Here is a 57,671-nt window from a genome sequence, read left to right on the forward strand (position 1 = left end):
GACTCAAAGCTTCCAACCTGTCCGCTGAAGGCTACACGCTTTACGCCTATGCTGCCGTGCAAGCATGGGCAGAGGCGGTGAACCGGACCGGCTCGCTCAATGCTGCGCGCGTCGCCAGCGCACTTCGTTCACGGGCGATCGATACCGTGATTGGGCCAGTGCGGTTCGATACAAAGGGAGATAATGCGGTTCCTGGTTTTCTGGTTTACCGCTGGCGCGACGGCCGTGTTGAAACTGTCGAGCAGAACTGATTGGCGTCAACGCCGCCTCCCCAAACCCAAAGTGACACGGATGATGAGACGCCCTCAGGACGTTGGAGCAGCGATACTCGCAAGCTCTCTTATTATTGCAGCTTTCGTAGCGTTCGTCGCGTTCGCTGCAGCCCTCGCAGAGCTACCTGATGTCGACCTGAACGAGACGCTGCGTCCGACCATAGACAAATAGTAGCCTGTCGCGCTGATCCGGCTCGCGGGCACATGACCTCTGAAGCGGCCATCTACAATGGTGCTAGGTTAGGTGGCATGGACATTTCTGCGGCCAAGCGTTGGGGCAGGCGAAGAAGAGGAGAACGCGAAGCTAACGGTGCTTCTGGTCGAGCACATGCTCGGTGAGGAGGCGCTTCGCCACCTCTTTTCAAAGTAACTGCCGGACCGCCATCTACGCATTCTCGTGACCCAATCACACGTGCAACCTCAGATCCACGCACCCAAAGAGAAACGCCCTAAGCCGTCAAATGAGGAACAACACCTCTTTGAGCGCGACGGCATGAAGCAACCAGGGCTCGCCGTCCCGGCCCATAATCGGAGATTGATCGAGTGAAGAGTGGCCTTCCTTCAAGACTAAGGTGCGGCATTTTCGACCATTTGGATGACGACGGTCGAGATGCCGCACGACAATATGAAGATCGTCTCAAGCTGGCGGAGACCTGTGATTCTCTGGGCTTCTACGCTTATCACCTGGCCGAACACCATTGCACACCTCATGGCAGAGGGCCCTCGCCGAACCTGTTTCTATCAAGCCTGGCGCAGCGCACCCGGCAATTGCGCTTTGGTCCGCTCGTCCTGTTGCTCAACCTTTATCACCCATTGCGCGCATTCGAAGAGATCTGCATGCTTGACCAGTTGAGCGGCGGCAGGCTCGAGCTCGGGATCGGCCGCGGCTCCCAGCCGATTGAATGGGGCTATTTCGGCATCAGTGCAGAAACCGCACCAGGCCGTTATACTGAAGCCAGCGAAATCCTGAATATTGCACTGAAGGGACATACGCTATCCTATCAGGGACACCACTTTGAGCTGAGCGAAATACCCTTAACCTTGAGGACTCATCAACGTCCATATCCGCCGACCTGGATCGCCAGCAATCGGGCCGAGTCGGCGCAGTGGGCCGCTGCAAATGGCGCCAATCTGGCGTGCATAGGCCCCGCCTCTGTTGTCCGGAAAGTTACGGAGGCCTACCGCTCCCAACGCGGCCACAATACAACCGCACATGGCCGCGAGCCATTTCTCGGCCTCGCCCGCATGGTCGTAATTGCTAAGTCTGACCAGGACGCTCATGCGGCGGCCAAAACTGCGTATGGACGATGGCTGGAGAGCTTCAAGTTTCTTTACGACCTGAACGCCATTCCGACGCCGCCCGCCCTTCCGCTGACCTTCGATGCAGCACTTGAGAGCGAATTGTGTGTCGTTGGAACGCCAGCTTCCGTCCGGCAGCTTCTTCTTCAGCAGATGGAAGAGGCAGGTGCCAACTACTTGCTTTGCCAGCTTGCATTTGGAAACCTTCCGCTGGAGGTCTCCCTGTACACGGCAACCGCAATCAAAGCTGAAATTCTCGATAGCTTTGGTGGCTAATGTCTACATTGGGGAATCATATGCTTGGCAAAGGAGACCGGCGCACTGAGGTTGTTCGAATCTGGTTGCGATTTTGGTTGTCGTTTGCCCTTTGCGCGAAGGCGATCGTCAGCCTCAATGGCAACGATCAAGCATTCACTTTTTCTGACTGCGCTTCTTCTTACTTCGGCACATGAAACTCTGCTTTCGAAGAGAATTCTTCGTTGTGAGCGCGCTTTACGCAATGGACTGTCTGCATGGGCGAACTGGCGGCGGTGCCGTCTACGTCGGCAACGGCAAGATTGTCGGGGTCGATGTTGGAAACCTTCGCTATAGTGGTACCTACATCGAGCAGGCGGCCGCATAAAGGGGACTGTCACTTATATGCGCCAACCGGCGGCACGCATGTAATTGGCGCTCAAGTACCGGCAGACAACAGATGGAGCCTGACGCTCGATTGGCCTGCCAACTTCTCAGATGGGAAGCCACAGGCGCTCATGGTTGAGGTAGTCCGGTACACGTTATACTGGAGAAAATCGGCGATATCTGACCCGCCTGGCGCTTCTATTTGGGAGCGAGCTTTGGCTAGGGAGTGTTTGCGAGCCTTTATCAACTCATCCGCAGGCGGACGCTCTTCGTCCGCTTCGATCTCGCGGGCCTTTTCAATGAAGGCCAGCGATTGCTCGGGGTCATCCTGCATCTGCGGGAGGCCGGAGCTGGTGGATAGTCGCCGTCGAGATTGCACGGCCTTCTCTTCTTACGCGCATCGGTGGAGTTTTTGTGGAACCCTCGTGACATCTGGAGTCCAATCTAGCCGTATTCGCTGCGATTTTTTGTCTTCTCTATCATGGCCGGTCATCAACGAATCAGCAGGCTCGCCTAAAGGCCCTCAAACTCACTGAACCAAGACTGCGGGAAAACACTAAATAACCCATTTTCGATGTACGCGATGAGATTACTCGTGTACGCGATCCACGAACTGGATGCGTCCCATCAACACTTTCGATTTTACCAATTTCAGCCAAATACCCATAAGTCGATCGCCGGTTTCCGGAAAGCACATTTCACGAATGTCGTGTGACCATGGATCCCTCTTGCTTTCAGCATAATCGCAGGCCGATTCAAGCTTCTCGTGGCTGCATCCCTAACGACACCCATCAATCTTTGGAATCGAGACGCGTGCGGCGCAAATCCAGTCGGATGGCCAATCGCAACGTCTGGCGCGCAACGTATCGCGCTGTCGCCTCCCCCTTTGCAATCTTACTAAGGCGCTCCAAGAAGATCGGCTCTCGCGCACACTGCTTGGCCAAAGTAAATGCGTGCGCTGCATAGAATTCGGGCAGTCGAACTGCCCTCTACACCGGTGCGGGCGGGACTTTCCGCCCTGACCAGGCGGGCAGCGTCGACAATCCGCCGCTGTCGCGGCCTTCAGGCAAAGCAGTGCGATCAGCTATCTGACCAGGCTAAGTGCAAGCGACATATCCTCCGGCCAGGACGATGCACTGATGTCGATCGGCGTGATGAGACCAGTCTGGCGATCTTGCTGCCCACGCCCATACGTCGTGTGATCGCGGATTCTCACTCCGCTCGCATGCACAGTACTCGTCGGCGGGCCGCCCCCACATCCACTGCTTACAGACTGACGCCACCCTATCTCATTCTATGCGCCGGCGCTCTTCGACCATATCCCGACGCGGTTATCCCTCGTCTGGCGAGGCCTCCGGTTACGTCTAGATCGCTATGTCAGGCGGCAAGCAATCCCGCAGCAGTTCGGGCCTCGCTTCTCGACTTGCCGTCATCAGCGGTGTCCCCGCTAGCTGGAGTCACTGCCACGGCCCAACGCGCTGGACCGGCTCGACGATCCAATCAAATGACGGGCCATCTACAAGCAGTTCGCAGCGCTCTATACCGTCGATTCCGCCTTTGCGGTCGTTTCGCGGCACATGCCTGCCATCCCCTGCCTTCGGCGACCGTGCGTGCGCACCTTGCCTTGTGCAGCAGCCATTTGTTCTATCGCCGTCTGCCACAACCGTTAATCAGCCTGCTGCCTGCATTTAACCACTTTGGAGCAACACCGTGGAACTTGACCCTTCCAATTCACGCGCAGAGGACCTTGAGGAACGCATCGACCTGCAACTCGACATCGTGGCCGCCCTCATAGGCGAAGAAGGCAACGAGCTCGAAGCGATCCGACTGCTGAACGCACTCACAAACCAAATGATTACGGCGGAAGTGGAGCTCGGCCAGCTAGGCGATACCAGTACCGGGGGCCGCGCCAGCGACCAGCGAACGACGCGACTGTCGCGAGACCGTGGCGTTTACTACCCAGAAGACCTTCAGGTTTTGGGACGCCTTCTCGATCAGGCCGTGGCAGCATTACCGGCAGTGCTTCGAACTCCCGCCAATCAACTGAAGATCGCGAAACTAATACTGTCACGTTCAGCAGCAGCCGACTGAACTTTTCATTTGCCTTTTTCTGCGGTTGATGGCGCGCTTATCGAACGTCCCTGGGCTGACTGCTGCGGCCGTACGTACCGGGGATCGACGACTTGGCGTCTATGCGCACACCGTCCCGTAAGCGCGCCGGTTCCGCTGGCTTTTCCATATCGCAACTGTTCGCCACCATGCTCGAAAGCTGGAGCCTGCACCGAGAGCAGGAGACCACGCGCAGGGCGGAGCAAAGGACGACGGGCCCCGGACACGTATCAGAAAGCAAACAAGCAGTGCTCGGAAAACGCCACACGCTTCCAGAAACGCTTCTTAGCTTGAGACTGCGAATGGAGCGGAACGATCCATTTTCATTGTGGCTTTAGTCGTGATTGGCATGGCGCCGATTTTCCGATTGCAGGAAGAGCCGCAGTTATTGACCGATGCCGAGCAACAAGAGCACTGCGGTAACGAAGTCGCGCGACGCGTGCTCGTTTCAGCCGCTTCAGAATTATTCGAATTGCGCCTGGCAATACGACTGCGGGGTCATCGGAACTTCAACAAACATCTATAGATTCATTGAAGCACCGAGAGCAGCTCGATGTCCGAGCGTCCTGCTGCTCTGATGTCTTACTTGCTGGGACAAGCCACAGGCTCTCGGTTAGTTTTTGCCAAAGTACCTCCTTGTATCAGGACGTCGTGGAGTGTTGAGATGGATCAGTTCTTACCGGAGCAAGTGCAGATGACAGATGCTATCGTGAGCGTCGCATTTGATAAGGCCTGGCGCTTTGTTGAGAAGGATCCGTTGCTGGCGCATAATCTCAAGACGGTCCTCCACAGCCGGTTGCGCACTTTCCTTGAGTCTTCGATAAGGAAAGGCGAACGGAATACTTTAAATCTGGCAAACGAGGCGATACGCAGCTTGCGGGCTGAACTGGCGCCGTCGACGGAGCAATAAGGCGCTTGAACCTCTACTGCCATATAAGTTCGCCTTCGTTAAGGCTCTTGGGGACCTTATGCGGCGGGAAAACAACCGGGGCAGAGCGTGCTCGAGCTGACCTTCCTCCACTCACGTTCAGCCCCGCTGAAGACGAGCACGTTCGCGACGACTGTTGCCTATGCAGCTCTTCTAGTGACCCCAGACCAGTAACCTGGAACCCAGAGCAAGTCGGCGACGGGACGGAACAGCCGCGCTAATATTCGCTCGCGCCAGGAAACGCCCTAGCGTTTTCTCTCCTGACCTTGGCTCGGCACGAGCTTGCTCAACTTCAAGCGAGAGCCTCGTCAGGCACAGCCGCATCGGCTTCTTGGCATCGTCGATCGAGGTCTTAGCAGAGGAAAATCGTGCTGCACTTATGATAGGTCGGGAGCCAAAGCGATCCAGGCCTGTGATCGATCATCGCCGCATCGCCCATGACTGCAAGCGGCAGCACGGCCCTCCTGCCGGAAGAATGAGCTTTTGCGCGCCCGAGACGTCTTCGATCAGCGGTCTTCATTTGCCGAACTCTCTGAACAGCGAGCATGCACGGGACGTGTTGGCGCAGACTGGCCTTGTCGCTAGTTAGCGAGAGGGAACGAAACACCTCGCAGCATTGCGTCCCATCACAAGCCATCACGAACGGCTCGTATTCAAAGAAGCATCTGCGCGAAGCGACCACTGTCAGGCCGCAGCATTTCGGCCGAGGCAGTGCATGGCAAGTTGCGCGCGCCACAATCTGACGCGGCGTGCGATTTGACCCTTTTCTTTCGAGGACATGTTGTGCGGCAGTTACAGCAATTCGCGATCATGTTGTTAAACGCACGGCGCTGGGGGCACCGAAAGGAACGACACTCGAATGAAGAATTTTCTGATTCTGACCGCAAGCATCGGCGCACTCAGTGCGGCCGCTCCCGCATTCGGCACGGACCTCGCCGGGCAGCCCGTCCAGGTCAAGGCGCCACCGCTCCGGGTCGCAGCCCCGATTATCGATTGGTCCGGCTACTATATCGGTGTCAATGGCGGCTGGGGAACGAGCCGCAACTGCTGGGATTTCAATGGAGTCACTCCCGAGGGTTGCCATAATTCGACTGGCGGTACCGTTGGCGGCCAGATTGGTTATCGTTGGCACATCTTCAACATGGTCTACGGGATCGAAGGCCAGGGCAATTGGGCCGACTTCAGCGGCTCCAATGTCAGCGCCGCCTTCCCAGCAAACACCATTGGCACCAAGACAGATGCGTTCGGTCTGCTCACCGGCCATATTGGCTACACGTTCAATGCCGTGCTGCTGTACGCCAAGGGCGGTGCTGCGGTGACCAGCAACACCTATCACTTGAACTCGGTGGCTACTGGCACCGAGATTGTAGACAATGATGTGCGTTGGGGTGGCGCGCTGGGCGCCGGTGCCGAAGTCAGCCTCGCGCCCAGCTGGTCAGCTGGCGTCGAGTATACCCACTTGTTCATGCAGCGCAGCAACGTAAGCTTCCCAGCGGCCGTTGCGGCCGATCGCGTCCACCAGGACGTCGATCTCATCACGGCACGGCTCAATTACAAGTTCGGCCCTGGGTTTGCCAAATAGTGATCTCGACGCGGTTGCGTGAATCGGGAGCCCCGACCGCGGTCGGGGTTCTTTCTTCACACGCTCCTACCCCTTCCGAAGCACCAGGTCCGAGTTCGTCTAAGCAGGGATCACCGGCTGGATGGAACGACGCCGCCTGACCTCAACACTGGCGGACGAGGTCCGTCGATTCAACATCTGATGGCACTTTCGGCGAAGCCGCAAATACAACACTCCTTGAGGCAAGTCCGAAACCTCTCGCCGCGTGAGGTTGCGGAGCTCCATAAGCATCGATTAACCTGCCAGAAGCTGAAGCAAGATTTAGCACTTGGTGCTCGTTCCGTTCGACTGATGAATTCGAAGAAGATTGAGGCGAATTGCTATAGTGACCGCCTGAATCCGGCTGGTCGCACCGAGCTTTCGCATCGCATTTTTGATATGAAAATTGACTGTATTCTCGCTGATGTTCATGATCTTCCCCATTTCCCAAGACAATTTCCCCCTTGCGAGCCACCTCAAGCAACTGATTTCCCGCTGCGATAGTGCAACGTTTCTTTCGCAATCATTATCGCGGGGCATCGATTAACCTGCCAGAAGCTGAAGCAAGATTGGCGCTTGGTGCTCGTTCCATTCGACTGATGAATTCAAAGAAGATTGAGGCGAACCGCCATAAGGACCGCTTGAATCCGGCTGGTCGCGCCCAGCTTTCGCATCGCATTTTTGATATGAAAATTGACTGTATTCTCGCTGATATTCAGGATCTTCCCAATTTCCCATGACGATTTCCCCTCTCCCACCCACCGCAAGCAATTGATCTCCCGCTGCGATAGTGCAATTTTTCTTTCGCAATCATTATCGCAGGGACGAGCGATGTCGCCATAGGCGGTGTGAAACTGCGACGCCAGCGCGTTGAGATGACCGATGTGATCCTGAGGATCAGCATCGTCGGACGCAGATGCAAACGACACCACGGATACCCGACCCAACGGGCCAAACAATGGCACGCTCATGCCATGCTTCAGGCCCGCCTCTCTCGCCTCGTCCAATACGCGTCTCTCGTCCGGTTGAAGTTGATAGCGGTCGGCGAGTTGGTCCCACAAAAACGGCCGCGATTGCATCGGCGTCCTCCGGATCACCGGATCGATAGTATGGTACTTGTGTTTGAAGTATCGGTCGCACCAGTCCGGCGGCCACTTCACAGCCACAGCCGGAGGTGGATACTCCGCCAGCCGAAGTGGCTCGACGAAGTTGAGAGCGCCGAAAGCGACTTCACTGAACCCTTCCTTGGTAGAACAGCTTACAAGAAGCTCGAACAACGCTCTGAGCGAATGCGTCTGTTTCGCGCATTCGGTGAAGCTAAAGAGATCCGTGATGGGCGCCTCAGAACCTCGATCAAGCTCCCTGTCATTGTGTTCGATTGCGCTTGTTTCAGGCGGAGCCAAATTCAAATCCATGACCTGAACCCTTTGGTTTGTTCTTCGTGAAGTCTGAGCGCCACACCCTGCGTCAGATGCCATTCCCGGATTCGTGCCCTGCCGCTGGCTGCGCCGGCATGATCGTCCCGTCAAACAGCCGAGATACCGCCATCATCCCTGGTCCGAGGCTGAACGGCACGGCGCAATCGAAGCGCCGTTGCACAGGCAAAGTGATTGGTCGAGCTCGCCGATAGCGTACTGGCGAAATCGGAGATCACCGGGCGGTCGTCCGTGTTGATGGCCTGGCGGTGATAGAAAGCCCGATGGCCCTGACGACTCAGCTGGCGAGACGAACCAAACAGCACGAGCGGTCACAGGCCCAGCTCTGTTTAGATTGGATGGCGAGAAACCATGGTCCTGTCCGAAAGACGGTTCGCTTTGTCTCGAGGCCAAGCACGAGGACATGCTGGGCACTAAACTCCGCGATACAGGTAAGGTAGAGCACGCCCATGCGGTTGGCGGTGCCGGACTCGACTTGCGCGTTGTAGGTATCGATTCTCTGCTTGCCGACGAAGACAACAGGAGCGTCATTTTTCTTCCCAATCTTGCGAATTGCCATCGCTAACCGTTGGCTGATGCTCCGCCCTATGACGGCGTCGGGGACGCGATCGATGAGCAACACGGAACAGCCGAAGCCATACTCCTCGCATCATCTCCCGGCGTCTCAGCGGGTCCGTCCGGCAGGTCCGGCGCAAATGAGTCGAAGGGGCAGAAAATGGCCACGTCAAAGACGCAATGGGAGATACTCGCAGTCGCGAGACCCGCTTGATGCAGAGGACACTTTGCATGCGCATCTCCAGAAGGGAGAGGACCCCGGATCGGATCGCACCAGTCCAGCAAGTGTCATACCAACTGCTGATTTCGCGAAAATCACCGCCGGGACAAGGGCTTGAAAGGCGGCCGGTTGGTCGCAAGGTAAGTGCATTGAAGCAATCATGACATTGGGAGGCAAAGGCGACAGCGCCATTTGCGCGAGCCGCAGCACGAGTAGGGGCCAGGAGATCTTTATCAGTATTCTGAAAAGGTGCGCCAATCTCGTTATCGGCTCGCGCATCGACTAAGTCTGCAAGCCATCTTAGTCCAAGTTCGGAGAAAGTTGGGTTAAGTCCGTCCTTGCAGCGCGCTGCTAATGGAGATTGTCAGGGAAGATGTGCTGAGCGCCAGAAAGTTGCAGTCAATTCGAAATGGGCAAGGATGCGGAGGCGCGGCAATGCGCCCCCTCCGCCACGAAGCTGCCACCATCGCGCCGCCCCTATGAAATCATGCACGCCGAGAGAGTCATCCTTCACCGGTTCTCCGATGAGTTCGACGCCGTTTTACAACAGGAATGGCGCTTGCTGCCGCAATGGTGAGTCGACGCGGTCGTTCTTCGATCCCATCTCCATCTGAAACACGCCGAGACCCTCTCACGCGGTCTCGCTAAAGGCTGCTGATAGAGTCAGGCGGTTTGGGGGCGTGAAGTATTGACATTTGCCGCAAACGTTTCAACAGCGAACTGAAGGCGATGATCGCCACAGATCATATACTGACGTACGTAGCCGTCGCTGTGCTTGATTGTTGCTGCCAACCGTCTTGCGGGGAGTCGTCATCAGCTCTCATTCGCGGAAGATGAGCTTCAGACCCGATCGGCTTATGAAGCACAAACTTTCTCGATCCAGTGTGAATGGGCTGGAATGCCAGGGTGCGATCCCGCCGTCTAATGATCCCGTGCAAGATCTCCGAGCTGGCTTCTGCCTAGATGGCCTCCAGGCCGCCGCGCGAGAACGATTCCTTGTGACGGGATAATCGACGCTTCACCAGGCGGGCTATGTGAAACAGTGAGAGCTGCTGCTGGTGCACCGGATTGATCGCGAGGCCAATGAGGGGCAACTGCAATTGTGCGCGCTCTGCCGGTTCCGCTAGCCGCAAAGGCGATATCAAAAAACAAAAGACATCAAGCGCTGAAGTAATATTGCAGATAGTGTCACGTGTGAGGTTTCTGGCCGGGCTCGCGTTCGCTATAAGCAGGACCTGCAAGTTGTTGTGAGTTGGCGAGCTGCATTGGAGCCGGAACGAGACGCCGCCGAACCAAGGCGCACCCGACGCACTTTGCCGGGTGTGAAAGTGCGCCGGGCTCGCCCCAACATCATCAGTACATCCGTGATGATGCTCGCGGCAATGAGACAAGTAGCGTGGCGGAATTGAGGCTCATTGCGTTTTGTACTTGAACTTCGACAATGTTTTTCGTGAGCTGATCCAAAGGACTTGAATCGCACGCAGCGTCACATTGTACGATCGCGAACTTGGCGCTCTTCATCCAGCAAGCAACGTATTTTCCGTGACACGCCGGCCTTGGACGGGAGGCACCGGTCGAATGCTGCGAGCATGCACATCGATTTTTCCACGAAAAGCCAGTTTGAACGTCTCGGGACAGCCTGCCCGCTCTTGATGATGCCTTTAGATCCCTGTCTTCGTCACAAAACGGCTGCATGTCAGGGAGTACAGAAGCGACGCGCCCTCGGATGAATGATTGACACTGCACACAGCCTAGTCGGAGGACGTCTAGCCGCTTGGGCCGTACTCGTAAGACACGTTCATTCTACCCACAAGACTCCAGATAATCGCCAAGGAGCGACGCTCACTCCCACTGCCGGCCCTAAGGTGGGTTGGCAGCGACATCGAGAGCGGGATCAATCTCAAGAACAGTTAGGCGCGTTTGACATAACGCAAAGACACAAGAGAGGGCACCGGTCAGTTTCACGCTGTTTGCGCATGGGAAAGTTAAGCCTTGCAGACCTCCCTCATAAACAAGTATTGCGATGCTCGCCTGCCTTGGTACACCATCTACCCAACCGTACCGGATTTCTCCGCGATGGTCGGTCCCAAGATTTGTGAGACATGGTTGAGGCGGCTGCCGCCGAACGAACCCGTATCGCTCTACCTCCACGTTCCGTTCTGTCGCTCGATCTGCTGGTATTGCGGCTTCCCTACAGGCCTCACTCGCAGCGAGCGTCCGATCCGCAATTATTTGGCGGCGGTGCGGGATGAAATACGCTTGGTCGCAGAGCAAGCGCCGCCCGCTCTGCCGGTGAGCGACGTGCATTTCGGCGGCGGGACGCCGACCACCATTGCGCCGACTGATCTCCTGGGCTTGATGGAACTCCTGCGTCGCTGCTTCGCGTTCAGCAAATCAGCTACCATCGCCATAGAAATCGACCCGCGTGCGTTCACGGCCGAGATGGCCGAAACGTTAGAAGCGGCGGGGATCAGTCGCGCGAGCATAGGCGTGCAAAGCTTCGACCCCGTGGTTCAAAGGGCGGTCAACCGCGTCCAGAGTGAGGTGCAGACGGCTTCTGTCGTCGAAAGCCTTCGCCAGCATGGGATAAGGCGCATCAATTTCGACCTTCTCTTCGGACTGCCACATCAGACGGTGCGGTCCTGCGTGGACTCCGCGCGGACGGCCCTGGCCATGCGGCCAGACCGGCTTGCGGTTTTCGGCTATGCTCACGTCCCCTCCTATATGAAACGTCAGCGCCAGATCGATGAGACGGCGCTGCCGGATAATGTCGCCCGCGCCGAGCAAGCCGCGGCTATTGCAGATACGCTGGTCTCGGCCGGCTACCGCCTGATCGGGCTCGACCATTTCGCCCTGCCCAACGACGAGCTGGCGCTGGCGCAGAAAGCCGGTCAGCTGCGCCGCAACTCCCTGGGTTATTCAGCTGATACCTGCAAAACCGTAATCGGCTTAGGTCCGTCAGCCATCGGCCGTCTGCGTGACGGTTACGTCCAGAACGAGAGCGCAACCGCTTCCTATGGCCAACACATTCAGGCTGGTCGTCTGGCAACCTCAAAAGGCTACTGTCTCTCCCCCGAAGATCGGCTCCGCGCCGCAATTATCGAGCGTCTGATGTGCGATTTGCAGGCCGACGTACCAGCGATCTGTGCTGCTCACGGATTTGATCCGATTCCTCTTCTCAATTCGGCCGACCGGCTGGGAATGCTTGCCGAAGACGGGATAGTGGACATTGAAGAGGGATTCATTCGGGTCAAGCAGGAACACCGGTTTGTCATTCGTGCTGTTGCTGCCGCATTCGACACTTATCTCGACCGTACCCCCTATTAACTAAGCCGCGCATGTGAGCAGATCCCAAAGATCTAAGCTTTTCTCGACGTAATGATCTGAAGAGGCACCTCCGGCAGACAGGCCAGATTTCGAGGATGCAGCGGCGGTGTCATGACAACAATCTTTCAGATATGGCCTCAAACCGGGAGGGCTGACTAAAAGGAAGCTGATTTGAAGGAGAAGCGCAGCGGATTCCGCCGTTCAGGGCCACGGCTCGATCATGCCGAAAGGGCTCTGCCCCACCTCTCCTTGAGTGCTCTTGATAATGGTGACTGCCTCAGCGCGACGTGCCGTTGGAGACGCCGGCGTCCGCACCGGCTTCGGGAATTTTACGGCTGGAGGCAGCTTTGCGAAGCTATGGTCCACCTCCTCGAGCACAGTTGGACACTCGACCACGCCCGCAGCGTCTCAGACTCAAGGCTCGGCTGTCTTCGGTCCGGCAATCACTGGCGCGCCTCCGACGGAAACAGGTCCATGTGGTTTGGACCGCCCGAAGCGTTTCCTGGCGACGCTCGAAACAGCCCGGGGTGGCGACAAAGGAGGCTCGGAAGCAGCAGAAGGGACAGGTGTTGAACTCTGCAGCGCATCGATCCGCGAAGTCAGCATGGTGATCTGATCCAGGATCCCTTTGAGGACATCCCGCTGGGCATCGATCTGGCGGTTGAGTTCTGCGATCTCATCGCCAGCTTTCTGCTGTGCCCAATTTATCTCGAATAGGGATGCCCTGTCCTCCAGTGACAGGCTCATTGTTGAAGCGACATCCCTGCTTTCCGGCGTCTCGACAGGCTCTTCAAGGTTAGCCCAAAGCCAGGCGCCAGCAGCACACGAGCCGACGAGGACAAGCGGGAGCACCAAGACCGGGAGAATCCGTCTTGACGGCCCGTGCAAGAGCGGGCGCAAGTCTGAAGCGGCCGCATGTTCAATCAAGTCCATTGTTTCTCGCTCAAGATCCCATTCCAGCAGGCTTATTTTGTCGACGCGATCGCCCGCGATGCTCCCGCGCTCCAGGAGCTGCCAGCGTCGACAATAATCAATCTTGGCGAGCTTCCCGATCGGCTGCGCCTGCTCCTATGAAACGCTCCTTCTTGAGCAACGCAAGGCGACAATTTGCGCGCGTTCTCCATGATAGCGCCACCAGCGAGCAATGGTTCTCGTCTTCGTCGGCGATGGCGCAGCATTTTCTCATCATTCAGAAGAACCTTGCAGATCGTCTTTTCTTGCCCCGGCACGAATGCAAACCGTCCACTGATCCGGCAGTGTGTTCGATGGACTCCCGCCTCACGCCTTGCCTGACCAGCAACTTCATCTGGGACGGGCCACGTAAGCGCAACGGCTGATCGGCCGAGCCGCAATGGCCGATTGGACTGGCAACCATTGCACCTGATCAACTACCAGTTCCGGCAGGTTGTTCGAGATGACGGGCACGTGCCAAGCGTGACCAACGAACGCCGCGCACATCAAGGATTCGGATGCAAGATAAGTTTTGCCGCGCTGACGGCAACCAGCAACTGCTCGCCGATATCCGCCAGAGCTGCTCGATGGCTGATTCGTCCGGTCTCCTGGGCCATCACGTTGGATGTTGTGGTGTGGTTGCCGCGCGCGCAAATTCAAAGGCTCTTCGGCCTTCAAGCCCGCCGATTGTCTCGTGTTTCGCTGACAACGATACCAATGAAGCGCTTCGTGAAGCCACGCCTCTTGCACGGCGAGCCTTGCTTTCGGGTAGCTGCCGTTTGGCTCAGAAAGCCGCCTTCGATGCAGATGCGCGCCACCGCCTGACTCACAGTGAGCAAGGTGGACGTTCGCAATATTCTGGTGGCCAGGACAGCAAGCCCCGCGCGCTCGTCGTCAGCATATGCCGAGCCAGCGCTCTCCGCTGGCTCTCGGCGCACCGACGTCATGCACAAGCAAAGTTTCGGACCAGATCATCATCGCGCCGCGAGCTGAGAGGTTCAGGAAGCCTGAGTGGCTCTGTTCGGATAGATCGCGTTCTGGCTCGTCCCCCTCGCCCTCGGACGCGAAAGGACGCCGGCGATGCCGCTTGCTGAGGAGCGCTGGCGACGAAGCGATCCAGACTGCCGCCGCGGAGGGATTCTGGATTGCTTCGCTGCGCTCGCAATGACGATGTGGAAGCAGGCGCGTGGCACACTCCGCCGGGAGCTCACTCTGGGCCAATCAGGCCGCAGTTCAATCTATTCATGTCCGGCAGACATGGACCCGAACTACGCCATGCGTGATTGCCTTCTTGCGACGACCTCGCCTCGAACATACTCGGCTAGGTCAGCACTTTCTTTCAATTTCAGACCAAGGCGAAAGCAATCTGGGCTTGCTATCGCACTTTCGCTAGCGGCTTGTCTGGTCGGCAATTCCGTTCGGGCACAAACCGCCAGCGGACTTGATCCTAGTAACCACCCTGTGGATGAGACCCGCAAAAGAGGAAAGACTTCCGACCGGGCCGCAAAGCTCCCGATCGACCTGGTCCGTCAGGCAATCCGCCCTCCTGCCCCGGCGCTAGCAGCAGGTCCCGGAGTGCCTTTGGAGAAGCGCGGCAATGCGGACAGGGCTGCTCAGACGAGACCGCAAAAAACGATCGATCCCTTCCAAAGGTACGACAATCTGCGTGAAAAAGGGTTGTGGTTCCCCATCCCTGGTCCTGCAGATACGATTGATCAGGACAAGGGGGGCGTTAGATCTGCGCTGGCGGACGTCGGCATCGGCTATATCGGGTGGACACATAACTCCTTTGCAAGCAACCAGCTACCGCATGCAGCCAGAAGCACTATCGCAAACCAGCTCTATATGGGCCAGAATCCGACTTTCGCGTCGGCGAACCTCATGATCGTCACCTACGATCTGAGCCGGTTCGGCATTGCCGACGGACAGATTGTCGTAGGAGCCGAGCAGCAATACTGGACGTGGGATCGCCCAGGGCCAGATCGAGTGGGACTCAATACGCTCGCCTACTACCAGACTTTCTTCGACAGGACACTAGAGCTCAAAATTGGCTACCTCAGAAACCAGAATGAATTCACCGGTACATTGTTCGGAGGGATTACAGGATCGAACATGTCTGCCTTGTTCCAGGCAGGGATGAGCACCAATGCCGCGCCCACGCCGGCGGTCAACTTGAAGTGCAATGTCGACGATCGCTTGTATAACAAGGTCTCCGTCCAGCGCTCAATCAGTCCCGATGGTCCCTATGCCCACATAACGGAGAATCCCACTGGCTTGAACTGGAGCACGGCCAATGCAGGCATCCTTTTCGTCGAAGAAGCCGGCTACAAGAGCAAGGCTGCTCCCGGCTTACCCGACACGTGGCTGCGGGCGGGCATTGGCTTCAACACTAGCCGCTACACGGATTTGGCGGATCCCAAGCAACAAAGGAAGAGCGGAAATAATTTTCACTACATCGCTGCGGACAGGCAGCTCTGGCAGAGTGACGCCCTTGGGTCGCCGTCTCGCGGCATCTACGGCGGCTTTTCCATCATGGGAGCTCCACCTGAGCGCAACAGGATAAGCCGGTATTACGAGCTTCGTCTTTATGCGAAGGGACCTTTTGATAACCGGCCCAGTGATCTGATTGCCCTCGTTGCGACCAACACGGCCTGGAGTACGCTTGCAGTGGATGCTGCTCTGGCTAAAGGCCAGCTTGCGCACCGCGATAGCACAGCAGTCACGGGAACATACATCGCGCATCTCGCTCCGGGGATATATGCAAGCGTCGGACTGTCATACATTCATTACCCGACAAGCATCACACACACGCCCCAAACGGAACACGCGCTCAATCTGTTGGTATCTACGTTGATATTCTTCTGATCATCGCAAGCGCCGTTCTGCTCCGACGTTATCGTGACGCATGGGACCGGACCTTCGCGATCCCCTTGAAGGGACCGGCCGCATCTGCGCTAGACCGTTCGAGGGAAGCAAACTACGTGGAGCAACGACCCAATTTTCGAGGACATTTTCCAGATTGTCTCGCCTTGCATAGACAGCAGGTTCGCAAGGCACGCAACCTACGATGATTTGCGAGAGCCTCCTGATCAGATCTCGGTTACAGCTACTTATCGAATTGAGCGGGGTGGCACTCCGAGCATGAGCTGGGACAGATAAGGAATGTCGCGCACGGTCCAGCGAACCGCTAGCGCGACGGCAACAATCGTTGTCCCCAGAAATGCAGCCGCGGCAGACCTCATTGTGGGGTCCCAAAGTTCTCCATACTGTATGGAATCCATGAGACGGAATACGGTACCCTGAATCAAGTACAGCACGAGCGTGCTCGGTCCCAGTTTTTCGGCGATAAAGCGGACCACCCGATTTGAGCGACCAATATTCCAGCATCGAAGCAGGACCTCAATCATTACCACTGAGGCAGCTGCGGAGCCGAGAAACATCAGAAGCACATTTTTTGCCGACTGCAAATCCTGGACCACAGCGAGATTGTTGTAGACATAAGTGTCGGTGCGCCAGGCCAGAAAGCACATCATAGCCGCTATTGAGGCAGACATAATCAAGAACACCCTGTGAGAGCGCATTATGCTCGTCCACCGTTCTCTCGACTGCGCAAATAAGAATCCCAGGCAAAAAAACGGGTACATATACTTTATAAGAGGGAATATGGAAAAAGTCAGAGGCGCAAGCACGACCAGAATGACGGATACGAACAAGGCCCAGGGCAACCAACGATTGAAGATCGAAATAGTTTTAGTGAGGATGAAACAAATGAACGCGGCCCATACGAACCAGTATGTGCCGACGAACTCATTCAGGAACTGCAAAACGGTGTCTGGTGCGCCCGCCGATCGGGGAAACACGGCAAACTTTAATGACTCCAGAAGAGAGCACCAAAACAGCATCGGCACCAGGAGCTGCGTCGCACGACTGCCGATAGCTTGCGTGAACGACTTTGCCAGTAGCGCTCGGCAAGAAAGATAACCGCTTATCGCCATAAAGAGGGGCATGTGGAACATGTAGATCCATTTGAAGCATGCCGAATCCCAAAATCCTTCATTTTGGTAGAGGATATATTGGATCAGGTGACCGGTGATCACTAAAATGATGAGCACTCCTTTGGTGAAGTCCAAAGCGAGATCGCGATCGTGCGCTATCTCAGGCACAATCTTTCCTGTTACATGATCTATCAACATCTCGGCACACTTTATCCAACCAGCCGAATACATGCTGGGGTTGGCCAGCACCTATTGTTAATGGCACGTCGCTGTTGCGTAGTCTCTTTGCATGGAAATCGAGATATCCGATGACAGCGGAGACAATTGTCACCGAGGGTCTACGCTCCAATAGCTGACTGTGCGATAAAGACCGAAAGGAAGGGGGAAACGAGCTATACGATGGTTTATCGATTTTTGTCGCACCAAGCTCGCTTTCATCGGCTTCCCGGGTCCAGCGGGCACTTGCACTCTGCTCCCGAGCGGACCCGGTGTTTGCGGCGCGAGGAGACTTTGCATAGCGGCGCAATAACTGAACTGCGCATGAAGGCTTAAGCTATGCAGGTTGCGAACTACCGCGCCCGCCGAGGAATTTGGGCACTTGTCCATCGCCAGCACGCGGCGCGGTGCTCCGTCGATCACGAATGCGTTCAATCCGTAGTAGCTGCGGTTTTCAAGACAAGAATTGGCGGACTATGTGAAAGGATCAGGGATGCAGAAAGCAGGTCCGGGCATGCACCAAATTCGTAGAATCCGTTGAGCTTGGCAGATTCTGCAAAGAGAAGGCAGGACGGCGGGACGGTTCAGGCGGTGCCCCTGCAACCGATCCATCGCCTGCCAATAGCCTCGCCAACATAGAACGCCTTACGCGAGCTGCCCCGCCGAAAGTCCGATTGCAGCCCTGCTGCCTCTTCAGCCACGTTCAGGATAAATGCGTACGCGCTGGCGGCCGCCTTCGCTTTCCACCAATTCGCCCTTGTAAGGCACTCCGCGGATCTCGAAATAAGTCGGGCGCCCAACTTCGGGCATGATGCCCTGGCCTTCAAGGACGCGGATAAGGTAATCCGGCAGGAATCGCTCTCGGTGCTCCCATCCCCCGCGGATCAGATACCCAAGATCAACAGGCCCCTCACCGGATTGCGCGGCTGACACGATCGGCCGGGGACGATGGAGCGACTGAGACGGGCCAGGTTCATCCGGCTGGCTCACGCGGGGATGATGGATCAGGCGAACATCCCTGCGGCCTCCCGGTCCAAGCGTCGCCGAATAGCGCTCCCCATTGATCACAAACTGACTTGGCCCGAACTGGTTTGGCAGCAGATGGATATTGCCCAATACATCGATCAACACGTCTGAAGCCGTCTGGGAGCCGTGGCGCCAGCCGGTGCCAACGATCGCGCCAATATCCCGCACCTCCGGAGCCGCCCCCGGCGGTCCCGCGAACGACGAGGCGTCTGCAAATTCAGATGCTGGCGCAGAGCGCGCATCGTCGCGCAAGTTGTGAGGTGTGGGTGGATCCAGATCAACGAAGGAGTCCAGACCGCCGTAGATGTTTGACGATCGAGGCCTCACGGACGACGGCGATGCGGGGTCTTGCATCTGTTGCCCAAGCCAGGCCCAGGCTCCCTGGCCGAGGGTGGCCGGTGTAGCAGGAAGCTCGAGTGGCGGATGCGCATGCGCGGCCCAGTGCGGCGCTGGCTCTGGTGAGCTGGGTCCGTGGATCTGCTCGCCAAGCCAGTTCCAGGCTCCGGCGCTCGGCGTCGCCGGGGTTGCGGGAAGCTGCTGCGACGAACCGGCCTGCCAATGGCTGGGCGGCGGTGGCATCAATATGTTGGGCCCGGGGACCTGCTCGCGACGCCAATCCCAGGTTCCCGCGCTCGGGCTACCTGGCGTTGCGGGAGGATCCTGCACTGCATGCGGCTGTCGAGCAGCTTCCCGAGAAGTCTGGCCCGGATCCTCAGGAGGCCTCAATCCAAGCGCCCTGTTCGCCTCCAGGATCTGCTGGTATCGGCCAAGTTTGACCAGATCAGCGTTGATCTTCTTATCGTTGGTTTCGAGCCTGTACTCCTCGAGATCCCGGACAAACGCGGGGGCGGAAAGTCGGCCGGCCATTGGTGGCCTGTCATGGGTCTGCAGCCACTCACTCAGCTTAGACATGCGGCGAGCTTGCCTGTCGATTGTCGCCGGCTCGATCCTGTGTGTCGCCTTTTCCGCCGCCACCCACATGCCGATGAGGGTTGCGTCCGCTCCGTGAGGAGCCAGTCGGCGGAGATCAGGCGCCAGGGCGTTTCCGGCACCGACCTCACGGAGCTTCTTCAAGGCCGCCTTGATGCGCGTGACGCGGTCCTTTGCATAGGTGTCGACGTCCTCATCGAGCTCAGCTTCCAGCTGGTGGTTTTCCACCTCGGGATTGTCCTGCTGCGCGTTATCCAATTCGCGGCTAATTCGATCCGCAATTGAGGGCCTGCCGGCCGTGCTCAAGCGCGCGCTCAAATGGCGCAAATCGGTTGCTGCATTCTTGATCGTGCCGTCGGTGAGTTTACCCGCCGCCTTGTTTCGGAAATCTTTAATGAGCTCCTCATCGGCCGCAGAGACCCCGCGCGTCCGGCCCGGCTGCCTCGCATAATCAATTCGTAAATTCGTCGAAAAGAGGTCAGATTGCCCCGCCTCGCGCGACGACTTTTCGCTGCCACTCCGGCCAAGCGCCTTGCCGATTCCCGACTTGAAGCGTGACCATAATCCGAGGCTTTTTCCGCTCTTGGCCGACGCGGCAGACTCTGGGTCCGGAAAGCTGTAGCGTGCGCTGCTGAACAGATCATCTCGCAAACCAGACTGCGGCACTTGCGTCGAAGCGGGAAGCTGAAAGCTGAGAATGTCTACGCTCCGGCGCGTGTCGCCGAGCGCACCCTTCCTAAAAGCGGAGTGCGGCGGCGCCCGCATCGAACCGCCGAAATCGTCCCGCCGGACTGCTCGACCACCTCCTGCGGGAGGCCGATCAGGCGAAGGTGACTTGCTTTGATCAGACGGACCGAGATGCAAATCCTCCATCCGCTGCTCAAAGTCGCCTTGCTCGCTTGACTCGCCCGATCGCTGCCCCGCCCGCCCCTGCAGCGCGGCGTACTCCCGCATCCAGGCTCCTGAATCGAAGAATGGGTCAACCGGATCCATCCTGCTCTCCTCATGTTTGTATCGACTCTGCAGCAATCCATACGACCTGGATTACGGCGAGATAGCAGCTCGTTCAGATTCTCGATTGTTGTAGCCGCAACCTTTCAAAAAGCTGACGAGATCAGGATATTGCTGCGCGCGAGACCGGCGTCGCATCGGCGCCCGCCTGACGACGGACGGGGTCGTTCCAATTTTGCCGCACCTCTTCGCCGGTCTCGTGTTCGAGCCGACGAAATTGGTCGCCGGTGGATCGCCGAATTCAAGCATCACGGCGGGACTCACATAGCTGCTACCAGTCTCAATGGATCATACGTGACGAGCATCTTGTCGTCCTTGGCATCATTTTTGATAGTGAGCTTGTCCTGTTGTAGGCGTTCATTGATGACGCACAACGTCTTTTCCCCGACGCAGACCGGGAGGCGTTCTCGTGCCTTGGAGTTCACTGCAGTTCTGAGGGACCGAATTGTCATCGATTGTGTTTCGCCAGGTTCGGAGCTGTTGCTCGAATGCCGTATGTGAGATCCAGGTCGTCCGGGAACCGGCGAACTGCGCCGTAAGCCTTGGAAAGGGACGTTCCGCCCTTGAAGACGAGATTCTCGCCCAGTGGCCACCAGCGCGTTCAGGCGTCAACGACCCAAACATTCTTTTTCGGGAAGATGTGCAGGCCGTCCTGAGTTCGCAGCAGTAACGGTGAGCGCCTCTCGGGATCGGATAGGTTTAAAAGTTTATCCAGCACGCAGCTTGCTTACGGGCCTCGCAAGCCGAGTTGGCAATGAAGATCCGGCAGACTTGGATTCGCTCACTTCAATCGGGCTTCGTCTTTGACTGAGGGACCAAAAGGTTTCTCGTGCAGTCTCGGGATCGCCGCGCTCGAGCGCGCGCACGACCTCACCGGCACGACGGCTTGCCATCGTAAGCTGCCAACGCGGTGCATGCTTGAACTAGAAAAACTTGCTTGCCACGATGGAGCTCGCGGGAAGCCCCCGAAGTCAAATAAACCTGCCGAACAGTCAGCTACCTCGTCAAACCGAGTTGGTTGGCTGAGCCAGCGCCTGCGCAACCAATAATTTCACCGCTGCGCGCCTTGGTCTCCTGAACAACTTTTCGACCGACTGAGCTCTCGTCCCGAAGCGGCTTTCGACGCGACGCAAATGCGCGTCGCCTCGCGCGCGGGAACTTTCGTCGCTCGGCAAGACCGAAAGGCCCTGATCGACGGCAGCGCACTTGCCAAGGTGCAAAAGCACCTTGGCAGCGATGGGTGAGGCTTCACGATCGATCTTTACGTATCGCCCGCAGAGCAATGATAAATATCTCTGCGGCGGTTTGGGAGCCTCATAGTTTCAGGCCGCGCTCTGCGAGCACACGGTGCATGACCTCGCCTTTGATCTCGCCAGCGATCTCCTTTCGGACTTGGGCGCCGAGAAACCGCTCGGCATCCGGATCGCCTAGAAGACCACGCTCGGCCAGTCGCTGATCCAAGCGGGTTTGAAACTCCTCGCCCATGGCTTCGACGAGCCGGTCTCGCATCGCTTCATATTCGCCCGGAGCGATGCGCCTCAGCACCGTCTCCCAGGGTTGCCAGCGGCTTGCCATGTAGTCGGTGAACTGGCTTGCTTCCCGCCCCCGGACCAGGTTGAGCGCCTCCGTCGCATCATCCTCGCTTACGTGAGAGACCGCCAGGAAGCGCATGTCAGGGGCGACATGACTGAGCTCCAGTGGCTCGCGCAGCCGATGTTGATAGGCCAGGTAGACTTCGATGTCGTCTACGTTCGGGTTGCCGTTGGCGAGCGAGTTGACCCTGTCGCGCGCGATCTCGTCCAACGCCTCCAAGCGGAAGGCGACACGGCCGCGCTGGATCAGATCGCCAAGCCGATCGTCATATACCCCGTCCTCGACGTCAGCGTTGAGGCGCGCGGTCTGCATACCATTCCAGTGCAAGGTGACACGATCCTCGCAGCTCGCGTTGGCCTCGGAAGCCTGCGCAAAGCACTGCTCGCGCAATGTCGGATTGGCGGCCGCCTGCCGCAGATCATCAGCCACTGCCTGCCGAAACCCGTCATTGCCGTAGTTCACAGTGGCTCGCAGCCTCTCCAGGAACTGTGCGTAGTCTTGGGCGCCGGGCTCATCCGCAAAGTGCTGCCATTCGCCCAGCGCGGCCGGGTCGTCTGCGAGCCAGTGTGCGGCAGCCTCATGCAGGGATTGCTGCGCAAGCTGCGGTGGCGCTTCAGCCGCCAGAGCGAGAACATCGTCCGGCAGCGGGTTATCCCAGAAGTCGAGGCTCTCCAGATGCGGGTAGTAGAGGCTATTATGCGGTACACGAGCTTCTAGAACACCTTCAGGCAGGTTGGTCAGCCGGTTACCGCTGACATTGAGTGATTGGAGCGTGCTCGGAAGAGGGTCGGGGAGGTTGGTCAATTGATTGCCGCTGACATTGAGTTCAATGAGCCACGAGGGGAGGGACTCGGGGATGTCGGTCAGCTGATTGCCACTGACCGCAAGCGCGGTGAGCCCGCTCGGGAGAGCGTCCGGTAAGCTGGTTAGCCGGTTGTCGTTTGCGTTCAGGATCTGCAGTCCGGCCGGAAGGTTTGCCGGCAGACTGGTCAACCTGTTATCAGCGACCTCCAGCTCAGAGAGGGTTGCCGGAAGATCGTCCGGCTCTACCGGCGCCGCTCCCTGCTATGCTCGAATATCTCGACGTAAGCCAAAATCAACTGACGGATCTGCCGCCGGCTCTCCCAGCTTCGCTCCGGTTTCTCGACGTAAGCCAAAACCGTTTGACGAGTCTGCCCGAGGACCTGCTGACGGCCTTGGGCGATGATGGCACCCTAGTTCTGACTGAAAATCCGCTGTCTGAGCAGGTCCTGGCGAACCTGAGTACAATCCTAAGCGCGGAGGATTATGTCGGCCCGACTGTCCACCTTTCGCACGACGACGAAAGTGAATCGTCCGGGACAGACGATGAGCAGGCGGACGCTCTCGCTGAAACAGTTGCAGAATGGCTGAAGGGCAATCCACAGGAGGTCGATCGGGAGGTGCTTGCCGCTTGGCAGAACTTTGCAGAAGAGCCGGGCGCTCGGGAATACGGGCTTTTCCTCGCCAAGCTGTTCGAGTCCGTCAGCTCTGGCAATGAAGGGTTCCGGCAATCGGTGGCCAATGATCTGCGTCAGGCGGCAAAAAACCCGCAATTGCGTGCCCAGTACTTTCAACTGGCATGGGATGCCAACCAGAGCTGCGAGGACCGCAGAACATTAACCTGGAACGGAATGCAGACCGCGCGCCTCATCGCGGAAGTCGAGAACGGCCTCTATGACAACAAGGCACGGCTTGCCGATCTCGTCGAATTGGGGCGCGTCATGTTCCGCATGGACGCGCTCGAGGCGATCGCGCGCGATAAGGCTCACTCGCTCGCCTCGGTCGACAACGTAGAAGACATCGACGCCGTTGAAGTCTTTCTTGCCTATCAGAACAAACTGCGCGAGCGGCTGGGACTACAACACGTCGCGCCGGACATGCGCTTCTTTGAAGTTTCCGGCGTTACCGACTCTGACGTTGACAGCGCAGAGACATCCGTGCGGAACAGGGAGGCGGCGGAATTTGCCGACTATTTGGCAATGGATTGGCAGCCTTGGGACGATGTGATTCGCCGCATCGCACCTGAAGAGCATGCCAAGACGCAGGACCAGCTCATTGGTGCAATGGGAAAGGAGTTCGACAGCCGAATGGAGCAACAGCTCGCCGATCAAGGCCTGACCGGGGCTGAAGCTGGCCTCGTCGAAGATGCCAAGCGAGTGTTGGGTGCCGCAGTTCGCAAAGAGATCGCCCGTGAGATCAAGGGCGCTCTAAGAGACAAGGTGCTCAATGATCTCGGCCTCACCCTGTGAAGCCAGCTTTGCTGCAGGAAGCTGTTAATTCCTGCTACAGTTTCCCTCTGGTGCGCCGGTTTGTGCCCGAGAGCCTTCACGTGATGCGCAGCAAGCGGAGCGGCGCCGATCTAGAAACCGGCGCTGCTCGACTCGTTCCAGCGGGTGTTTCCCGAAAGCGACGATGGCCGATCTCGCGATGAGGCGGATGATCGTCGGCTGCTATCGAGGGCCGCATGGATACGGGCAAATTGTCGAAATCGGAGAGCCGATACGCGCGTTTGTACGGCTTCGGAGCCGGCATGGAAGAACGCCGGATTCCACCGTACTTGCACCGCGTGTCGGCTGATCGAGGAGACCGCTGCTGGCTGAGCTACGAGGGGCCTGACCATCACTGGCCGAACGAAGATAGCCCCGAAGCATCAGCCACTTCGTTCTCCAGAGATCTGCGCAGGCGCTGAGCAAGAAAATCAGCCGTTCCCAAGCGATGACGACGGTGCCGACGTGACGGTCCGTAGAGCTTGCCGACACTGATCCGCCGAAAACGGACAAGATGATCTGCGAGCTGGAGCGGGCGCTGTGGGCGGACCGCGAACCGATGAGATCGTCGCGCCTGCCCCTTCTGTCGGTGTGACTCCGGCGGCAGTTGGGTTGCTGTACAAGACTCTCCATCACAATCAGGCTCTCCTCCCGTCATTCACCCGAGGATCGCCGTCGAACCCCTTCACCGTGAACGTTGCTCTTTGTTTCATCCTGAGTCGTTGGCAGCCAATCTGTGACACCCCCGAAGAACACGCTCAGCGACCATCTCGCAGCTTCGCCCTCTGTCAGCTGATGGGAATGAGGCTCGCGGCCTGAGGGGTTAGCCCCGACGCCGAAGGATCTGTATTCAGCATAATAGCTTGTCCTCAACGTATTCGTCTTGCCGGGCGTCCATTCGCGCCACCCTTCCGCGGTGACGGGGGCATCTATCTTCGCCGACAGGAAGACCACGGTGGCGTAGGGGCGCCAGGGGCGGCCAAGTGCGATAGAGCGCGCAGCAGGGTCGGCACTCAGCCTGCAATGATCAAACACATAGCCACTGTCCTCATCCGGCACTGCCTTGCTCTGAGCGGTGTAGATGACCGCTTGATTGGCGATGCCGTGCAACTCACATTGCCGGAACCAGGCCTTGGCGTTGCCAAATATGAAATCGACATGCCCTTCGATGTAGCAGTTCGAGAAGTATTGTCGTGACATTCTGCCGTTTGGTCCCTTGCCCGCAAACAGCGTGTCCTGGGCGCCGAGCAGACGGACGCGCGTAATGACGTCCCTATCTCCGGTAACGGACAGCGCTACCGCCTGCGAGGGTGGATTGGCCGGATCGAGGGCGTAGTCGTTCTGGATGGTCAGATTCTCGAGCCGGAAGTCATCGCCGGCGGCATCCAGCGTCGCCGAACGGGCGGTTCCTCCTACATTGATCGCGCCGTCGCCATACACAATGACCGTATCCTCCGGCTTCCTGCCAGTCCCTTCGATATGAATACCGGATTTGGAGATTTTGACCTTCTCGCGATAGACGCCCGGCGCGATCCGGATATTTCCGCCTTCCGCCGGCAACGCGTCGATGGCTTGCTGCAAGGAGTGATAGTCTGCAGTTCCGGCATGCGACACCGATAGTGCCTGAGCGTACGCTGCCGAGATGCAGAAACATCCCGCCAGAAGTGCAGCGGCGGAAATGAAAATTCGCATGTGATCTCACACTTCGTTTCTCAGCGGGATAGTCGCCGCGCATCGACACGAGATTGTCAACGCCAAATCAGAACCTGCTCGTCACCTTGGCATTTTCGGCCTTGCAAAACCCTCGCCAAATTGCAACCAACTCGGGACATGAGGCCGACCGCGTACAGTAATCTTGGCCCCAGATGCGGAACTCACCATCTGAGTTCGGTGCCGGGTGTAGTGCTTACTGATTGCCGTCGCGGAATGCCCTGGAACATACCTCCGATCCGCGCAGCAGCGGTTGTGTAGCTCGTCCGGGCAGCGGGGGCCATACGTCAGAGTGATTTGCGGTGACCTTCGCATGTTCAAGTTGCCAAGTCGCGGAATTGGCGAATCGGACATCTTCGAGTGTCACGTCCAGGGCATGCCGCTCGTCTACGCCGCGCATCAGCAGCACACCAGTGTCGCCATGCACATGACGGAGAACGATTTGCCGATAGACCGGAATCCTCGTGCCTTGAGCGCGCGGATCATATTTTGTATCGAAGGCCAGCGGCCACCGGTTGCCCCGCAGGCACACGTACTCATAAGTCACGCCCTCGACCAGACCGCCTCGACTAACATCGCTCTTGATGCGCAGGCCCGACGTCGTACCATCCAGCGTCAGATTACGCACCAATATGTCTCTGGCCCCGGAATTCACCTCGCTGCCGATCGACATGCCATGCCCCCAGCCGAAATAATTATCAATGATCGAGATATGGCTGCTTGAGCCATTGTCGCCGGCCTTGATTGCGACGTTGTCGTCACCGGTACGGATCACGCTGTGGGTGATGGTCACATCCTGACTGGCGCCAAGATCGATGCCATCGGTGTTGCGGGCATCCGCCGGCGAATCGATCGTGAGGCCCCAAAACGTGGCACCTTCAACCCGGTTCATCGCGACATGAAAATTGGCAGCGTTGCGCAAGGTGACACCAGAGAACGTGATGTCCAGCGCATGATCGACCTGGATCAAGCGTGGGGCGTTCTGATTGCCGCCCTGGGCTTGGGCGCGGCGGGCTAGCTGCCACCAGGTTTCCGCGCCGCCGCCGATCATTGCGCCGCCCTGACCATCGATGATGCCCTCTCCGTAGATGCCGCCGCCGCGCGTTTTAGAAAAGCTGATGAATGGCCGGCAACCGTCGCCCTTTTCTGCAATGCGACCACATTGTCCGAGGCCCTTGTCGTAAGCAGCAGGTTCGGGGATGGCGATCAGTGTCGCACCGCGTCCGACCCATAAGGTCACGCCCGATTTCATCTCGAGTGGACCTGAGTGAAACTCGCCGCGCCCAAGATAAACTGCAGCGCCATCGGGGCAATGTTGAATGGCGTCCTGTAGGCTAACTGTATCGTTCTTGCCGGAAGGCACAGGGCGATCGCAGACCGTCTGAGGTGCAACAGGTTCGGCGATAGTCCGGCGGTCTTGCGCTTTTGCGGCGGGGCAGACAACCATGGAGGCGAGTATGGATAATAGGGCCCAGCTGCGAAAACGCTTTGTCATTGACCTGCTCGTGCTTTGTCACGCCCACGTTTGGCGCGTGCCTTTTCTGGTATTGAGCGCTGGCTCGATCGAGCCGTCGCGCGCGTCACTGGCCCGCGCAAGATGACATTTATAAGACGCAGCAGAGGCCTGAACCTTACGATTGCGCAGCAGCACCTTGCCTATGCGCGAACAAGACGAAGCGTTGTGCGTTAGTCCAAAATCCAAACAGCTTCTCAGCGTTCTCACACTGAGAGAGTGCCCAACCGGCCCCGATTTTCGGCATCAACAACTGCGCGTGAATCCGGACGCTGCGTCGGATCGACGTTTGATCGAAGAGCCGCACTACAAGAAGTGACAGGAGCGCCCACGGTCACCTGACCACCGAAGCTGCCGTTCAGCCAGGAGGGCGCACCGCAACATTTGTAGCGACACGTCGTTGGACGAACGCGGGGCGATCGGCTTTCACGGCGGCAAGATCGAGGTCGAGCGCTCGCGGGGTTAAGGAAATCGACTGTTCACCGCCGCTGACGCTAGGAGCTGTCGAAGGCGATCCGCGGCGCTCCGATTGGGCCTCGTCACTTAGCCGCTGCCAGATCGCCTCAGTGGGAGCCACGGGTGTGCACCCGACACCTCGCCGAAGCCGCAGCCCGCACGCGCCTGACCTTGACTGCTGATGAACCTCCTCGCTGTTCTTGAAGCGCCCGCAAAGCCATACCTACGTGTTTGTTCTCCTTGAACACGGTGTTAGAGAGCCGATTTCGTGCATTGTCATCACTGGCTTCGAGCGACTGGTCGCGCTCGCCGGGGAAACGCGCCACCTTGTAAAGCATTTGAAGATACTTCTCAGCAGTCGCCGTGACAGTTTTTGTCGAGCACTGACGCCGCTCATCATCTCGTGAATGTAATCAAAATCCGCGCGACACATTCGGCGGCGGTTTGCGGCCGAGGCGTCGGGCAAGGCCAGCGGAACCGTTCCCGCGCGCCGCATCCAATCGCTGCTCAAAGGCGTCTTCTACCGGCTGGTTCGGCTGCTGATCGTCTGACGGCGTGCTGTACCGATGGCGGGGGTCCTGTGTTGGATATCTCGAAATTGTGCGAGTCCATGCCAGTCTCCCGTCCAGGATCACTTCAGTGGGTTAGTCCGTACTCGGAGAATCTTTCGAGAAGCTGACGAGGCTACAGCCGGCTCCGGATCGCATTCGCACCGGGAACCAGGACTGGGCGGCCATGGAAGACTATGAACCGATCGAGGGGCTAAACTTGGCCGAGGGATTTGCGCGATTCGGATCCGAGGCCGCCTTGTCGGCGATCGAGCGAAGATTGAAGCAGGTGCTTGGTTCGAACGATATTGATCTTCTAGATTCTGACACGGCAGCACACGGGGCATGCACTGACGAGTTGCGTGAAAGACAGCATCTTCTGCCACTTCCATTTCTCGAGAGAGTGGTCGCCCGATGTTCCTACAACGGAGCCTCCGGAGCCGTCTCTAGGATCGCCGCGCACGGCACGCAAACCGCGCTCGATGTATTGCTAGAAATCCACACGGGCGCCACCGCCTCGCTCAAGGGAGCGGTTATGGATTCGTTAGAAACGCTGGCGGGCCGGTTGGGCGCATGAATTCGGCTGACCGGCAAGGGCAGACCTGAGGCAGCAACAGTTTGAAGTGACTGCAAATCGAAGATGCTACCAGGAGCGGCGGCAGACCTCCCCTCGTCGGCCACCAAGCAGGTATCCCTGAAAGGCACGCCATATGGTCTATTGTCCTTAGTCCTAGGACAAAGGACGGAGCGAATTTGTACGAAAAGTCAAGACCTTGTTGTATTGCTGAAGCTCGTGAGCCTTCAGCAGGCCAAAAATGAGGGCGATGCGCATCCTGGGGAGGCTGCGTATCACGATGACCCTTACTCCGTACGCAGCCTGGAATCAGCCCTTGGTATCAGCAAGACAGAGGTCAATGCCTCGATCAACCGGAGCCTTTCGTCGGGACTTGCGGTCAAAGATCGGGAATCCGGCCACGCAAAGCCTAACCGCCGCAATCTTCATAATTTTGTGGTGCACGGATTGAAGTTCGTTTTTCCGGCTAAACCGGGTGCGATGACCCGGGGCATCCCCACCGCCTTTGCCGCCGCCCCGCTTAAAAATCTTATCAGCGCAGGAGAGTACATTTATGTCTGGCCGTATGCAAAAGGCAAAGACATGGGGCAGGCGGTAGAACCGTTGTACAAAAGCGTGCCCCAGGCCATTCAAAAAGACGATCGTCTGTATGAATATCTGGCCCTATCGATGGTGTCAGGCTTGGAAATCAAAGGGAGGCTGGGTTCGCGGCCGAGCGTCTATCGGAAAGGCTTCTCAGAAAATGACCACCGTTAAAGACCGATTGCTTCAAATGTTGCAAACGGTCGCGCAATCTTTGGGAGATGAACTGCGCGAGCGGCTAGTATTTGTTGGCGGTTGAAATCCAAAACGCAGACGATGATGTTCGCTGCTACATTGCAGAGAAGTTCAAAGCGCTCTTAGGTCATGAGGATTTTGACCATTTCCTCGACGGCAATATCAAGGGACCTGAAGGCCGGGTCGATATTGTACGAGAGCGCTTTGTTGCCATAAGCCAGAGCGATGCTGGCGAGTGAGAGGGGAATGGAGATCAACTGGCGCAGTGAGCAAGGAAAGAGGACGCGCGATAACCGGGATTGCGGGGGAGTCGGAGTGCGCGCCGATGCCGTGTTATTTCTCCTTCTCGACGGTTCAACCTCTGGCCAAACAAGCGGTGACCTTGCCCGGCAGATTACCCGCGATGCCGTAGATTGGTACGTCGGCCACAGACGAAGCCGCAACGATAGAAAGCCTCAGCGCGCAGTTGCGCCGCACTCATCGCAGTTTATCTCCGCGGTTTGCGCTGCCGCGAGAGCTTGAGATCGCGTGCAGCTCCGGACATGGCGGTCAGCGTGAAGCGCAAGGCGTCGGCTCCAACTCGTCCACCAGTTCCAGAGGGTCCATAACGTTCCCCTGGACTTCGACATCTTGGCGCGGACCGAACCAAGCCGGGATGCGATGACCCCACGAGAGCTGGCGCGAGATGGTCCAAGCACTGCGTTTTAGAGCGTTTGTTGTCCATGTTTTCGATAGTGGCGAATACATGAAGAGCCGTGGCATTGGCCTAGCGTAGTCCCCACTTTTCCTGAAAGTTGAGTCGTGCTTCAAGGGTACATGAGCAGCATCCCTGAGCGACAGCGATTAGCTTGACGAAGGAGTGACCTGCCATTGCTTTTCATCCAGCCGCAGTTAGAGTCTCGGGGTTTTTGCAGCGAGACCGAAGTTTGGACCACTCAGAACTAGAGTTTTGCGCCTCTTGCAGCGAGACCGAACTTTGGACCACCCGGAACTAGAGTTTTGCGCCTCTGATCACGTTGGCGGGCTGGTGGCGCCGACGTGGGTGTGCAGCAAAATCGGTGGTCGATTTCCGATTGCCCCATGGGGCCGTTCTTCATTGTACTATCTGCGCCAAGTCTCCACTTTTTGCTGGGCGTCCGCAGCTTCTTCCAGTTGAAATAGGTCGCCTGGCTGATCCCGGCCTTGCGGCAGATCTTCGCCAGGTCCGTGACCAAACCTGTCGCCGTCAACGTGCGCGGCGGCAGCTTTCAACGGTCCCATGATCGAGGCGGAAACGCCACGGCTGCATCCGGGTCAACAGGATCATCGACGCTTCGCGATTTGGGCGGTCGTGCGTTACGTATTGAATTGTTTGCCGCAGAGTTGCGCTGGCGTTCATCGATGGACGATGAGACCGCTCGAGACTCAAGCCTCCGCTCCAGATCCGCCAATCCTGCCTTACATTCGGCGACAACCGATTGGGCGCGAAGCAGCTTGACCTTGAGCTCGTCCTGTTGCCTGAGTATTTTCTCAAGATCCGAATCGTTCTGCATTAGCTCATTGACCATCTGCAAGCACCGATGCAAGGCCGGCACCTAGCTTCAAGAATGCAGGCTCCGCATGTCGCAGATGCCCCACCCTGAGCCATGGGCTAAAGCGATGTCCAACGACCGCCCAGAGGACGCCTTTACGCTGGCGTTCTCGTTGAGAACCACCATTCGTTGCGAGCCCCTTAGAAGACAATCGGCTTCTGCCCGGCAAACCGGAGCGCGACCTGGAGATCGCAGAGTTCGCGAGGCAGGCGCACGGTTTGGAAAGCGCATCAGGGGACCTCTGCCATCGATCAAGCGGGCAAGTTTCATCTGAATACTTCGACCGGATGCTGAAGGAGCATCATAGTCACAGGTGGTTTCGTCACATCTTCAAGCAACCGGCATGCCAATGCCGATTGAGCGTTTTTATGAAGAAACGATGTCGGTTTTCCCGCAGCACGTAGTTGCAGGCGGTGTTGTTGTCGCGCTTGAAACAAACGGCGTCTTGAGCGAGACAGCCAAGGTCGCAACCACGAGCATCCGCGCACTTTCTAATGAAACTCTGGCAGGACTGGATCGAGTTCTTCCTGCTCGAGCGTCTTGGCTCCATCTTTCGCCAGGTACGCTGCCAGAGCTGCGATACCGGAGTCCGCTGGACATCGAGCGGGTGCCGATTTTTTGAACGGCACTTGTCCCAAACGCTCGGCAACTTCGACGCTCATGAGGTGGGGACGGATCGGTCGATCGACGGCGCGCTCGATGGTGTGGAAGATCCAGGTGCCGTCCGGATCGATGTCCGACCAATGAAAGATCGGCGTCTGTTCGGATACCAATCCTGCGATTGTCCGCAGCGCCTGCTGGGTGGCAAGCGAGGGGTACCCGCCGACATACATGGTCGTTCCTAATCGACCTGGGTCCGCCTCGGCGATGTGCCGATTGAAGCTTGCGAAGTTTTCGATCGTCAGAACGTAGGCTGGCCGCTCCCGGAACCGGACGCGATCAGCCTCCTTGGGAGTGATTCCGAGATAATGCGGAGATATCCTGGAAAGATCGGCTCCGTCGAGGTCGATCTTGCCCGCGATCAGCAGGGGCGGCGCGAAGCGCTCCAGCCCGATCGCTCGCAGTGCCTCGCGGGGGCGGGCGCCAGGCGGAAAGTCCATCATGCCGCTCAAAAGCCGGACCACGGCCCCCTCGATGCGCTCGAGTATCTTGCTGTGCCCCACCGTACGTCGCGAGAAAGTTTTGTAGTCGACGTCCAGATGCTTGTTGTCGAGGATCGCCTGGGCGAGAACGAATGCGTGGCGCAGCGTGTCGACGTCGGACGAACCGAATCCGTGCCACGTCTTACCCCGCGCCCACACCTCTGCGATTTGAGAGCCGCTGTTCTTCAAGGACTCGTGCAGCGCCACTCCGGCTACAAGCCGGACGGCGGCATGCTCCGCGATGCGTGAGGCCGGGGTGCGGCCGAGATATCGGTATAAGATCTCCGCCGAGACCAACCGCACGTGCGCCACTTGGTCTCGGCTGGCGCCGCGCCCCCAGCGGATGGAGACCGCGCCGGCACTTTCGGCTTCCCTGATCTGTTTCAGGAAGGCGTCCGCCGCGACGACTGATGGGAAGGCGGGGTAGTCCGGGTGGGCGATCGGGCTTGCGGCCCCCGCCTCGAAGCGGTTGAGCAGGTCGTTCAGCAGGCCGAGCGCATCCGTGAAACGCCGAGCCATGGCTACTCGGCGGCCAGACGGGTGGCGAGCTCATCTTCGGACATCAGGTCCGGATCGATGGCCATGAGTTCGCGCTTGGCCTTCTCTTTGAGTTCCACCACGGTAGCCCTGGACTGCTCGCCGATCCGGTCCACCTCCACGATGGTGTCCATGTGCTCGAGCACGGCGACGCGCTTCTCGAACGGCGCGGCAATCACGAACTGCAGGCCGAGGTTTTTGTAAAAGCTCATCATCTGCCGCTGGTTCTTGCCGTCCATCTTGGAGAAGGCCTCATCGAACATGGCCAAGGCAAAACCGGCGGGCTTGCCGGCACGACGCTCCGCGCTGCCGTAGACGGCGGCCAGCGAAGCGCCGATGGCAACGTAGATAGGCACCTGCTGTTCGGCGCCAGACCCGGTGCCGCGCCGCTGCTCCCAGCGGGTCGAGCGGCCGGTGGCCACATCCTCCATGTGGATCTCGAAGGTGTAGAAGTTGCGGTAGTCCTCGAACTGGGTGAAATCCTTGTCGGGGTCCTCGAGCAGCGCCTCGAGTGCGACGATCGTATCCTTGTGCGGGAAGTCATCGGGCACGTCGCCCCGGAACAGCATATCGAGCGCCTCCGGAGAGGTTTTGGCGATCTCGATGATCTTCAGGATGGGCTGGAATTCCACCATCTGGGTGCGGTGGAATGAGTATCGCTCGTTATGGAAGGGATGTGCGTAGAGGCTACGGTTCAACGATTGCAGCTCCCGCTCCATCTTTCCGATCCGGGCCGTGAGCGCGTTGATGAACTCGCCGCGCAGCAGGGTGGACGCCTTCTCCGCCGCTTCCCGCGCCTGCCGTTCGTACTGGCGCAGCTCGTTGGATTCGATATCCGAGATGAGCTGCTCCATCCACGGCTTCACCTCCCGCAGCGGCTCGCTTTCCGCGCCGACCTGCGAACTCATCCCGAACTGGTCAAAGTAATCGTAAAGAAGCTCGCGGACCCGTCGCTCGATCCGGGCGCGCTCGTTGTCGGACGCGTCCGCATCCTTCAAGGCCTTCTCGGCGATGGCCCGGTGTTTCTCCGCGGAGCCCTTTTGGGCTGCGGCATCGAGGCGGTCGCGGTAGACGGCCCTGCCTTTCGCGGTGGAGTAGAGTGAGAAGAACTTGCGGTATATCGACCGCGCGACCCTGAGGTTGAGTTCGGAGCCGGGCACGTTCTCGCCCTCTCCGAGCCTCCTCTCCGCCGACCTGACCTCGCCGTCGTGCTCGCCAAACGCCTTCTGCTGCGTCTTTCTCTCCTCCAGCCTCTTCTCCTTCAGCTTCTGCTGCGCCCTCTTTTTGTCGCGAAGCCCCCCGTCCCCCGCGCCGTCGAGAGCATCGAGCCTGGCCTGAGCTTCAGCGATCTCAGTCTGCGCGGCCGCGAAAGCGGCCGCGCAAGCCGCGAGGTCATTACGTTCCTCGCAGATGTTCTTCAGAGCGGCAAAAGCCTGCTCCGCGGCATGGGCCTCCTTTCCCTTGTCGGTCAGAATCCGACCCAGTTCCTCGGCCTGATCCTGCAGGGAGCGCAGGGCGTTCGCCTGGGCCGCCTTTCCGATCTTATGCTGCGAGGATTCGATCCAGCGATGGCTCCGGACGAGTCCGTCGTCGTAGAGGCCGTCCTTCATGATAGCCCGGCCGGGCCTGTTGAACTGGTCGAGCGTGTCCGCGAGACGGACATTGCCGTAGCGGCGCATGATGAAGGCCATCGCGTCCGGATCCTGGCTCCGGAAGATGGAGGGAAAAGTGCCGCGCTCCGGCTTGGCCCTGAACTGCTCGAGCTTGTTTAGGCTCACTAGCGATGCATGGCGAAACTCGCGGCGACCTTCCTTGAAGATTGACGTGGCGGCGCTGATATCCGCTCTGTCCACGAACACGGCTTCCCGGTCGCGGCCTAGGAGCGCCTCGGCGGCTCCTATCCACTCGGGTTCGGCGACGTCGATGATGTCGCAGAGCACGCGCGGCACCATTCCCCTCTGCCGCAGCCTGCGGCAAAGAAGTTCAGTGTCGTCGCCGAGATAGGCGCGCGCCCCTCCGGCGGCGTGCTGTCGGATCCGTTCGAGCACCTCGTCGCGGCGGCCTCGGAGCCCGGAAAGCTCCGCGATGATCGTTTGACGCGCTTCGTCGATCTTCGGCAGCCATTTGGCGCCGCTTGCCGCGAAGGACTTCTCGGCCGCGGTGACCTCGTCGGAGACGCCCTCGATGTCCGCCCCGGCGGTGGCCGTCACAAGACGCTCAAGCGCAGGAACGAAGTCCTCGAAACCGTCCGCGCACATCGCCCTTAGCGGCTCCAGGCGACGGATGTTCTCCATGCGAGCCTTGAAGTCCGCCGAGGCGCGGTGCGCCGCCTGCCCGGCCACATCGGCGGTCTGCTGCAGGGACTTTCTGCCGGTCTTGGCATCGTGCTCGGCGATCGCGGCCGTGAGCCGTTCGATCTCGTTGTCGACGGCCTTGACGTCGTCGTCGATGAATTCGAGTTCTTTTGCTGCGGCGTCCCGGCGCGCCATCTCGCTACGCCGCTTGGTCTTGAAGTCCAGGTTTGTCGCGCGCGCCGCGAGCCAAGTCGCGCGTTTTGCGATCCACTCCTCCCTGAACTTGGTCTCGAGCGCCTCTTCAAGGGTGCCGAGGACGCCCCGGAGCGCCCTCAGGGCTTCGAGCCTGAGGCGCATCTTTCGAATGGTTTCGCTGATGTTACGGTATGTCTGGATCGACTCGCGCAGCTCCTTGATGCCGATCGGACTGTCCTCGAGGATGTAGTTCCGCACGAACTGCGTGGCGGTCTGGTTGTGGTCGAGCGTCATCGCGTTGACGATTGATTTCTGCAGGGCGCTGGCGTTCTGCTCGCCATAGGGCGAATGCGGCAGAAGATGGCGCATGTACTCGCGGACGTAGTCGCTCGCCCGGTCGCGATGATTGACGAAGTTGCCTTCGCCGACCGCCGCGAGGACCCGGGCGCGCACGTCCTCCCATTGCGCCGGGAATTGCGACTTTCCTCGCTGCTCGATGAAGTCCTTGGAGCTCAGAACGGTCCCGACGGCGACGAACAGTGCCAGCACAGTCTCCCTGCTGTCGGATTTGCGCGCCTCGAGCGCCATGCCGATCGTGACCGGTGGCCGGGCGCCTTCCGTGTCTTGGAAGCCGAGCGCGATGTAAGTGCGCGCCTCGTCGCGCCGGCGCTGGTCTTCGCCGAGCGTCCCAAGGCAGTAATCGACGACGCTGCGCTTCGAGCCGCTGCGCGATTTTCCGCTATCGCCGGCGACCGCGTTCAGGCGCAAGAACCGCCGGCTCCCGCCGGTGAGGACGACCTGTGCCATGTCGAGGATCGTCGATTTGCCGGACCGGTTCTCGCCCAGCACCCCGACGTGTCCTGTCACGTCGATGTCGGCGACGTCGAACAGGTGCCAGTTCACCATCGTGAGGTGTCGCAGCTCCATCATGCCTCGTCTCCTGCGGGCTGCGGAAACCGCGCCTCCTCGCTACGGACGTAGCGCTCAAGCCGTTGGAGGGCATCGCCGCCACTAATCAGCTTGATCATCGGGCGGATCCTGATCTCGCAGTCCTGCTGCTCGTCGTCAAAATCACCGATCTCGACCAAACTGCGCTGGGCGGCCTCGCGCAGGATGTCCCGGAAGCGGGCGGGCGAGATCGCGCCACCGCCGCCGTGTTGGGCCATCTCGCGGTAGCGATCGAACAGGTCGTTCAAAGTGGCCACTACGACGGCTCGGTCCTCGACTGCTCCGACGTTCACCTCCTGCTGCCAGTAGGCCGCCAGCACCAGCATCACGATGGTTTCGTCGAGCTTCATCCGGGGCAGCGGCACGTCCTCGTCCATGGCGACGATGCCGGCCCACTGCGCCTCCGGATCGCGATGGACGCGGTATCCGCAACTATCGAAGAAGCCGTCGACCACGTCGCGGAAGCGGCCATCCATGATCGTGTTGTAGACTGTCCCGGTCCGGGGGTCTCCCGCGAACACGAACTGCCGCCGTAGCAGGAAGTGCAGCGCCTTGCGGAGGTCGGCTGCCTTTTCCGCGCCGAAGGAGCGCTCGACATTTTCGAATTCACTAAGCATGAGCCGCCCTCGCCTTCCGGACTGCGCCCGATCGCTTGACCAGGAAGTTTGCGCAACGGAGCCATTCGCTGTCGTGTGGTGGCGTGTCGGGGCACGGTTCGAGTTCGAACCCGGCCGCGACCTGCGCCGGAACCTCGCCCGTCAACGCATATCGGCGGGCGCAATCGAAGGCGAGGAAGTCGTCCACGGTGCCGATTTCCATGAAGCGGGCTTCCCTGGTCGCGAATGGCGGCACCTGGCCCTCGAGGAATCGTCTGACATCCTCGGGGCGGGGCGCGATGCGAGCGATGTACTCGAGGCGGAGCTTCTTGCGCAGTTCGTACAGCGGATCCGACGGCGGCTCGGAGAGCTCCCTTGCTTCGACGGGACGGCGCGGCTGCCTGGCCGGCGCCTGATGGTGCTCCGACCAGGGGGACCGCAACGGCTCGATGCTCCATTCGATTGCAGCCTTCTGGTGTCTGCCGTCGCGCAGTAGGGCATCCAGGCGCCGCACCAGGTCGCCGGCCCGGCCGACGAGTCCCTGCCCGCCCCGCTCGGCGTATTTAATGGTGTTGCGGACCCGGGCTTCGAGCTGCCTGCGGAAGGCCTCGATCCTATCGAACATCTCCCCGATCTGATCGAAGATGCTTTCGATGGCCAGCAGGTCGTCGGCCGCGGCCATTCGACCGTCCTCGAAGTCGGCTGCCATGCTGGAAGCTGTGTACTCCTCGGCGAGGACCTGCATGGTTTCCGGGGTGTAGGAGATCCTCCGCGCGAGGTCGACAATGGCGTCGCGGAAGCGGTACGGATGGTTGACGGTGAGGATGGACTCGAAATCCTTCAACAGGAGCTGGTCGACGAACTCCTCGAAAAAGGCTTCCAGCCGGGTAGCGACGGTTTTCGACTCCATGACGGTCCGTCGGACGCGCTTCAGGTCGGCCAGAATCGCACGCAGGCTCTTAGTGAACTGGTCGGCCTGATTGCGCGCCTCGCGGACGGCGAGCGCGGCTTCGCGCTGCTTGCGGTCGGTGATCTCGGGCCTCAGTTTTTCGACGGCCTCCAGGTTGAGGCGGATTTGCACGATCAAGCCGCCGAATCGCTGCGAGAGATCCTTGTTGAGGCTCGCGAGCCGCTGGATCACGAGCAGCGGTCCCATAGCCATGTCCACGGTGACGCGAAGCCCGTATTCCTCCTCTTCAAGCCATCCCCAGGCGAGCAGCCGGGCGTACAATTGTCGGGCAAGACCGAGCGCCTTGTCGCCCTTCTCGGAAGCGAGCGCGACGTCGGCCTTCCGGATCCGGCGGCGTCCCGCGGAAATCATTTCCGGCAGGCTGCCGAAATCATCGCCCTCGTTCCAGAGGGCGGGGTTGACGCGCATGACGTCGTAGATGGCGTGGACCACCTGCTGCGGCGTCGGGAACGACGGGGCGCCTGAAAAGAAGCGTTCATGTAGATCGAGCAGACACGCTGCGTACAGGTGCTTGTGATCGCGCGAAAAAGCTAGAAACGCATCGTCATGCAAATGGCGGAACAAGGTCAATGACGCAGCTCCTGGGCCCGACTTCATCTTGGGTCGGCGGCGTTAAACGCACGGCCTGCCGGGCAAAATGTTGTTGAGAGTGGGTTTGGAAAATACAACCGGAAGATCAGTTCTTAGTATGTTCTAATATAGCTTTCCAGCTCAATCGCTGTCGAGACTCCAAAAGTCCGATCGAAGCTAGTGCCGGTCGTGGATCGGAACAATCCGGCCTCAAGTCATTGAATTCATTGTTGTTACCGTTATGGCAAAATGGATACAAATTTGCTACCATTTTGGCAGGATGGATACAAAACCATTGTTACCACTCCGCCAAAATGGTAACAAATACCTATGAAGCAGTTTTCCAACATCGACCAAGTCATGTTCTCCGACCTGGTTCAGAAGGCGACCGACGCGGATTTCGACGAGAACTTCCCGGAAAACGGGACCTTTCTCAAACAGAAGCGAGCCAACCGCGAATACTATTACTACAAGGCCTACGAGCCCTCCGGTGGCGAGGGACCGACGAAGACGACTCTCAAATATGTCGGTCCGGCCGATGATCCCGAGATTGCCAAACGCGCGGAAGCTTTCCAGCGCACCAAGATTGGCTATCGCGCGCGACGCGAGCTGGCAGCGAAGTTGAGGCGGGCCGGCTACCCTGCCCCTCCCCACATGGAAGGTCTCGTCGTCAACGAACTCGCGCGCGCGGGACTCTTCCGGCTTCGCGCCACGCTCGTCGGTTCGATGGCCTATCAGACATACAGCGGCGTACTCGGCGTCAAGCTGCCCGACGAGCTCGTGACGACCGAGGATCTGGACATCGCGAAATTCTACGGCATCTCGATCTCGATCGATGAAAGCATGCCCGACATCGAAGAGATCCTGAAAAAGGTGGATCCGACATTTGCGCCCTCATTCTCCCCCGATGAAACCAAGCTGTTCAGCGGTTTTGCCAATGCCACCGGCTTCAAGGTCGAATTCCTTACACCAAACCGTGGCGACGAGGACTACTCCTCCAGACTGACGCAGATGCCTTCATTGGGACCGTCTGTAGGTGCGCAGGTGTTGCGGTTCCTAGACTACCTGATCCATGAGCCCATCCGCTCTGTGGTCTTGCACGACGCCGGAGTGCCGGTCCTTGTACCGGCCCCGGAGCGCTACGCCGTCCACAAACTGATCATCGCGACCAAACGGAATGTGTTCTTTGCGGATAAGGCCAAAAAGGACATCAACCAGGCTGGCGCGCTCATTCAAGCATTCAATGCCGTCAAACGTAGCAGCGACCTAGGCTTTGGGTGGATCGAAGCTTGGGAACGCGGAGCCAGATGGCGACGACGGCTTGGTGTTGGCGCCCTGCGTCTTTCGGACGACACTTTCGACATGCTCGCGAAGGGCGTAGCCGAAGCGGCCAAACTCGACGGCAAGCCGGCAGAGGAGTACGGGCTTACGGGAGGCAAGGAAGGTCTTCTGGCGCGCGTTTCAATTGCGAAGCCGACGGCGTCGCCAACGCCGTGATGCCAATTCGGTCGACGAGGCTGTCTCGCCCATCATCGGCGACGGGCGCGCCGGTGCTGCTGCTGATCATCGGCGGCGTCGGCATGCCGAATCACGTGATTGGCTCGCTGATCATCTCGCTGCCGATGCAGCTGACCATGTCGGTGATGTGCATCATGCCGTTCGATCAGCTCGGTCTTGCCGCCGACGCGCTCGAGGCTCAGCACGAAGTAGAGCTGGATCGGAACGTGCTGGCCTGTTTGATGGCCGGTCTGCTTGTTGTCCTCGACCGTGACCGGTTTTTCGATGACGAACGGACTGACGGGCTTGTCGGGGCCACCGCCATGACCTCCGCCCTGGCCCGGATTGCCGCCCGGGTGTCTTTTTCAAAGTCGCTTTCGGCGCGGCCAGCCCCTTGACCCAAGTCTCGTCCATCCTGCGCGAAGATCCCAATCTCAACGAGGACGCCGCTGCGGCGTTGGACGACCTGATCAAGGCGACGTACGCCCGACTGGCAGATACGAGCAGGGGCCCGTGATGGTTTTTTAATAATTTCAATAAGGTCGTGGGAAATCGCGGGGCTTCATACGCAATTGCGTATTATGCGCAGATATACGCGGACGCGTATAATCGTGCTGATATTCGCGATCGCGTATATTGACGATGTATACGCATTCGCGCATGGTAACCTATGGATACGATTGCCCGCACCCCCCAACAAGTTGGCGCCGGGATCAGGCGCTACCGGCGGCAGAAGAAGCTCACCCAGGCTGGCCTCGGTGAGAAGATGCATGCGCGTCAAGCGACGGTCTCGAAGCTGGAAGCCGGTGTACCTGCAACGCGGCTGCGCACCTTGATGGATGCGCTGGCCGCGCTCGACCTCGAGTTGGTCATCCGGCCGCGGACCAAATTGACGGCTGAAGCGATTGAGGATCTGTTCTGATGGCGCGTCGTCCTGCCCGCGCGCCGCTCAACGTCTATCTCAATGCACCGCTGGTCGGGCAGCTGCGGCGCGAGAGCAGCGGCGCAATCGATTTCCAGTATGACAAGCAGTGGCTCGCGTGGGAAAATGCCACCCCCGTTTCGGTGTCGCTGCCATTGCGGGAGGATCGTTATATCGGCGATCCCGTCGTCGCCGTTTTTGACAATCTTCTGCCCGATAATGACGACATCCGCCGACGCGTCGCCGAACGCGCGCATGCTGATGGCGCCGACGCTTACAGCCTGCTCTCCGCAATCGGCCGCGATTGCATCGGCGCGCTGCAATTCCTTCCCGACGGTGCCGCACCCGGGGGCGCCGGCGCCATTGATGGCCGCGCCGCTAGCGATCAGGATGTCGCCGCCATTCTCGGCAATCTTGCCAGCAATCCGCTCGGCATCGGCGCCGACCAGGACTTCCGCATTTCTCTCGCGGGCGCGCAGGAAAAGACAGCGCTGCTTTACTGGAAAGACAGGTGGCACGTGCCTCATGGCACGACCGCAACTACGCACATTATCAAGCCGCAGATCGGGAAGTTGCCGAACGGAATCGACCTGACCGGCAGCGTTGAAAACGAGCATCTGTGCCTTGAGCTGGTTGCGGCACTCGGCTTGCCCCGGCGGCCAATTCACCGTCGGCAGCCGCGGCATTCGCGGCTTTGCGACCGGCCGTCGCCAAATCAAGCATCATCGATTTCGCCGGACGCCGAGTGCTCGCAGTTGAGCGGTTCGATCGCATCTGGACGCGCGACGGCCGCCTGTTGCGGCCGCCGCAGGAAGACTGCTGCCAGGCGCTGTCTGTTCCACCCGCGCGAAAGTATGAATCCGATGGCGGACCCGGCATCCGCAAAATCTCGGATTTCCTCAAGGGCAGCGATACGCCTGAGGACGACCAGGCCATTTTCTTTCAAGGCGCAGATCGTGTTCTGGCTGCTCGCCGCCACCGATGGCCATGCGAAGAATTTTAGCGTTCATTTGGCGCCGGGCGGACGTTTTCATCTTGCCCCGCTTTACGACATCATTTCGACCCAACCGAGCTTGGACGCTGGACAGATCAGTCAAAACCAAATGAGGCTGGCCATGGCGATCGGCAGCAACCGGCATTACGTCGTCCACACGGTTCTCGGCCGACATGTCGTGCAGACTGCGAAAAGCTGCGGTCTCCCCGACAAAACAGTCAAGCTTGTCATCCAGCAGCTCGGCGATACAGCCGCAAAAGCCATAGATCAGGTGCTGAACGCGCTTCCAAAAGGATTTCCGGAGAAGATGGCCATATCGATTGCTGATGGCGCGAAGCGTCGTGTGAATTCGCTGGCTGCCCAGCCGGGCTGACTGCCCACAGCCAAACCAAGCGGAACGATCAAGGCAACAGAGATCAGAAATCCGCTCAAGGCGTGCAGCAAGCTCGCGGAGACGTCATAGAGTTCGGCCGGTTTGCGCAAGCTGCCAGCCGGCTACGATGACCTCCGTGAACGGTGGCAGGAAGACCGGATCGACCAATCCAAACCTGGATGCTGCCTACCAGAAGAGCAGCAGCGCGATCAGCAATAGGGAGCGTTGCCCGAAAGCAGCCAACCAGCGGCTCAAGAAACGGGCCCGGTTCTCGAACGGCGATTGCCGCTCTCCTTCGACGGCGAGCGGCCCGCGCCGTCCGTATGCAAGCTCCAAAAGCGACTGCGTTTCCAAACTAACCATGAGCGACGTCCTTCACTTCACGCTCGACGCGCTGAGGCCGCCCGTCAACTGCCCCCTTGAGCCTCTTCCGCTCACGCCGAGGTCATGGAGTGAAGGGCTTAAAACCTATCGCCAGCCAAAACACAAACTTCAGTTCGATGCGCTTCCGCCATTCCGTCGACTCGCACATCAGGAGGTTTCCGACCGCAATCCGCGTCACGTGACCGACACCGCCATTTCGCCAGCCGCTTCAAGCTGGTGATCGACAGGTCGAGCGAGATGACAAGGGGACATATTCTATCTTTCGAGAACGCAGAGGCAAAGCGCGGGTGCCGCGCAATCTGCGGAAATCTGCGATTGCCTTCCCTAGGAGCGGATGTGAACTTTAGAGGCCCGCGCCGCAGTATATCTACGGCATCGTTACTGTGGTGAAGAAGCAACCTTAAGCTTGGTTCCGCGAGCGACAACTCACTTCAGACTTCACAAATGTCGATGAGCGAGTCACTTTTGGCCCAGCATCGAGATGCGCCAGAGGCTTGCCGGAAGGCAACTATTTGACAAGCGTCTGACGGCGCCAGCTCTCGACAGCCTTATCGAGCGTCGCCGCAGCCGCTGGGTCGGCCCAACGATCCCAGAACTGGATCGTGCCGCTAAGCGGTTCGTTTATCGGTTTGGCAATGCGGATACGCGTGGGCAGTAGAATCGCATCGCCAACGACGAGTGCTTCGCCCGTGTCGAGGACCGGAAGCAGGTCGCCGAAGCCGCCGAGGCTGTCGGGCAGCAGCCGCCGCACGACGGCCTGGTCGTCACCGTTGGTTAGCCGCATCGCGATGAGATTGTTGCACTGGCTGGCGACCGTGCGGTTCACTTCGGCGGGGCGTTGGCTGATCACCACCAGTCCGACGCCATATTTCCGCCCCTCCTTGGCGATGCGCTCGAAGGTAGCGATCGCATTCTCCGCGGCGCCCGAAGTCGGATCCTGTGGAATATAAAGATGTGCCTCGTCACAGAACAGTGCCACCGGATGGCGAAGCCCCTGCGCGCTCCACTGCTGCACGTGGAAGGCCATGCGCGCGACCATGCCGACGATCAGCGGCAAAATGTCGGAGGGAACTTCGGAGAAGTCGATGATCTTGACGCCACCGTGGCCGCCTTTGGCCGTCCTGCCACCGAGCAGCAGCTCAACTGCGCGATCGAGCCAATCATAGCTGTCCGCCACGCCGGACGCAGGGAATAGGAAGCCGAGGCGCCGATCGGTGCGTTTGCCCTCGAGGCGCTGGATTAGCCGGCTGAGCTTGCTGTGGAAATCGCCCTGCTTCTCCCCCGTCCTGGCTCCCGGTACCATCTCTGTGTTGAGCCGGTTGAGCTCGCCGAGCACGGTTTCCATCCTGAAAGGCACCGGGCTGTCGATCGTGAAGTTGGCGAGCACCTCGACATGACCGCCGGCTTCCAGGAAGCCCGTCTTGGCGTCCACGACGGTACGCGACATGATCATGGCCTGGTTTGGGGCGTTCTGATCGGAGCGGTCAACAAACATCGAGACAAGCGCCTCGTAGCTCATAAGCCAATAGGGCAAATGCAGCACACCATCGTTCAGCCCCTTCCCCGCTTCGATGTCGCTTGGGCCCGCGACACGAAGATGGACGAAACCGTCGCCAGCCATGGACGCATATTCTCCGTGCATGTCGAACACGATGGCATTGGCGCTGTCGAGCTCGGCGATTTGCTCGAGCAGGCGGGCGGTCGTCCACGACTTGCCCGAGCCGGTGCTGCCCACGATGAGCGCATGACGCTGGAACAACCGATTGCCATTGACGAACGCCTGAGCGTTGGGATCGAGCGTATAGGCGCCAAGCGACAGGCGCTGCGCGCCGCCGGTCACCTCCGAAATCACGCCCATGAATCGCGTAAGGCACTCGCCTTCGAGAGCGAAGCAGCAGGCATCGATCTCCGGGACGGTCTCAAGCGTCCGGCGGAAGACATTGGCGCGCGGTCCGTCCCGATCGAGCAGCGTGCCGATCAACATAATCCGCACCAGATTGACTTCGGGATGCGCGGCCTCGCCTAGCTCGACATCGGCGATCTTCGCTTCACCGAGCGCGGTACGGATGATCTTTTGGATCACGCCAATCAACTTGTGGCCGGCAAGGCTGCTCTGGAGCGCAACCAGCCGGTTCACCTGCAGCGCCCGCAGCGCCTCGACATCATCGACGTGGACGATTACCGTGGTCGTGTCGACCGATTGGACGCGGCCAAGCGCTTCTTCGTCCGCAAAATTCAGAATGCTCACGCGGAAACTCCTGTCATCTCATTGAGGAAGCGGTCGAGTCGCCAGATCGGTTGATCTACGTCAAACCCGTTGGGCACGTCGTGCATGTAGGCGCGCGCGCCTATCGTCCCCTCCTCGATCGCGAGATAGCGCCGGCAGCGTCCGCCGCCGAGGAAGGTCCGGGCGGACGTAGTCAGCTCTTTGGTAATCACGACAAGCGGGACGGAATCGCGGTCGCAACGCTCGATCAGCTTGGTCTGAAGATGCTCGTCGTTGAAGCCATAACCAACGCAGAAATAGGCGCGGGCGTTCTCCAGCGCGGCATCGCTGCGGCCTAGGATCGTTCGGAACGGCTCGCCATGTGTCAGCCGGTATTTGTCGATTCCCGGCGTGATCATCAGCGGCGAGTATCCGGCCGGCACGTCGGGCATTCCGCGGACGCCGATGATCTGGCCAGCGGAATCCTGGAACCAGTCGAGAGAGCCATGCACTTTCCAGACGGCAACGGTACGGGTCACCTGCCGATTGACGAAAATGCGCGTGTTCGAATCGCGGGCGCGCGATTGCAGATAACCGTAGTTGAAGCCGGTGAACGTGCTTACATCGGCGGCGTCCGCGGCATATTCGGCAAGCCGGTCATAGTTTGGCGTGACGACATTAACGGTCTTGTGCGTGCTGTCGAAGAGATGGAGGTACAGCCGCGAGAGCGGCAGCGCGCGCCGGTCCGCCACAAGCGTCTGGAGGACGCGAAGATCGTGCGGCAGCAAGAAGGCGCGGGTCTCGCTGGCGATGAACTGGGTCTGGCGTTCCGTCGGGCGCACGGCCTGGAGGGCGCTTTCGAGATCATCGCCGGCCGCAAGCTGCGCGATGAACTTATCCCATTCGCTCCTCTCGTCTGCTGTCCAGCTTGTGGGCGGCTTGACAGCGGAAAGCTGCAACGCCAAGGCGCCCATGCCGGGCACACCGTGCGCAGCCGAGGCGCCGCTGCCCAGAATGATCACCGGTGCGGCGCTGAGCGCCGCCTGCGCGAATTCCTGCGCGATCTCCGGCGCGCTCTTGGCCGCCATACAGTCCCTTCCCGGCCAACGCCGACTGTATCCACTACAGCCGTCGTCATCCCTATGAGATTTAGTGAATGGATCAATTTCGGCGAGGATTGCATCCTCGCTAAATCTGAAATTAGCCCTTAGCCGATCAGGTTACGCTTGGTGTCGAGACGACGAAGGGCCTGCAGGACCGTGAACTTTCTCGGATTGATTTTCCCCAAAAGGAAGTCCGAGAAGCATGTCGACGCAAACTCCGCGTCGCGGACGGCTTTTGTAGTTAGAGATAATGATCTCGAGACTTGCATTCTGCAATCCATCTAAGCAACGTTTTTCATTTGATGTGGACGAGGCTCCAGCATTGCCGTCGAAACACTCCTGCCAAACGCGGTAGACGCCACATCAAGCAGGTGCTGGTGATGGGTGAAGAAAAGCACCTGCGTTTTCTCCGCAAGCAGTTGCAACAGCCTGAAACCGGCCGAGGCGCGCGCATCGTCATAATTGATGAACAGATCATCGGCAATAAATGGCACCGGCGCAGCATGCATCAGATACTCTTCAACGGCAGCAATGCGCAGCGCGAAAAAGAGCTGATCGGCGGCTCCTTCGCTGAGACCTGATACGGGCACCGCTCCACCGTCCCCACGCACGCCCGCCAGATGTGGCACATCTTTTTCGTCGTATTCGAGCGTAAGGCGTTGGAACGAGCCGCCGGTCAGAATAGAGAACAGCTCCCCTGCCCGTTTGAGCAATGGTGCCTGCTTTTCGCGCCTAAACCGCTCGATCGCCCACCTCAGGATGATGGTTGCGGAGCGAACGCGCGCATACTGCGCCGCCACCTCCTTCATCTCGGCCAAAGCCAGCTGACGATCACCAGCAGCTTTGGCCGCAGCGGCGTCGCCGCCGACGGCTTCGAACAAACGCTCAGCATCATTGCGACTCTGAATTGCGATCAGCTGGCGTTCCCTGGCATCTTTGAGTATTGCCTTCAGCGTTTGCTCCCGAGCCGTTGTTTGATCGAGATCGGCGCTGCGGCATTCCTCGGCGAGTTGTTCGACACCAAGCCCATCGCCATCAGCCTCAAGCGTGGTCCGCAAGCGCGATCGCTCATCCCTAAGCGCGCGTTGTAGATCGGACTGAAGAATAGCCGCTCGCAATCTGTCGATCGAATCGACGGCTGCGGCCCTCTTGAGGCGATCTATTACCGCCTCGGCGTCCGTCCTGGACTTGTCGCATTCTTCCAATTTCTTCTGCAGGCCCTGCATCGCCTCAGCTTTTTCGTCGCGGGACACGACAGTCTGCCTCGCCGCATTCAATTGCGCATGGAGTTGGAGGATTGCTTCATCTGCATTCTGCCCGGAAAACCGCGGCGCGATCGCATTTACGAGCTTTTCGACATCATCGGTAAACGCCGTGATGTCCCGCTCGATCTTTCCAATGCGCTCGTGCTTCAAATCCGCGATCTTGGCAGACGTCTCCCGCATCTGATCGATTGCTTCGATTTGCGCTTGAATGGTCTCAAGCGGGGCTTCGGGTAACAGATTGATACCCCTCAGGGCCTCCCTCCATTGCGCATTCCAGACATCACGCTCTTTCGCAGCGTTTTCAACAGCCACGCGCCTGCGTTCGACTTCTGTTGCGACCTTCCGTTGCTCTAGCGCGAGTTCATTCCTCTTTTGTGTGTTGCCCTCCTCCATACGGAGGCGCGCTTCGGCAGCCGCAAGAATTCCGTTCAGCGGCAGACTATCTGCCGAGGCTGCGATTGCCGTGTCCGCCATCAAGCTGGCGAGCTGTTGCTTGGCTTTTGCAATTTGCTGCTGGAGCGAGGACTCTGCATGAAGCGCGGCGTCACGCTTGGCGATTTGATCGAGCACGCCAGCCCTTGCATCGAGCCAATCCAGCATTTCGTCCGGAGAACGCGGGTTATCGGTAACCTGTTTCCACAGGATCGCCCAGGCCTCGGCCAATGCCTTCTGCTCTTCGGCTAACGAAAACAGCTCCTGCTTGGCGGATTCAAGGACGTCTTGCTCTTCAGCGATTTGCCGCGCCAGCACCATGGCCGCAGCCGTCGACTGCGCATTCTGAAAACGACGGTCCGCCGCGGCGTCGGCGTCTTCGATGGCCTTCACATACGCATTGAGCAGCGGCTCGCCGCTTGTAAAAGCGAGCTCCTCCGATTCTGGCACCATGATCTTGTCGACATGTCTGCGCCTGATGATAGACCATCCGGCATCCCGCCGTTCGCGCAGTTTCTTCAACTCCTCAACGCCGACAATTCTTTCATCTGACACAAGACGAGCATAAGACTTTAGATTGTTTTCGACTGTACGGGTCAGCTCACGCGTCACAGCTTGCTGGCGCTGAATACGCGCCTGAAGCTCGCGGGCAGCATCGCGATGCACCCTTACCGCCTCTTCCGCCGGACTTTTCAACGCCTGCAAACTCGTTTCACTCACGATAGGCGGATTCATATCAGCCATTTGCCGCTGACATGATCTATCGGCATCCTGATGCTCTTGATGGATACTCAGAAGACGCGCATCGAGATCGCCAAAAGCACGAATGGACTCGACGACCCCAGCCAGCGCCGAAAGGTCTTTCTGCGCTCCGAGCGTTTCAATCCGTGCCTGGATATCAGCGAGTTTCTCGCTGGCGCCCTCTAGCGCTGCTTCAGCGCTATCAACGGCGGCAAATCGGCTGCCACGCGATGTCAACAGTCCGCGGACTGCTGCAACCTTGGCCCGCGGCGGAATTCTCTCGACCAGGTCGGCGACGGGACCTGTCCAACCCAATTCAATCGCCGCGCGCTTCAGGCCTTCTTCCGCTGCGGCGAGTTCGGCCCGCCGCTTCGGTAAGTCCGTCCGGCCCGAAGAGAGCTGTATGCTGCGGTTCGAGAGGCGTTCAATCTCCGTTTGGTGGAGCAGAACGCTATCGTCAACCACAAGTCCGGAAATTTCCGCGCCGATTGTTGCAATCTGTTCGCGGAATGCGCTTATGCGCACTTCTGCAGCAGCGTTATCGCCCGAGGCCTCCTCAAATTGCCTAGCCGCGTCGGGAGGTAATTCGACCACCGCGCCGAGGTCCACTATCTCGGTTTCAATCTCTTGAAGCCGACGCACACCGCGATATACGCGCCGGACTCGAGAAATCTTTGCAAGTTCGGAAACTTGCTCTTCGATTTCCTTCTCGATCTGATTGCAAAGGCCGCGCGCCTCTTCAAGGGCGGATTTCAATTCCTGCCATTTGCTTGCGCTCACCATGTGTTGACGCAACGCCGCATCAGCCTCTTTAAGGCGGTCTTCCGCTTGGTAGTATTTTCGGTGTCCCGCCTTGCGGCTGGCCCAGAGCCCATCCGCCTCTGCCTGCATCGCACCCAACCGATCGCGGAGACCTGACACACCGGCCCCTGCGGCGAACAATGCCGCGCCGATATCATCCTTGGCCTGGGTGATATCCCGTCCGCCAGCCCGCAGGCGCTCATGGTCAAGACAGAACATCCGGCAGAAAAACGCGCGGTCCATCCCGCCGAGCAAAGGAGCAAGCAGGCCATCGCCAGCCGCAATCGGCAGATCGTCCGGGCCGAGAAGCGTGTCCTTGTTGCCCTTGCGACGCCGGACCGAAAGCAGCGCGCCGTCGCGTTCTAGGGCGGCGCCGATGCGCAGCGCCGCATTCTCATGCAGGAAATTACGGGATGATTGCCCGGGAATACCGAAGAGCAGATCTTCAATCGCCGACATCGTCGTCGACTTTCCAGCCTCATTCTCGCCATACACGATATGAAAGTCAGGTTCGCCTGACGGAAAATGAAGCGTCGTGCCGGTGAAATGTCCGTAACGGATCAGGTCAAGAGAACGAATACGCACGGATCAACGCCTTTCCGCGGTCAGACGTGCGCTCAGATATTCGCCAGCCTGCTCAATCACAACCGAGTATTGTTTCGCGATCACCGCTTCGAGAAGACAATCGTCAATATCAAGTGCCGCGTCGTGAGGAAGCCTGCGGACAAGGTCGCCCAGATCGTTCGCGATTTCTGCCTGGAGATCGGAATCCCCCGCAGCCTGAGCTAGCAGGACTTTGAGATCGTTGATCGCGCTGCCCGCTGACTGGATAGAAACTGCCGTCGCAGGCACGGTCGCATTGATCACACGTTCGATCCATGCAACCTCTTCGCCAAGAGCCAGTGCTGCGGCTCTCGCTTCAGCCAACAATTGCGGCGCAGACGCCATCAGTTCGGCGTGAAGAGCCGTCGGGCCACTTAGTTTGATGCGACAAGCCAGCAGTCGGCCTTCTGCGTTCTTGGCCGCCTCGTCGATCGAACGTTTGATTTGATCTACAACATCCCCGAACCGCGCGCTACCACTGACCGGTACATCGACATGCATCCACCGCACGACATCCGTTTGGAGCAGCTCAACGCCTTCGATCGCTCCGTCTTGGACCGTAACGAGCTGCGCCGATTTCGGGCCGGCTTCGCGGATGTGGCGCCCCTGTAGATTGCCGCAAAACACCACGTGCGGATTTTGATGCAGTACGCCGCCCTGATGCACGTGCGCGAGCGCCCAATAGTCGTACCCCTTGTTAACCAACTCTTCGAGCGTGCAAGGGGCGTAGTTCTCGTGAGAACCACCCATTCCGCCGAGTGCAGTATGCAGCACGCCGATGTTGAAATAGCCTTTGATCGGCGCGGGATAGGCTGCTGCCAGATTTTCCGTCGTCGCCTGCAGGCGGAAGCTTTGACCGTGAAGGGCGACGCGGCAATCATCGAGCTTGAAAGTTTGGGGCTTTCGATAGCTAAACACCTCAACATTGTCAGGAAGCGTCAGCCGCTTCGTGATTTGGCTTTCGGCGTCATGATTGCCGTGCAACACGAAGGCGGGGATTTTCGCCCCCCGCAAACGACCCATCTGCCGAACGAAAAACAGGCCGGTGTGAAAATCGCGCCAATCGCCGTCGTAGAGGTCTCCGGCGATGACCACGAAAGCCGCCTGTCTATCGATCGCCTGAGTAATGAGGTCCTCAAAGGCAGTTCGGGTCGCCGTTCGAATGCGCTCGGCCGCTGGCCCCTCCTGTCCGCTCAGGCCTCTCAGGGGGCTGTCCAGATGTATGTCGCCGGTATGGATAAATTGGAAAGTGCTCACAACAGGACTCGCTTAATTCCAATCAGAACAAACTAGTAAAATCCTTTTATCGCAATCTTGAGCGGAGCGTTGTCACCAAGTATCCGCAAACGCGGAAAGGGATTGTCGATGAGGACTCGAAGGGGCCGCCGAATTTGAGGGCGACGCGAAGATTCGGTGGCACGTTTAACATGAGTATCGCGTTATCCATGTTGCGGACAGCGTGTCTTCGGTAACGGTTCGGACAAGGTCTTATCTGAGCTAGCTCCCCAGTCCTGCGAGCCGCTTTCCTAGCGACCTCGCGTCGAAATTCTCGCAAATGCGGCGATCGGCTGGGAACACACACCGTGCCGCAACCGCGGTTTATCCGCCCAGGACCTTCGTCAGATGACGACTTTGGTTGTCAGACCGGCCCAAGACAGGCCGCTGCGACATCGACTTCGTAGTCGATACTGCCGCCTCGTCGCAACGTAAGACGCCGCCATAATGGTAAAGAGGCTCTTCACTGCGGAAGGCAGCAATCCTGCCGCGCGATGGAATTATCGCTAAAAACATGGAGCGCCGCCGTGGCCGGAGAGTAGTCGCGGGCCTTGTGGTAACCAATGCAATAGGATCGCACTGCTTTTCGGCCCCTTAGAAATCGACCCGATTACAGCCGATTCGTTGTCGTAGCCAAACGGGGCTCCGAGCTTGTGCAGTGGAAGTGCAAGCGCGAAAACGAACCCACAATTCACGCGGCTCGTTCAAAGAATCGGAGCTATCGCTTTGGAGACGACCAACTTTGGTCACTCTCACGGAACCCGATCGCAGCGAGCCGAATTGCCGAGGTACCCGATCACTTCCAGTTGTCGCTCCTCGGAGAGACTTAAAGCCTTCGCGACGATCCCCCAACTTCATCTTCTGCAACTCCGGAGTCAGAAACTCTGGTACGGAGCATCCGAAGCAGCCTCGCTGCTCGGCATCGATCGAAAGCTGCTGCTGCGTGAGCTCATTCGGCTTGAGTCTTGATCTGGACCCGGGCCCGTCGGCCGGACACCGTCCAGAACGGAAACTTACCTCGTCACGAAGAGGAAAATTCGTCAATTTCTGCCAGGCACCGCAGATATCAAGCGAATTTCATCATTTCGCGCTGGAGTTCATCGAAGAAATCAACTGCATCGATGTACCCATGCGGTACTGCAGGTACGCCATCGCCGCCAATGATCACGCTAATACCAATTTGGGATTTATCGATATCAGATTGGAATGGATGCGCGTGCAGGCCGATCGCGAGTGAGCGCCCCTTGTTTTCAGGCGGTGATGTGCGACTCGAAGAAGTCGAACAGCGCGATACAATCGAAAAGGGGTCGCCCTTTAGCGACCCCTTTGCCGGTTGCAATCGACTTCGGGATGAAATTCCAGCCCCGGCGAGGGTCAAATTATCGGTATCTAAATGCCAAGTGAACTCCGTACAATTACGGTGCGGTCGCGCTGTAAGAATTCCTCCGCGCACGAAGGAATCCGCGTGCGTCACTCCTCGGTAGCGCGCTCAACCTTTCCACTGACGCCAAATGGACGGGACACCTATAGCAAGTGCCCCACCTCACCAGGGCTGGGCGTCCTGGATTGTTTAAGCCTTTAAGCGCGACTGCGATCCATATCGCGCGAAGGCGTGCAGCTCGATATCCGTAAACGGCTCGCCTAACGCGATCAGAGGCCGGTGATCCGGCCGCGGGTACAGAAGCGATCGCGCGTCAGCGGCCGGATCAGAGATCAGCTGGTAGCGCGCGAAGACCTCAGCACATTGGGCGGCGTTCTCTCGGGGAGCGGCGGGCCTGTTCGCGCGTCAGCGCTGATCGGACGATGATCCGCTACAGCTTCAGCCGCCCTCCAGACACGCCTCGGCCCGGTCGATTGCGCGATCGCGCCAACGATGGGCTGCATTTCGGATACCGCCGGCCGTTCGACTTGCTGCGGCGGGAGGCTCAACCGGATCTACCGGGTTTGCCGGGAGGATGGCTCACTGTCCGCAAGCGACGAGCCCCCGATATGCTGATGAAGGTCAGCCCAGTGCTCGCTGGTCGCTGGACTTCGTCCACGACCAGTTCGCCAACACGCAGCGCTTCCGCATCCTCGACATCGTCGATGACGTGACTAAGGAATGTCTGGCGCCATTCCGGATACATCGATCTCGGGACGGCGCGTCGCCCGCGAACTGACGGCGATCGTCGCACGACGCGGCAAGCCAGGACTGATCGTGTCTGACCATGGCGCCGAGTTCACCGGCAACGCCATGCTGGCCTGGAGCAAGGACCGGTTATCGACTGGCACTTCATCGCGCCAGGAAAGCCAATGCAGAATGGTTTCATGGACAGCTTCAATGGTGGGATGCGCGATGAGCTGCTCAACGAACCTCTTTTTCGATCTCAATGATGCCCGTCAAGAACGTCCGGGCTTGTGGGCGCTGGAAAATTCATGCTGGGAAAAATCGCAATGTCGGTACCCCTGTGGTCCATTGAACGTAAGGTCATATGTCCGCCGCTGCATGGTCCATATCTTCCGACACCGCCTTGCTGGCGAGCTTCTCCGGTCCGGCGCGACTTTGTCAGAGATCGGCCAACTCCGAAGCGAGAGCCATGTCGTAAGCGGCATCTTTGACGAGGTAGAAATCCAAAGACTCGCACACTGACCCTGCCGCCGCTGGTACGCATCCAATGACCACTGCGCGATTCGCAACGCGAGCGGGCCAAGCGTTTGGAGACAAGGATTTGGAGACAACTACCAGCATGAGGCGCGGCGGCTTGCCGAGTTCGTCTCTTTGATGGCGAAGAAGGCTACGACCATCAGCACGAAGCTCGCCGTAGCCTGGCGTCTGCCACTCGATCGGCACGCATCATAGCCTTGCGATTAACCGCCGTTTGCGGTTTCGCGCGCCACGTCGCGAATATCGTGCCGGGAGCAGACATCTTGCTATCCTGCGCGCCGCGCCAAGCTACATAAGCGATGCGGAAGATCGGGGCCTACTGGGTGAAATCTTTGTTGTCGATTTCGAGCAGCGCCTCGAGTGCGATAATCGTATCCTTGTGCGGAAAATCGTCGGGCACCTCCCCCCGGAAGCCTTGAGCGCAGTGCAGCCACGTTTTCCGGCGGTGAGGCAGGCGGGCTCGGCTTTCTCGCCACATGCGTCTATTCCTAGGGCGATGGGGCTGCTGCGCCTTCCGGCGCTGGCTCCGCTTGCTTCAGGCGCTCTAGGTAGCCGCGTGCGCGCGAAATCACCGCCTCGACCACTGTGTCCAGGACGGGATCGCCGCCGGCAGGCATGGCTTCGACCGCGGCCTTGGCCGCCATTGCATGTTGCGTCACGGCCTGAGCAATCTCGGAGACGCGCCGGATCGTCTGCGCTGGAGAGAGCTTGCAGTCGGTGGCGAAGCGCTCCCAGTGGTTGCGTCCGAGCTGGTCAGCCTGCTTCTGCCCGCCGATCTTCTGCGCCATGTTGCGGGTGATCTTCGGATATGGCGCCGCACAGACGATATCGTAGCCTGGCGCCATGGCGGCGCCGCGCGCCGATAGCATCAACGAGTAATTTTTGGCGTGAGAATCCGTGTTCCAAACCATCGGATTGAAGATTGCAAGATCGACGAAGCGGGCGGTCTCCTGTGCTGTCATGTGGCGCTGGGTCACGCCGACCATGTCGGCCAATGATGGTCCTTTTAGGCCTCTATCGTTGTTCTGGTATTTGGCAGCTGGCGGTCGGCCCAGGGCTTGGCAGAAGTCCTCCTGATGCAGCCGCCGCCATCTCTTGCCCTCATGACGCCGGTCATAGCGCTCAACCAGCAGGTAGGTACGTTCGCCTGCCGTCCCGGTCGTCACCTTCGGCGTCGGGATTCCGATCATGCGCGCGAGCGTCAGGCAGAATGCCTCGTTCTGGACGGCGCCAGGCAAGCGCTCGCCATCGGGCTTGATGATGTGGGTCGATGGCGCGCCGTCGATCGGTATGTACAGGGTGTCGCCATCCAGAGCGACGGCGAGCTTCGTCTGCACACCGGCAAGCGACATCGACACGCCATCTTCGCCGACGAGGAAGGGCTTGTGGGGTAGCTCATTGAGGATGCGCTCGAGGGAGGCCTTGTCGGGGATCTCTCGCCATTTGCCGGCGATCAGCCCGGTGCCAGGCTGTCCGACGGAGAGCGCGCCGGCGGTGTCGCGGCCCATCTCGGCAAGAAGACCGATGACATCGGCCGGCGACTTGCCGAGCATATGACCTACGGTCCCGAGAGTTGCGTTCTCCGGCAGCAGATTTGCCGCCCATGGCAGAATTACCGAGGCATCGTACGACGCCCGCGAGAGCGGCATGGTGAGCGACACAGGGAAGGCGCCGGTCAGCCCGCGCCAGGATTCGGCATAGGTGAAGCCTGACGCTTCGTCGGCGGCCGTGATCCAGCCGACCTCTCGCGTCTCAAAGTAGACCGGAAGACGGTCCATGAGGCTCCTCCTCGTCGCTGTCGGGAATGTCCGGTGTCTCGGAAGTGTTCGCGCGGCGGGCTTGGGCATCCCTGAGAACATCCTCGATGCGCAGCCCGAGCACGTTTGCCACGTGCAGGCTGCGCCCGAGCTGACAGGTGCTTTTTCCGGCCTCGAGGTCGACGATGAAGCGCTTTCCTGTCCCGCTCACCATGGCCAGCTCGTCCTGCCGGAGGCCCTGGCGTTTGCGTTCTTTCTGGATGAGGCGACCGAATGCTGCAGCGAACTCGGCGGCTTGGCGGGCGACACCGGTCTCGCCAGGAGCCTCGTTTCCGCCCGAGGGGGGAGTGCCGTTTGGAGGCTTGTTCATAGCTCTCTCGTTATAAGTTACCGAACGGGAACTTTATGGGTTGAAACAGCAAATGTCCAGGAAAAAGTTACCGATCAGGAACTTTTGTTACCATTCCAATGGAAAGAAAGGATAAAGTTACCGGGCGGGAACATTTACCTCAAGCCAACGGTGAGCGGCCCAAAAAGTTACCGGTCGGGAATTCTGCTCCCCGAGCACTGGGTTCCTTGAAAAGGAGAATCGAGACGACCGGCGGGAAAATCCGCGCTAATCTCCGTCGAGCGAAGCATGTTCCTTAGCGTCCGCTCGGTGTCGAGCGGCGCTGCCGGCCCCACAACGATCTCGGCGATGTTGTAGGCGGCGGCAGCTCATCGTGATCGGGACGCCGGTTTGATCTTGCCACAAGCTGACAATTGCATTGCGCGACCGCGCTGCCCGCCATGGCGTTGGGACCCCGGCTAAGGCCGAGGTCGGCATCACCGAGGACAAGATCAAGTGTCGATCGGCAAGACGATCATCGCTGCGCGTTTATGGAGACGGCACCAACTGACAGCTTACCCTCAGCAAAATCAGCTGCCGCTGTGGCGTGCAGCCTCGCCGAATCGAACACCGGTAATTCTGAATGTTCCGGGCCGATGAGAAGCCCAATCTCCGTGCAGCCGAGGATAACGGCGTCGGCGCCCCGTGTACGACCGCGCGCGATCATGTCGATAACTTCCTGGCGCGACAGATCAGAAACAGTGCCGCAGCACAGGTCATCGAAGATGACATTGTGGATCCGGCTCCGCTCGCCCTCCCCCGGTATGACAGGTGAAAGGCCGAAGCGCTGCCGCAGGCGATCACAATAGAACGGCTGCTCCATCGTATAGCGCGTCGCAAGCAACAGTGGTCGCTTGAAGGAAGCAGCGAGAAGAGCCGCAGCGGTCACATCGACGATGTGGATGAGCGGCACACTCAGCTCGGCAGCAACAATGTCGGCAATCACATGCATCGTATTGGTGCAGATCAGGATGCAGCTGGCGCCCGCGTCAACCAACTGCCGGGCTATCCTCGTTAAATAAGCCGCGGCTTGCTTCCAATCTCCTGCGTTCTGAAGGGTGACGATATAGCCGAAGTCAACCGAGCGCAGCAAGATGTCTGCCGAGGCGAGACCGCCGCGGCGCTGACGGACGATTTCATTGATTTCCTTGTAATAGATGGCCGTGCTTTCCCAGCTCATCCCTCCGATCAGCCCAATCGTCCGCTGCACTTTGAGATCTCCACTTCATTGCGAAGGTGGCACAGGTTTACCGCGCTTTCGGCGGCAAAATCTCGGCGTTGTTGCAAAGCCGCCTGGATGCATAAGTGTATTCCAGAGCCAGCCGGCGTGCACGTTCGATGAGATTTGCGGCAGTGCTGTGCCCCCCATCGATGTTCTCAAAGTAAAAATAAGATTGGCCGAGCGCAGCGAGCTTCGCGGCGGCCTTACGGCCGTGCGCAGGATGCACGCGGTCGTCCTTGGTGGAGGTAAAAATGAAAGGCTCCGGGTAGGTCTTGCCCGGTACCAG

At 59.0% G+C, this 57,671-nt stretch carries 43 protein-coding genes and 5 pseudogenes (2 of these 48 running past the window's edge); 23 read left to right on the top strand and 25 right to left on the bottom strand.

The window, feature by feature from the left end:
- Together I6F24_RS29215 and I6F24_RS29220 are read left to right on the top strand one after the other, a co-directional pair.
- A protein-coding gene (locus tag I6F24_RS29215; protein WP_225129700.1) for a branched-chain amino acid ABC transporter substrate-binding protein crosses the window boundary here: on the top strand, nt 1–251 show its final stretch. 862 nt of this gene lie to the left of the window's left edge; 251 of the gene's 1,113 nt are visible here — the last part of the coding sequence; its start codon lies beyond the left edge, outside the window; it ends in the stop codon at nt 249–251.
- Nucleotides 252–815: 564 nt separating this feature from the next.
- The gene (locus I6F24_RS29220) at nt 816–1,847 is read left to right on the top strand and encodes an LLM class flavin-dependent oxidoreductase (protein ID WP_225129702.1); all 1,032 of its coding nucleotides are present in this window, start codon (nt 816–818) and stop codon (nt 1,845–1,847) included.
- A gap of 397 nt (nt 1,848–2,244) precedes the next feature.
- On the opposite strand, the gene I6F24_RS29225 is transcribed toward I6F24_RS29220, so the two are convergent.
- Nucleotides 2,245–2,526: a hypothetical protein gene (locus I6F24_RS29225; RefSeq protein ID WP_225129704.1), complete on the bottom strand. Its 282-nt coding sequence runs from the start codon at nt 2,524–2,526 to the stop codon at nt 2,245–2,247.
- Nucleotides 2,527–3,902: 1,376 nt separating this feature from the next.
- Here I6F24_RS29225 and I6F24_RS29230 point away from each other — a divergent pair.
- The 3 genes from I6F24_RS29230 to I6F24_RS29240 all read left to right on the top strand — a co-directional run bounded on the left by I6F24_RS29230 (nt 3,903) and on the right by I6F24_RS29240 (nt 6,811).
- Nucleotides 3,903–4,283 carry a NolY gene (locus I6F24_RS29230; RefSeq protein ID WP_225129706.1) on the top strand — a complete coding sequence of 127 codons (381 nt, stop codon included), beginning with the start codon at nt 3,903–3,905 and terminating at the stop codon, nt 4,281–4,283.
- 682 nt (nt 4,284–4,965) lie between these two features.
- Entirely contained in the window at nt 4,966–5,211 is a 246-nt protein-coding gene (locus tag I6F24_RS29235) for a hypothetical protein (protein WP_225129708.1), read from the top strand.
- An 877-nt stretch (nt 5,212–6,088) separates the two neighbouring features.
- Nucleotides 6,089–6,811: an outer membrane beta-barrel protein gene (locus tag I6F24_RS29240; RefSeq protein WP_225129710.1), complete on the top strand. Its 723-nt coding sequence runs from the start codon at nt 6,089–6,091 to the stop codon at nt 6,809–6,811.
- Between the two features lie 300 nt (nt 6,812–7,111).
- Here the strand turns inward: I6F24_RS29240 and I6F24_RS29245 are convergent, their stop codons facing one another.
- The 3 genes from I6F24_RS29245 to I6F24_RS29255 all read right to left on the bottom strand — a co-directional run bounded on the left by I6F24_RS29245 (nt 7,112) and on the right by I6F24_RS29255 (nt 8,887).
- Nucleotides 7,112–7,369 carry a helix-turn-helix transcriptional regulator gene (locus I6F24_RS29245; protein WP_225129711.1) on the bottom strand — a complete coding sequence of 86 codons (258 nt, stop codon included), beginning with the start codon at nt 7,367–7,369 and terminating at the stop codon, nt 7,112–7,114.
- A 65-nt stretch (nt 7,370–7,434) separates the two neighbouring features.
- Nucleotides 7,435–8,244, bottom strand: coding sequence for a LuxR family transcriptional regulator (locus I6F24_RS29250; protein WP_225129713.1), 810 nt, complete (start codon nt 8,242–8,244; stop codon nt 7,435–7,437).
- A gap of 298 nt (nt 8,245–8,542) precedes the next feature.
- Nucleotides 8,543–8,887 carry a hypothetical protein gene (locus tag I6F24_RS29255; protein WP_225129714.1) on the bottom strand — a complete coding sequence of 115 codons (345 nt, stop codon included), beginning with the start codon at nt 8,885–8,887 and terminating at the stop codon, nt 8,543–8,545.
- A gap of 562 nt (nt 8,888–9,449) precedes the next feature.
- Here I6F24_RS29255 and I6F24_RS29260 point away from each other — a divergent pair.
- Together I6F24_RS29260 and hemN are read left to right on the top strand one after the other, a co-directional pair.
- Entirely contained in the window at nt 9,450–9,617 is a 168-nt protein-coding gene (locus tag I6F24_RS29260) for a hypothetical protein (protein WP_225152233.1), read from the top strand.
- A 1,415-nt stretch (nt 9,618–11,032) separates the two neighbouring features.
- The gene (hemN, locus tag I6F24_RS29265; protein WP_225129718.1) at nt 11,033–12,367 is read left to right on the top strand and encodes an oxygen-independent coproporphyrinogen III oxidase; all 1,335 of its coding nucleotides are present in this window, start codon (nt 11,033–11,035) and stop codon (nt 12,365–12,367) included.
- 414 nt (nt 12,368–12,781) lie between these two features.
- Here the strand turns inward: hemN and I6F24_RS29270 are convergent, their stop codons facing one another.
- Nucleotides 12,782–13,114: a hypothetical protein gene (locus tag I6F24_RS29270; protein ID WP_225129721.1), complete on the bottom strand. Its 333-nt coding sequence runs from the start codon at nt 13,112–13,114 to the stop codon at nt 12,782–12,784.
- 168 nt (nt 13,115–13,282) lie between these two features.
- On the opposite strand from I6F24_RS29270, the gene I6F24_RS29275 reads away from it, so the two are divergent.
- From I6F24_RS29275 to I6F24_RS29285, 3 genes are all read left to right on the top strand, one after another.
- On the top strand, nt 13,283–13,441 hold the full coding sequence (locus I6F24_RS29275) for a hypothetical protein (protein ID WP_225129722.1): 159 nt from the start codon (nt 13,283–13,285) through the stop codon (nt 13,439–13,441).
- Between the two features lie 300 nt (nt 13,442–13,741).
- Nucleotides 13,742–14,143 (top strand): hypothetical protein, encoded by a 402-nt coding sequence (locus I6F24_RS29280; protein ID WP_225129724.1) that lies wholly within the window; start codon nt 13,742–13,744, stop codon nt 14,141–14,143.
- Nucleotides 14,144–14,893: 750 nt separating this feature from the next.
- Entirely contained in the window at nt 14,894–16,183 is a 1,290-nt protein-coding gene (locus I6F24_RS29285; RefSeq protein ID WP_225129821.1) for a carbohydrate porin, read from the top strand.
- A gap of 245 nt (nt 16,184–16,428) precedes the next feature.
- Here I6F24_RS29285 and nolL read toward each other — a convergent pair whose 3' ends face one another.
- The 4 genes and pseudogenes from nolL to I6F24_RS29305 all read right to left on the bottom strand — a co-directional run.
- On the bottom strand, nt 16,429–17,511 hold the full coding sequence (gene nolL, locus I6F24_RS29290; RefSeq protein ID WP_225129823.1) for a nodulation factor fucose acetyltransferase NolL: 1,083 nt from the start codon (nt 17,509–17,511) through the stop codon (nt 16,429–16,431).
- A 711-nt stretch (nt 17,512–18,222) separates the two neighbouring features.
- Complete coding sequence (locus I6F24_RS29295; protein WP_225147987.1) at nt 18,223–20,478, bottom strand: hypothetical protein; 2,256 nt, start codon at nt 20,476–20,478, stop codon at nt 18,223–18,225.
- 466 nt (nt 20,479–20,944) lie between these two features.
- On the bottom strand, nt 20,945–21,082 hold the full coding sequence (locus I6F24_RS29300) for a nucleotidyl transferase AbiEii/AbiGii toxin family protein (protein ID WP_225129825.1): 138 nt from the start codon (nt 21,080–21,082) through the stop codon (nt 20,945–20,947).
- A 728-nt stretch (nt 21,083–21,810) separates the two neighbouring features.
- Nucleotides 21,811–23,133: pseudogene (locus I6F24_RS29305) on the bottom strand (NEL-type E3 ubiquitin ligase domain-containing protein); the annotation flags it as partial.
- Between the two features lie 23 nt (nt 23,134–23,156).
- On the opposite strand from I6F24_RS29305, the gene I6F24_RS29310 reads away from it, so the two are divergent.
- The gene (locus tag I6F24_RS29310; RefSeq protein ID WP_225147989.1) at nt 23,157–24,359 is read left to right on the top strand and encodes an NEL-type E3 ubiquitin ligase domain-containing protein; all 1,203 of its coding nucleotides are present in this window, start codon (nt 23,157–23,159) and stop codon (nt 24,357–24,359) included.
- Between the two features lie 672 nt (nt 24,360–25,031).
- Here I6F24_RS29310 and I6F24_RS29315 read toward each other — a convergent pair.
- Both I6F24_RS29315 and I6F24_RS29320 read right to left on the bottom strand, forming a co-directional pair.
- Entirely contained in the window at nt 25,032–26,069 is a 1,038-nt protein-coding gene (locus I6F24_RS29315) for a pectinesterase family protein (protein ID WP_225129734.1), read from the bottom strand.
- 214 nt (nt 26,070–26,283) lie between these two features.
- Entirely contained in the window at nt 26,284–27,582 is a 1,299-nt protein-coding gene (locus I6F24_RS29320; RefSeq protein ID WP_225129736.1) for a glycosyl hydrolase family 28 protein, read from the bottom strand.
- 1,209 nt (nt 27,583–28,791) lie between these two features.
- On the opposite strand from I6F24_RS29320, the gene I6F24_RS29325 reads away from it, so the two are divergent.
- The 3 genes from I6F24_RS29325 to I6F24_RS29335 all read left to right on the top strand — a co-directional run bounded on the left by I6F24_RS29325 (nt 28,792) and on the right by I6F24_RS29335 (nt 30,194).
- Nucleotides 28,792–29,181 carry a hypothetical protein gene (locus tag I6F24_RS29325; protein ID WP_225129738.1) on the top strand — a complete coding sequence of 130 codons (390 nt, stop codon included), beginning with the start codon at nt 28,792–28,794 and terminating at the stop codon, nt 29,179–29,181.
- A 204-nt stretch (nt 29,182–29,385) separates the two neighbouring features.
- Nucleotides 29,386–29,934 carry a hypothetical protein gene (locus tag I6F24_RS29330; RefSeq protein ID WP_306469178.1) on the top strand — a complete coding sequence of 183 codons (549 nt, stop codon included), beginning with the start codon at nt 29,386–29,388 and terminating at the stop codon, nt 29,932–29,934.
- Nucleotides 29,935–30,008: 74 nt separating this feature from the next.
- A complete protein-coding gene (locus tag I6F24_RS29335; RefSeq protein ID WP_225129740.1) occupies nt 30,009–30,194 on the top strand; it encodes a hypothetical protein in 186 nt (61 codons plus the stop codon).
- 772 nt (nt 30,195–30,966) lie between these two features.
- Here I6F24_RS29335 and I6F24_RS29345 read toward each other — a convergent pair.
- From I6F24_RS29345 to I6F24_RS29365, 5 genes and pseudogenes are all read right to left on the bottom strand, one after another.
- Nucleotides 30,967–31,092 (bottom strand): annotated as a pseudogene (locus I6F24_RS29345) (integrase core domain-containing protein); the annotation flags it as partial.
- Between the two features lie 925 nt (nt 31,093–32,017).
- The gene (locus tag I6F24_RS29350) at nt 32,018–33,187 is read right to left on the bottom strand and encodes a Wadjet anti-phage system protein JetD domain-containing protein (protein ID WP_225129742.1); all 1,170 of its coding nucleotides are present in this window, start codon (nt 33,185–33,187) and stop codon (nt 32,018–32,020) included.
- A 2-nt stretch (nt 33,188–33,189) separates the two neighbouring features.
- On the bottom strand, nt 33,190–36,624 hold the full coding sequence (locus I6F24_RS29355; RefSeq protein ID WP_225129743.1) for an SbcC/MukB-like Walker B domain-containing protein: 3,435 nt from the start codon (nt 36,622–36,624) through the stop codon (nt 33,190–33,192).
- Nucleotides 36,621–37,259 (bottom strand): DUF4194 domain-containing protein, encoded by a 639-nt coding sequence (locus I6F24_RS29360; RefSeq protein ID WP_128932111.1) that lies wholly within the window; start codon nt 37,257–37,259, stop codon nt 36,621–36,623. The genes I6F24_RS29355 and I6F24_RS29360 overlap by 4 nt, the downstream gene beginning before the upstream one ends.
- The gene (locus I6F24_RS29365; protein ID WP_225129745.1) at nt 37,252–38,778 is read right to left on the bottom strand and encodes a Wadjet anti-phage system protein JetA family protein; all 1,527 of its coding nucleotides are present in this window, start codon (nt 38,776–38,778) and stop codon (nt 37,252–37,254) included. Before I6F24_RS29365 ends, I6F24_RS29360 begins: the two co-directional genes overlap by 8 nt.
- Before the next feature lie 330 nt (nt 38,779–39,108).
- On the opposite strand from I6F24_RS29365, the gene I6F24_RS29370 reads away from it, so the two are divergent.
- The 7 genes and pseudogenes from I6F24_RS29370 to I6F24_RS29390 all read left to right on the top strand — a co-directional run bounded on the left by I6F24_RS29370 (nt 39,109) and on the right by I6F24_RS29390 (nt 43,168).
- Nucleotides 39,109–40,275 (top strand): GSU2403 family nucleotidyltransferase fold protein, encoded by a 1,167-nt coding sequence (locus I6F24_RS29370; RefSeq protein WP_225129747.1) that lies wholly within the window; start codon nt 39,109–39,111, stop codon nt 40,273–40,275.
- A gap of 53 nt (nt 40,276–40,328) precedes the next feature.
- On the top strand, nt 40,329–40,673 hold the full coding sequence (locus I6F24_RS29375; protein WP_225129749.1) for a hypothetical protein: 345 nt from the start codon (nt 40,329–40,331) through the stop codon (nt 40,671–40,673).
- A gap of 272 nt (nt 40,674–40,945) precedes the next feature.
- Nucleotides 40,946–41,197 carry a helix-turn-helix transcriptional regulator gene (locus I6F24_RS29380; protein WP_225129751.1) on the top strand — a complete coding sequence of 84 codons (252 nt, stop codon included), beginning with the start codon at nt 40,946–40,948 and terminating at the stop codon, nt 41,195–41,197.
- Nucleotides 41,197–41,820 (top strand): annotated as a pseudogene (locus I6F24_RS37670) (HipA N-terminal domain-containing protein); the annotation flags it as partial. The gene I6F24_RS29380 and the pseudogene I6F24_RS37670, both read left to right, overlap by 1 nt.
- Nucleotides 41,821–41,942: 122 nt before the next feature.
- Entirely contained in the window at nt 41,943–42,200 is a 258-nt protein-coding gene (locus I6F24_RS37675; protein WP_345944125.1) for a HipA domain-containing protein, read from the top strand.
- Nucleotides 42,142–42,564, top strand: a pseudogene (locus tag I6F24_RS37680) (HipA domain-containing protein); the annotation flags it as partial. The gene I6F24_RS37675 and the pseudogene I6F24_RS37680, both read left to right, overlap by 59 nt.
- Before the next feature lie 127 nt (nt 42,565–42,691).
- Nucleotides 42,692–43,168 (top strand): hypothetical protein, encoded by a 477-nt coding sequence (locus tag I6F24_RS29390; protein ID WP_225129753.1) that lies wholly within the window; start codon nt 42,692–42,694, stop codon nt 43,166–43,168.
- Nucleotides 43,169–43,456: 288 nt separating this feature from the next.
- On the opposite strand, the gene I6F24_RS29395 is transcribed toward I6F24_RS29390, so the two are convergent.
- From I6F24_RS29395 to I6F24_RS29410, 4 genes are all read right to left on the bottom strand, one after another.
- A complete protein-coding gene (locus I6F24_RS29395) occupies nt 43,457–45,196 on the bottom strand; it encodes an ATP-binding protein (protein ID WP_225129755.1) in 1,740 nt (579 codons plus the stop codon).
- On the bottom strand, nt 45,193–46,242 hold the full coding sequence (locus tag I6F24_RS29400) for an SIR2 family protein (RefSeq protein WP_225129757.1): 1,050 nt from the start codon (nt 46,240–46,242) through the stop codon (nt 45,193–45,195). Before I6F24_RS29400 ends, I6F24_RS29395 begins: the two co-directional genes overlap by 4 nt.
- A gap of 296 nt (nt 46,243–46,538) precedes the next feature.
- Nucleotides 46,539–50,081: a YhaN family protein gene (locus I6F24_RS29405; protein WP_225129759.1), complete on the bottom strand. Its 3,543-nt coding sequence runs from the start codon at nt 50,079–50,081 to the stop codon at nt 46,539–46,541.
- 3 nt (nt 50,082–50,084) lie between these two features.
- Complete coding sequence (locus tag I6F24_RS29410) at nt 50,085–51,356, bottom strand: DNA repair exonuclease (RefSeq protein ID WP_225129761.1); 1,272 nt, start codon at nt 51,354–51,356, stop codon at nt 50,085–50,087.
- A gap of 976 nt (nt 51,357–52,332) precedes the next feature.
- On the opposite strand from I6F24_RS29410, the gene I6F24_RS29415 reads away from it, so the two are divergent.
- Both I6F24_RS29415 and I6F24_RS29420 read left to right on the top strand, forming a co-directional pair.
- A complete protein-coding gene (locus I6F24_RS29415) occupies nt 52,333–52,611 on the top strand; it encodes a hypothetical protein (protein ID WP_225129763.1) in 279 nt (92 codons plus the stop codon).
- Between the two features lie 521 nt (nt 52,612–53,132).
- A pseudogene (locus I6F24_RS29420) lies at nt 53,133–53,741 on the top strand (DDE-type integrase/transposase/recombinase); the annotation flags it as partial.
- A gap of 593 nt (nt 53,742–54,334) precedes the next feature.
- Here I6F24_RS29420 and I6F24_RS29425 read toward each other — a convergent pair.
- From I6F24_RS29425 to I6F24_RS29445, 5 genes are all read right to left on the bottom strand, one after another.
- Nucleotides 54,335–54,496 (bottom strand): hypothetical protein, encoded by a 162-nt coding sequence (locus tag I6F24_RS29425; protein ID WP_225129765.1) that lies wholly within the window; start codon nt 54,494–54,496, stop codon nt 54,335–54,337.
- A gap of 10 nt (nt 54,497–54,506) precedes the next feature.
- The gene (locus tag I6F24_RS29430; protein ID WP_346277012.1) at nt 54,507–55,877 is read right to left on the bottom strand and encodes a type II toxin-antitoxin system HipA family toxin; all 1,371 of its coding nucleotides are present in this window, start codon (nt 55,875–55,877) and stop codon (nt 54,507–54,509) included.
- Nucleotides 55,771–56,037 (bottom strand): helix-turn-helix domain-containing protein, encoded by a 267-nt coding sequence (locus tag I6F24_RS29435; protein WP_225129829.1) that lies wholly within the window; start codon nt 56,035–56,037, stop codon nt 55,771–55,773. Before I6F24_RS29435 ends, I6F24_RS29430 begins: the two co-directional genes overlap by 107 nt.
- Nucleotides 56,038–56,638: 601 nt before the next feature.
- Nucleotides 56,639–57,373 carry an aspartate/glutamate racemase family protein gene (locus I6F24_RS29440; protein WP_225129769.1) on the bottom strand — a complete coding sequence of 245 codons (735 nt, stop codon included), beginning with the start codon at nt 57,371–57,373 and terminating at the stop codon, nt 56,639–56,641.
- A gap of 37 nt (nt 57,374–57,410) precedes the next feature.
- Nucleotides 57,411–57,671 carry the final stretch of a prolyl oligopeptidase family serine peptidase gene (locus I6F24_RS29445; protein WP_225129771.1) on the bottom strand. It continues 1,872 nt past the right edge of the window, so only the last 261 of its 2,133 coding nucleotides appear in the window; the start codon falls outside the window, past its right edge; its stop codon occupies nt 57,411–57,413.

Source organism: Bradyrhizobium sp. BRP23 (assembly GCF_020194135.1).
Lineage (GTDB): Bacteria > Pseudomonadota > Alphaproteobacteria > Rhizobiales > Xanthobacteraceae > Bradyrhizobium > Bradyrhizobium yuanmingense.

What these genes read in the sequence shown, in the direction of transcription:
- I6F24_RS29270 (WP_225129721.1), bottom strand. Translation starts at nt 13,114, where the DNA reads ATGAGCCTGTCACTGGAGGACAGGGCATCCCTATTCGAGATAAATTGG.
- I6F24_RS29240 (WP_225129710.1), top strand. Translation starts at nt 6,089, where the DNA reads ATGAAGAATTTTCTGATTCTGACCGCAAGCATCGGCGCACTCAGTGCG.
- I6F24_RS29380 (WP_225129751.1), top strand. Translation starts at nt 40,946, where the DNA reads ATGGATACGATTGCCCGCACCCCCCAACAAGTTGGCGCCGGGATCAGG.
- I6F24_RS29245 (WP_225129711.1), bottom strand. Translation starts at nt 7,369, where the DNA reads ATGCCCCGCGATAATGATTGCGAAAGAAACGTTGCACTATCGCAGCGG.
- I6F24_RS29320 (WP_225129736.1), bottom strand. Translation starts at nt 27,582, where the DNA reads ATGACAAAGCGTTTTCGCAGCTGGGCCCTATTATCCATACTCGCCTCC.
- I6F24_RS29355 (WP_225129743.1), bottom strand. Translation starts at nt 36,624, where the DNA reads ATGATGGAGCTGCGACACCTCACGATGGTGAACTGGCACCTGTTCGAC.
- I6F24_RS29390 (WP_225129753.1), top strand. Translation starts at nt 42,692, where the DNA reads ATGACCTCCGTGAACGGTGGCAGGAAGACCGGATCGACCAATCCAAAC.
- I6F24_RS29315 (WP_225129734.1), bottom strand. Translation starts at nt 26,069, where the DNA reads ATGCGAATTTTCATTTCCGCCGCTGCACTTCTGGCGGGATGTTTCTGC.
- I6F24_RS29260 (WP_225152233.1), top strand. Translation starts at nt 9,450, where the DNA reads ATGGGCAAGGATGCGGAGGCGCGGCAATGCGCCCCCTCCGCCACGAAG.
- I6F24_RS29325 (WP_225129738.1), top strand. Translation starts at nt 28,792, where the DNA reads ATGGAAGACTATGAACCGATCGAGGGGCTAAACTTGGCCGAGGGATTT.
- I6F24_RS29430 (WP_346277012.1), bottom strand. Translation starts at nt 55,877, where the DNA reads ATGTTCTCAGGGATGCCCAAGCCCGCCGCGCGAACACTTCCGAGACAC.
- I6F24_RS29425 (WP_225129765.1), bottom strand. Translation starts at nt 54,496, where the DNA reads ATGTGGCGAGAAAGCCGAGCCCGCCTGCCTCACCGCCGGAAAACGTGG.
- I6F24_RS29250 (WP_225129713.1), bottom strand. Translation starts at nt 8,244, where the DNA reads ATGGATTTGAATTTGGCTCCGCCTGAAACAAGCGCAATCGAACACAAT.
- I6F24_RS29310 (WP_225147989.1), top strand. Translation starts at nt 23,157, where the DNA reads ATGCTCGAATATCTCGACGTAAGCCAAAATCAACTGACGGATCTGCCG.
- I6F24_RS29360 (WP_128932111.1), bottom strand. Translation starts at nt 37,259, where the DNA reads ATGCTTAGTGAATTCGAAAATGTCGAGCGCTCCTTCGGCGCGGAAAAG.
- I6F24_RS29235 (WP_225129708.1), top strand. Translation starts at nt 4,966, where the DNA reads ATGGATCAGTTCTTACCGGAGCAAGTGCAGATGACAGATGCTATCGTG.
- I6F24_RS29350 (WP_225129742.1), bottom strand. Translation starts at nt 33,187, where the DNA reads ATGGCTCGGCGTTTCACGGATGCGCTCGGCCTGCTGAACGACCTGCTC.
- nolL (WP_225129823.1), bottom strand. Translation starts at nt 17,511, where the DNA reads ATGTTGATAGATCATGTAACAGGAAAGATTGTGCCTGAGATAGCGCAC.
- I6F24_RS29295 (WP_225147987.1), bottom strand. Translation starts at nt 20,478, where the DNA reads ATGGATCCGGTTGACCCATTCTTCGATTCAGGAGCCTGGATGCGGGAG.
- I6F24_RS29370 (WP_225129747.1), top strand. Translation starts at nt 39,109, where the DNA reads ATGAAGCAGTTTTCCAACATCGACCAAGTCATGTTCTCCGACCTGGTT.
- I6F24_RS29400 (WP_225129757.1), bottom strand. Translation starts at nt 46,242, where the DNA reads ATGGCGGCCAAGAGCGCGCCGGAGATCGCGCAGGAATTCGCGCAGGCG.
- I6F24_RS29225 (WP_225129704.1), bottom strand. Translation starts at nt 2,526, where the DNA reads ATGCAGGATGACCCCGAGCAATCGCTGGCCTTCATTGAAAAGGCCCGC.
- I6F24_RS29275 (WP_225129722.1), top strand. Translation starts at nt 13,283, where the DNA reads ATGTTCAATCAAGTCCATTGTTTCTCGCTCAAGATCCCATTCCAGCAG.